The 57459-nt window shown below is 62.5% G+C and carries 50 protein-coding genes, 2 tRNA genes and 1 riboswitch; of the genes, 30 read left to right on the top strand and 22 right to left on the bottom strand.

Going from position 1 to position 57459, the window contains the following annotated elements:
- Positions 1–69 precede the first annotated feature (69 nt).
- A complete protein-coding gene (gene hisN, locus RSB01_RS02575; RefSeq protein WP_332590097.1) occupies positions 70–849 on the top strand; it encodes a histidinol-phosphatase in 780 nt (259 codons plus the stop codon).
- Between the two features lie 43 nt (positions 850–892).
- On the opposite strand, the gene RSB01_RS02570 is transcribed toward hisN, so the two are convergent.
- Entirely contained in the window at positions 893–1372 is a 480-nt protein-coding gene (locus tag RSB01_RS02570) for a hypothetical protein (RefSeq protein WP_332590096.1), read from the bottom strand.
- Between the two features lie 158 nt (positions 1373–1530).
- Here RSB01_RS02570 and RSB01_RS02565 point away from each other — a divergent pair, with 158 nt between their 5' ends.
- Complete coding sequence (locus tag RSB01_RS02565) at positions 1531–2430, top strand: alpha/beta hydrolase (protein WP_332590095.1); 900 nt, start codon at positions 1531–1533, stop codon at positions 2428–2430.
- 12 nt (positions 2431–2442) lie between these two features.
- On the opposite strand, the gene recQ is transcribed toward RSB01_RS02565, so the two are convergent.
- The gene (recQ, locus tag RSB01_RS02560; RefSeq protein WP_332590101.1) at positions 2443–4320 is read right to left on the bottom strand and encodes a DNA helicase RecQ; all 1878 of its coding nucleotides are present in this window, start codon (positions 4318–4320) and stop codon (positions 2443–2445) included.
- A gap of 111 nt (positions 4321–4431) precedes the next feature.
- On the opposite strand from recQ, the gene RSB01_RS02555 reads away from it, so the two are divergent.
- The 9 genes from RSB01_RS02555 (at position 4432) to RSB01_RS02515 (ending at position 12130) form a co-directional block, all read left to right on the top strand.
- Positions 4432–5331 carry a class I SAM-dependent methyltransferase gene (locus RSB01_RS02555; protein WP_332590094.1) on the top strand — a complete coding sequence of 300 codons (900 nt, stop codon included), beginning with the start codon at positions 4432–4434 and terminating at the stop codon, positions 5329–5331.
- Between the two features lie 99 nt (positions 5332–5430).
- Positions 5431–6171: a pseudouridine synthase gene (locus RSB01_RS02550; protein ID WP_332590093.1), complete on the top strand. Its 741-nt coding sequence runs from the start codon at positions 5431–5433 to the stop codon at positions 6169–6171.
- 69 nt (positions 6172–6240) lie between these two features.
- Complete coding sequence (locus RSB01_RS02545; protein ID WP_332590092.1) at positions 6241–6669, top strand: hypothetical protein; 429 nt, start codon at positions 6241–6243, stop codon at positions 6667–6669.
- 66 nt (positions 6670–6735) lie between these two features.
- Positions 6736–7380 (top strand): phosphoribosylanthranilate isomerase, encoded by a 645-nt coding sequence (locus tag RSB01_RS02540; protein ID WP_332590091.1) that lies wholly within the window; start codon positions 6736–6738, stop codon positions 7378–7380.
- 41 nt (positions 7381–7421) lie between these two features.
- Complete coding sequence (gene trpB / locus RSB01_RS02535) at positions 7422–8639, top strand: tryptophan synthase subunit beta (protein ID WP_332590090.1); 1218 nt, start codon at positions 7422–7424, stop codon at positions 8637–8639.
- A 19-nt stretch (positions 8640–8658) separates the two neighbouring features.
- Complete coding sequence (locus RSB01_RS02530) at positions 8659–9081, top strand: hypothetical protein (RefSeq protein ID WP_332625037.1); 423 nt, start codon at positions 8659–8661, stop codon at positions 9079–9081.
- Positions 9078–9896 carry a tryptophan synthase subunit alpha gene (gene trpA, locus RSB01_RS02525; protein WP_332590088.1) on the top strand — a complete coding sequence of 273 codons (819 nt, stop codon included), beginning with the start codon at positions 9078–9080 and terminating at the stop codon, positions 9894–9896. Before RSB01_RS02530 ends, trpA begins: the two co-directional genes overlap by 4 nt.
- Positions 9897–9930: 34 nt before the next feature.
- Positions 9931–10821 carry an acetyl-CoA carboxylase carboxyltransferase subunit beta gene (locus RSB01_RS02520; protein WP_332590087.1) on the top strand — a complete coding sequence of 297 codons (891 nt, stop codon included), beginning with the start codon at positions 9931–9933 and terminating at the stop codon, positions 10819–10821.
- A 22-nt stretch (positions 10822–10843) separates the two neighbouring features.
- Positions 10844–12130 carry a folylpolyglutamate synthase/dihydrofolate synthase family protein gene (locus RSB01_RS02515; RefSeq protein WP_332590086.1) on the top strand — a complete coding sequence of 429 codons (1287 nt, stop codon included), beginning with the start codon at positions 10844–10846 and terminating at the stop codon, positions 12128–12130.
- 48 nt (positions 12131–12178) lie between these two features.
- Here RSB01_RS02515 and trxA read toward each other — a convergent pair whose 3' ends face one another.
- From trxA to RSB01_RS02475, 8 genes are all read right to left on the bottom strand, one after another.
- Positions 12179–12505: a thioredoxin gene (trxA, locus tag RSB01_RS02510; RefSeq protein WP_332590085.1), complete on the bottom strand. Its 327-nt coding sequence runs from the start codon at positions 12503–12505 to the stop codon at positions 12179–12181.
- A 100-nt stretch (positions 12506–12605) separates the two neighbouring features.
- The gene (locus RSB01_RS02505) at positions 12606–13136 is read right to left on the bottom strand and encodes a PD-(D/E)XK nuclease family protein (protein ID WP_332625044.1); all 531 of its coding nucleotides are present in this window, start codon (positions 13134–13136) and stop codon (positions 12606–12608) included.
- Complete coding sequence (gene addA / locus RSB01_RS02500; RefSeq protein ID WP_332625035.1) at positions 13090–16107, bottom strand: double-strand break repair helicase AddA; 3018 nt, start codon at positions 16105–16107, stop codon at positions 13090–13092. Before addA ends, RSB01_RS02505 begins: the two co-directional genes overlap by 47 nt.
- A gap of 3 nt (positions 16108–16110) precedes the next feature.
- Positions 16111–19194, bottom strand: a complete 3084-nt coding sequence (addB, locus tag RSB01_RS02495; RefSeq protein WP_332625033.1) for a double-strand break repair protein AddB — start codon at positions 19192–19194, stop codon at positions 16111–16113.
- Positions 19195–19213: 19 nt separating this feature from the next.
- The gene (locus RSB01_RS02490; RefSeq protein ID WP_332619365.1) at positions 19214–19927 is read right to left on the bottom strand and encodes an N-acetylmuramate alpha-1-phosphate uridylyltransferase MurU; all 714 of its coding nucleotides are present in this window, start codon (positions 19925–19927) and stop codon (positions 19214–19216) included.
- A complete protein-coding gene (amgK, locus tag RSB01_RS02485; protein WP_332591542.1) occupies positions 19924–21024 on the bottom strand; it encodes an N-acetylmuramate/N-acetylglucosamine kinase AmgK in 1101 nt (366 codons plus the stop codon). Before amgK ends, RSB01_RS02490 begins: the two co-directional genes overlap by 4 nt.
- Positions 21008–21466 (bottom strand): tRNA (adenosine(37)-N6)-threonylcarbamoyltransferase complex ATPase subunit type 1 TsaE, encoded by a 459-nt coding sequence (gene tsaE, locus RSB01_RS02480; protein WP_332591541.1) that lies wholly within the window; start codon positions 21464–21466, stop codon positions 21008–21010. The genes amgK and tsaE overlap by 17 nt, the downstream gene beginning before the upstream one ends.
- Positions 21463–22302: a 1-acyl-sn-glycerol-3-phosphate acyltransferase gene (locus RSB01_RS02475; protein WP_332591540.1), complete on the bottom strand. Its 840-nt coding sequence runs from the start codon at positions 22300–22302 to the stop codon at positions 21463–21465. The genes tsaE and RSB01_RS02475 overlap by 4 nt, the downstream gene beginning before the upstream one ends.
- A 103-nt stretch (positions 22303–22405) precedes the next feature.
- Here RSB01_RS02475 and RSB01_RS02470 point away from each other — a divergent pair, with 103 nt between their 5' ends.
- The 3 genes from RSB01_RS02470 to RSB01_RS02460 all read left to right on the top strand — a co-directional run bounded on the left by RSB01_RS02470 (position 22406) and on the right by RSB01_RS02460 (position 27361).
- A complete protein-coding gene (locus RSB01_RS02470; protein ID WP_332619364.1) occupies positions 22406–24487 on the top strand; it encodes a S9 family peptidase in 2082 nt (693 codons plus the stop codon).
- Between the two features lie 71 nt (positions 24488–24558).
- Positions 24559–26658, top strand: coding sequence for a S9 family peptidase (locus tag RSB01_RS02465; RefSeq protein ID WP_332619363.1), 2100 nt, complete (start codon positions 24559–24561; stop codon positions 26656–26658).
- Between the two features lie 145 nt (positions 26659–26803).
- The gene (locus RSB01_RS02460) at positions 26804–27361 is read left to right on the top strand and encodes a hypothetical protein (RefSeq protein ID WP_332589773.1); all 558 of its coding nucleotides are present in this window, start codon (positions 26804–26806) and stop codon (positions 27359–27361) included.
- On the opposite strand, the gene dapE is transcribed toward RSB01_RS02460, so the two are convergent.
- The gene (gene dapE, locus RSB01_RS02455; protein WP_332589774.1) at positions 27353–28591 is read right to left on the bottom strand and encodes a succinyl-diaminopimelate desuccinylase; all 1239 of its coding nucleotides are present in this window, start codon (positions 28589–28591) and stop codon (positions 27353–27355) included. The two genes, RSB01_RS02460 and dapE, sit on opposite strands and share 9 nt — an antisense overlap.
- 87 nt (positions 28592–28678) lie before the next feature.
- On the opposite strand from dapE, the gene RSB01_RS02450 reads away from it, so the two are divergent.
- A complete protein-coding gene (locus tag RSB01_RS02450; protein ID WP_332589775.1) occupies positions 28679–29959 on the top strand; it encodes an MFS transporter in 1281 nt (426 codons plus the stop codon).
- Between the two features lie 124 nt (positions 29960–30083).
- Here RSB01_RS02450 and RSB01_RS02445 read toward each other — a convergent pair whose 3' ends face one another.
- Positions 30084–31118 carry a 2'-deoxycytidine 5'-triphosphate deaminase gene (locus RSB01_RS02445; RefSeq protein ID WP_332589776.1) on the bottom strand — a complete coding sequence of 345 codons (1035 nt, stop codon included), beginning with the start codon at positions 31116–31118 and terminating at the stop codon, positions 30084–30086.
- Between the two features lie 102 nt (positions 31119–31220).
- Between RSB01_RS02445 and apaG the strand changes: the two genes are divergently transcribed.
- Entirely contained in the window at positions 31221–31628 is a 408-nt protein-coding gene (gene apaG / locus RSB01_RS02440; RefSeq protein WP_332589777.1) for a Co2+/Mg2+ efflux protein ApaG, read from the top strand.
- 70 nt (positions 31629–31698) lie between these two features.
- Here the strand turns inward: apaG and RSB01_RS02435 are convergent, their stop codons facing one another.
- Positions 31699–32289 carry a GcrA family cell cycle regulator gene (locus tag RSB01_RS02435; RefSeq protein ID WP_332589778.1) on the bottom strand — a complete coding sequence of 197 codons (591 nt, stop codon included), beginning with the start codon at positions 32287–32289 and terminating at the stop codon, positions 31699–31701.
- Between the two features lie 233 nt (positions 32290–32522).
- On the opposite strand from RSB01_RS02435, the gene RSB01_RS02430 reads away from it, so the two are divergent.
- The 4 genes from RSB01_RS02430 (at position 32523) to argF (ending at position 36628) form a co-directional block, all read left to right on the top strand.
- Positions 32523–33350 carry an ABC transporter permease gene (locus RSB01_RS02430; protein ID WP_332589779.1) on the top strand — a complete coding sequence of 276 codons (828 nt, stop codon included), beginning with the start codon at positions 32523–32525 and terminating at the stop codon, positions 33348–33350.
- A 91-nt stretch (positions 33351–33441) separates the two neighbouring features.
- Positions 33442–34374 (top strand): M20/M25/M40 family metallo-hydrolase, encoded by a 933-nt coding sequence (locus RSB01_RS02425; RefSeq protein ID WP_332625031.1) that lies wholly within the window; start codon positions 33442–33444, stop codon positions 34372–34374.
- A gap of 131 nt (positions 34375–34505) precedes the next feature.
- Positions 34506–35681 (top strand): aspartate aminotransferase family protein, encoded by a 1176-nt coding sequence (locus RSB01_RS02420; RefSeq protein WP_332589800.1) that lies wholly within the window; start codon positions 34506–34508, stop codon positions 35679–35681.
- A 32-nt stretch (positions 35682–35713) separates the two neighbouring features.
- Positions 35714–36628: an ornithine carbamoyltransferase gene (argF, locus tag RSB01_RS02415; RefSeq protein ID WP_332619362.1), complete on the top strand. Its 915-nt coding sequence runs from the start codon at positions 35714–35716 to the stop codon at positions 36626–36628.
- A gap of 180 nt (positions 36629–36808) precedes the next feature.
- Here the strand turns inward: argF and RSB01_RS02410 are convergent, their stop codons facing one another.
- Positions 36809–37024 (bottom strand): hypothetical protein, encoded by a 216-nt coding sequence (locus RSB01_RS02410; RefSeq protein ID WP_332589782.1) that lies wholly within the window; start codon positions 37022–37024, stop codon positions 36809–36811.
- 201 nt (positions 37025–37225) lie between these two features.
- On the opposite strand from RSB01_RS02410, the gene RSB01_RS02405 reads away from it, so the two are divergent.
- The 3 genes from RSB01_RS02405 to RSB01_RS02395 all read left to right on the top strand — a co-directional run bounded on the left by RSB01_RS02405 (position 37226) and on the right by RSB01_RS02395 (position 41793).
- On the top strand, positions 37226–39946 hold the full coding sequence (locus RSB01_RS02405) for a hypothetical protein (protein WP_332589783.1): 2721 nt from the start codon (positions 37226–37228) through the stop codon (positions 39944–39946).
- 114 nt (positions 39947–40060) lie between these two features.
- The gene (locus RSB01_RS02400) at positions 40061–40984 is read left to right on the top strand and encodes a sulfite exporter TauE/SafE family protein (protein ID WP_332589784.1); all 924 of its coding nucleotides are present in this window, start codon (positions 40061–40063) and stop codon (positions 40982–40984) included.
- Positions 40984–41793: a TIGR02186 family protein gene (locus tag RSB01_RS02395; RefSeq protein WP_332589785.1), complete on the top strand. Its 810-nt coding sequence runs from the start codon at positions 40984–40986 to the stop codon at positions 41791–41793. The genes RSB01_RS02400 and RSB01_RS02395 overlap by 1 nt, the downstream gene beginning before the upstream one ends.
- A 208-nt stretch (positions 41794–42001) precedes the next feature.
- On the opposite strand, the gene RSB01_RS02390 is transcribed toward RSB01_RS02395, so the two are convergent.
- The 3 genes from RSB01_RS02390 to RSB01_RS02380 all read right to left on the bottom strand — a co-directional run bounded on the left by RSB01_RS02390 (position 42002) and on the right by RSB01_RS02380 (position 46893).
- Positions 42002–44185: a 3-hydroxyacyl-CoA dehydrogenase NAD-binding domain-containing protein gene (locus tag RSB01_RS02390; RefSeq protein WP_332589801.1), complete on the bottom strand. Its 2184-nt coding sequence runs from the start codon at positions 44183–44185 to the stop codon at positions 42002–42004.
- A 16-nt stretch (positions 44186–44201) separates the two neighbouring features.
- Positions 44202–45407 carry an acetyl-CoA C-acetyltransferase gene (locus tag RSB01_RS02385; protein WP_332589786.1) on the bottom strand — a complete coding sequence of 402 codons (1206 nt, stop codon included), beginning with the start codon at positions 45405–45407 and terminating at the stop codon, positions 44202–44204.
- A 241-nt stretch (positions 45408–45648) separates the two neighbouring features.
- Complete coding sequence (locus RSB01_RS02380) at positions 45649–46893, bottom strand: PQQ-dependent sugar dehydrogenase (protein ID WP_332589787.1); 1245 nt, start codon at positions 46891–46893, stop codon at positions 45649–45651.
- A gap of 220 nt (positions 46894–47113) precedes the next feature.
- Between RSB01_RS02380 and RSB01_RS02375 the strand changes: the two genes are divergently transcribed.
- Positions 47114–47190: transfer RNA gene (locus tag RSB01_RS02375), tRNA-Met, on the top strand.
- Positions 47191–47233: 43 nt separating this feature from the next.
- Here RSB01_RS02375 and RSB01_RS02370 read toward each other — a convergent pair.
- Both RSB01_RS02370 and RSB01_RS02365 read right to left on the bottom strand, forming a co-directional pair.
- Complete coding sequence (locus tag RSB01_RS02370; RefSeq protein WP_332589788.1) at positions 47234–47455, bottom strand: hypothetical protein; 222 nt, start codon at positions 47453–47455, stop codon at positions 47234–47236.
- A 36-nt stretch (positions 47456–47491) separates the two neighbouring features.
- Entirely contained in the window at positions 47492–48094 is a 603-nt protein-coding gene (locus RSB01_RS02365) for a manganese efflux pump MntP family protein (RefSeq protein WP_332589789.1), read from the bottom strand.
- A gap of 12 nt (positions 48095–48106) precedes the next feature.
- A riboswitch (yybP-ykoY riboswitch) is annotated at positions 48107–48280 on the bottom strand.
- A gap of 119 nt (positions 48281–48399) precedes the next feature.
- Between RSB01_RS02365 and rlmN the strand changes: the two genes are divergently transcribed.
- From rlmN to RSB01_RS02350, 3 genes are all read left to right on the top strand, one after another.
- On the top strand, positions 48400–49566 hold the full coding sequence (gene rlmN, locus RSB01_RS02360) for a 23S rRNA (adenine(2503)-C(2))-methyltransferase RlmN (protein WP_332589790.1): 1167 nt from the start codon (positions 48400–48402) through the stop codon (positions 49564–49566).
- 154 nt (positions 49567–49720) lie between these two features.
- Positions 49721–50164 (top strand): DUF350 domain-containing protein, encoded by a 444-nt coding sequence (locus RSB01_RS02355; RefSeq protein WP_332589791.1) that lies wholly within the window; start codon positions 49721–49723, stop codon positions 50162–50164.
- A 4-nt stretch (positions 50165–50168) separates the two neighbouring features.
- Complete coding sequence (locus RSB01_RS02350; RefSeq protein ID WP_332589792.1) at positions 50169–50996, top strand: serine protease; 828 nt, start codon at positions 50169–50171, stop codon at positions 50994–50996.
- Positions 50997–51067: 71 nt separating this feature from the next.
- Here the strand turns inward: RSB01_RS02350 and RSB01_RS02345 are convergent, their stop codons facing one another.
- On the bottom strand, positions 51068–53920 hold the full coding sequence (locus tag RSB01_RS02345; protein WP_332625030.1) for a pitrilysin family protein: 2853 nt from the start codon (positions 53918–53920) through the stop codon (positions 51068–51070).
- 100 nt (positions 53921–54020) lie between these two features.
- Positions 54021–54896, bottom strand: a complete 876-nt coding sequence (locus RSB01_RS02340; protein WP_332589794.1) for an isoaspartyl peptidase/L-asparaginase family protein — start codon at positions 54894–54896, stop codon at positions 54021–54023.
- Between the two features lie 109 nt (positions 54897–55005).
- On the opposite strand from RSB01_RS02340, the gene RSB01_RS02335 reads away from it, so the two are divergent.
- Entirely contained in the window at positions 55006–56007 is a 1002-nt protein-coding gene (locus RSB01_RS02335; RefSeq protein ID WP_332619686.1) for an NADPH:quinone oxidoreductase family protein, read from the top strand.
- Here the strand turns inward: RSB01_RS02335 and RSB01_RS02330 are convergent, their stop codons facing one another.
- Positions 56008–56436 (bottom strand): YkvA family protein, encoded by a 429-nt coding sequence (locus tag RSB01_RS02330; protein ID WP_332589796.1) that lies wholly within the window; start codon positions 56434–56436, stop codon positions 56008–56010. It lies immediately after the preceding gene.
- Between the two features lie 58 nt (positions 56437–56494).
- Between RSB01_RS02330 and RSB01_RS02325 the strand changes: the two genes are divergently transcribed.
- Together RSB01_RS02325 and RSB01_RS02320 are read left to right on the top strand one after the other, a co-directional pair.
- Positions 56495–57277: an SDR family oxidoreductase gene (locus RSB01_RS02325; protein WP_332589797.1), complete on the top strand. Its 783-nt coding sequence runs from the start codon at positions 56495–56497 to the stop codon at positions 57275–57277.
- Between the two features lie 106 nt (positions 57278–57383).
- Positions 57384–57458 (top strand) — tRNA-Gly (locus RSB01_RS02320).
- Position 57459: the final 1 nt, after the last annotated feature.

The raw sequence follows: 57459 nt of genomic DNA, 5'->3' as shown, positions 1-57459 counted from the left end.
GCCAAGGATGCCGCTGCCTAAGGCCTCTTTTGTCTCGAAGTTTGGACGAACGGCGTGTAAGCCACGGCCATGATCGACCTAGAAGCTTTTGCCCTCGAACTCGCCAAGGTGGCTGCCGAAGTCAGCCTGCCGTACTTCCGCACCGACGTGTCGGAGATCAACAAGGCCGAGCCGGGCAGTTTTGATCCGGTTACCGAGGCCGACCGTGCCGCCGAGCGGGCCTTGCGGGCCGCGATCAGTGCCCGCTATCCCGAGCATGGCATTATCGGCGAGGAATATGGCGAGGAAAATCCGGACGCCGAATATGTCTGGATTCTGGACCCTATCGACGGCACGCGCGCCTTTATTTCAGGCCTGCCCCTCTGGACCAATCTGATCAGTCTGCGCCATCAGGGCGTGCCGGTGATCGGCGTGGCAGGACAGCCCTATATTGGCGAGATATTCATCGGCGGGCCCAGCGGGGCCTATCTGGTGACCCGCGAGGGCAAGACCCCGATCCGTACCCGCAAATGTGCGTCGCTTTCACAGGCCGTCGCGGCGACGACCGACCCCGATATTTTCCGTGGCGAGGATCGTGATAGCTGGGATCGTCTGAAGGCACAGGTGCGAATGGCGCGGTATGGCTGTGACGGTTACGCCTATGCGATGCTGGCCGCGGGCCGCATCGATGTGGTGCTGGAAAGCGAATTAAAGGTCTGGGACTGGTCGGCGGTCCTGCCGCTGGTAAAGGCCGCAGGCGGCGATTTTACCGGCTGGGACGGTCAGATGCCGACGGCACAGGACGGGCGCGTTCTGGCCGTAGGGGACGAGGCCCTGCGTGATCCGGTTCTGGCGCTGTTGAAATTCTAGAGGCGGCCCTGTCCAGAGCCGCCACCTTATCGGATCAGGGTGTTTAGCGGGTATTGGGGCGACCGGCAGCGATGAACGCCTCGATGCTATCAAAGGTCGCTGTCGTGCGGTCATTGTCGCAAACGATGGATTTCACATAGGAATCCAGGCTGTTCGCGGCGATGGCTTCGAACGGATAATCGTTGGGAATGCGTTCTTCCTCGCTGCCATCCGCGCCGTAATAGATTTCGGTGCCGGTCTTGGACTGGTTGGCGTTGCAACGCAGATTGACCTCGGTCAGCGAGTGGGTCTTGTCGCTGGCTTCGCCCTGGGCGGGAACACGGGCGACAAAGATCGTGGTGATGCCATCCTGTTGTTTGATGGCATTCACATCGACCATGTAGACGGTGGTGCTGCTGCGCGACATGACGTTCCAGCTTTGGCCCACCGCTTGCGGGGCCGGAGCGGCGGCCTGAAGCTCTTCCTGAGCCTGAGACGGTACGGGCGCGATCGTCAAAAGCGCCATAACGGATAGTGCGAGCATGGTCACATCCTCCCAGTGTGAAGGTTGTATTTTGCGCCAAGGTTACATTTTTGCAATGGGGAACCTTCGACGCGTGCCGAGCTTTTGCCGTGTTCGAACGACAAGGTGGGTGGATGTTCAATAGCCGTTATTGGATCAGTCTTTTTTGCGGGTGCATCGTGGCGCTTGGGCTGGCTGCTGCGCCGGTTATGGCGCAGGGACCGCGACCGGCTGTTTCCGATAGTGCGCCTGCAGTGGATGAAGTGTTTGTTTCGGACCGGATCCATATCGAGGTCACGGGACGCGAGAATGGTCCCGATATCATTCTGATCCCCGGACTGGCCTCGACCTCGGCGGTCTGGGCCAAGCTGGTGCCGGTGCTGGAAGGGCGTTACCGGCTGCATCTGGTCAATGTGCGCGGCTTTGGCGAATATCCGCCGCAAGGCAATGCGCGCGGCCATCTGACGACGGAAATCGCCAGCGAGATCAAACGCTATATCCGCGAGGGCGGACTGGAGCGGCCCGCCATCATCGGGCACTCCATGGGCGGGCAACTGGCCCTGCGCGTCGCGGCCGACGAGGGCGAGGGCATCAGCAAGGTCATGGTGCTGGATTCATCGCCCTTCTTCCCTTCGCTGATCAATCGCGGGGCGACCAGAGCCGATGTCGAGCCTCTGGCGCGTCTGGTGTTTCAAGGCGTGATGATGCTGGGCGACGAGATGCTGCGGTCGACGGCGGCCCAGTCGGGGATTGATCTGGGCGCAGGTGGCGATCACCTGTTCAACAGTCTGGGCTGGCAGGGCGGAGACCGCCGTGTGCTTGCGCAAGGCCTGTACGAGGTACTGACCAATGACCTGCGCTATCGTCTGCCCGACATCACCGCGCCGGTGACGGTGGTCTATGGCTGGAGCGACAAGGCTGAAAACCCGCGCGCACAGGTCGATGACGCCTTCCGCTATGGCTATATGAACCTGCGCCGTCCGGCTCGTTTCGAGCGCATGAACGGGGCCGAGCACATGGTGATGATCGACACGCCCAAGCAGCTGGAACTGGCGGTCAAACGGTTCTTGGCCGACTGAAACCTATAGGTCTCAGGCGATCTGACGCAGGGCGTCCAGTACCGCCTGACCATAGCGTTCCAGCTTTCCGGCTCCGACGCCATTGATGCGGCCAAGGTCGTTGAAGTCGCGCGGTTCCTGCACGGCGATCTCGACCAGCGTCTTGTCCTGGAAGATGACATAGGGCGGCACGCCCTGTTCCTTGGCGCGGTCGCGACGCCAGTTGCGCAGGGCGTCGAAACGCGCCCGCACATCGGTATCGAGGGTTTCGGCGGGCAGATTGCGGCCCAGATTTTTGCGCGGCTTTTCGACGGCGACACGGGCGGGCGGTTGTTTGACGCGGATATCGCGTTCGCCGCGATAGACCCCGCGCACAGCCTCGGCCTCGCCCAACTGGATGACGGGCTTGCCTTCATTGGGATCTTCGACCAGCAGGCCCTCGAACATCAGGTGATCGATGACATCGCGCCAGCCCAGGATGCTGAGGTCGGCACCAATGCCAAAGGTCGAAAGCTGGCTCTCCCAAGGTTGAACGTCCTTGGTCTTGCCCATCAGGTGATCGACTACGCGGGTACGGCCAAAGCGTTCACCCAGACGCTGTACAGCAGCCAGCGCCTTTTGGGCCGGGACCAGTGCGTCAAAGGTCATCGGCGGCTCACCGCAAATGTCGCAGCCGCCGCAAGGTTCGGCGATGGCCTCGCCGAAATAGCGGCGCACAGTTTGCGGGCGGCAGGTGGCACCATCCAGCATGGCAAACAACTGACGTACCTTACGGACCTGAACCTGCTTGATCTCCTCGGCCATCGGACGGCCTTCGAGGCGACGCAGCGACCATGCAATGTCGGACGGTCCAAACAGGGTGATGCCTTCGGCCGGTTCGCCATCGCGGCCCGCGCGGCCGACCTCCTGCCAATAGGCTTCGAGGCTGCCGGGGGGATCGGCATGGATCACATAGCGGACATCGGGTTTGTCGACGCCCATGCCAAAGGCGATCGTGGCCACCATCACGGCGTCTTCCTCGTTGAGGAAGCGGTCAAGGCGGATGTCGCGTTCGCGGTTGTCGAAACCGGCATGATAGCTGATGGCGTTCACACCATTGGAGCGTAGCTCCTGTGCCAGCCGGTCACAGCCGTCGCGGCTGCCACAATAGACCACGCCCGAGCGGCGGGGGCGTTCGCACACCAGTTCCACCACGCGGGCATCGGTGCGGGCGCGTGATCCGTTGATCTTGCGCTCTGCCGATAATTGCAGGTTCGGGCGAGCAAAGCTGTCGACAAAGACCTTGGCATCCTGAAGATGCAGCGAGGCCAGAATATCCTCACGGGTTCGGGCATCGGCGGTGGCGGTGACCGCGATGCGCGGCACACGCGGGAAGACTTCGGCCAGTTTGCCCAAGGTGCGATAATCGGGGCGGAAGTCGTGACCCCATTGCGAGACGCAGTGGGCTTCGTCAATGGCGATCAGGCTGATCTGCAGCTCCGACAGGCGCTCCAGCATGGAACCGGCGGCCAGACCTTCGGGCGAGACATAAAGCAGGTCCAGTTCGCCCGCGCGGGCGGCACGCCAGACGGCATTGCGCTCGTCCTGACTGAGGCCGCTATCCAGACGGGCGGCGGCCACGCCCTGCTGTTTCAACGCCTCGACCTGATCGGTCATCAGCGCGATCAGCGGCGAGACCACCAGTCCGACACCGGGGCGCAGGATGGCGGGGATCTGGTAACAGGCGCTCTTGCCGCCGCCGGTGGGCAGCACGGCCATGACATGACGTCCGGCCATGATCTCGGTGATCACATCGGCTTGCAGGCCGCGAAAATCCGCATGGCCCCATACGCGTTTAAGCAAGACACGGGCATCATCCAGTGTCGGCGACGGATCACTATAGTCAAAACTATCGTACGACGGGTCGAACATGGGGGCCTTGTGCCGCAATTTGGGCATGGGTGTCATCTTGTCAGATAGTCAAAAGCGCATCTGGTACGGCGACTGTCGCAAATGCAGCGCGAAACCATTATAGGGGCGCCTATGACAAGCCTGATTTATGGTCGCCCGCCGGCCGTGTTTGATCCGCCGATGAGCGCCACGCAGACCTCGCCCCTGATCCCCGGATCAAGTGCGCTTGAGGACATGGCCGACGGATCGGTCGACGACATCACCATCTATGCACCGCCCGGAGCCGTCGAGCGCCGCTATGTGCTGGCTCAGGCCCTGCGGGTGCTGAAGGCCGGTGGCCGTCTGGATACCATGGCCCTCAAAGACAAGGGCGGCTCGCGTCTGGCCAAGGAGTTGAAGGGCTTTGGTCTGGATATCGCCGAGAACGCCAAGGCCCACCATCGCCGTGTGCAACTGACCCGACCCGAAACGGTCGAAGGTCTGGAGGCGGCTATTCGCGACGGCGCACCGCGCATTGTTGCGGGCCTCGAAGCGTGGTCGCAACCGGGTGTGTTTGCGTGGGACCGCATTGATACCGGCACGGCGCTGCTGGCGCAGGTCCTGCCGTCCCTCAAGGGCAATGGCATTGATCTGGGCTGTGGTTATGGCGCGCTGGCCACGGTGGTGCTGCGGGCACCGGCGGTGACCTCGCTGCGGATGATCGATCTGGACCGCCGCGCCTTGTCGGCGGCCAAGAAGAATGTCGAAGACCCCCGCGCCAGCTTCGAATGGGGCGATGTCCGCACGCTGGAAGCCGCAGGCACGCTGGACTTTGTTGTCTCCAACCCGCCCTTCCATGATGGCGGGGTCGAGGACAAACGTCTGGGCCAGAAATTTATACGCAAGTCTGCTGAACTGCTGAAAAAGGGCGGTGTTGCGTGGATCGTCGCCAACCGTCACCTGCCTTATGAGCAGGACCTCAACGAGGTCTTCAAGCGCGTGAACATGGTTGTCGACCAGAACGGCTTCAAGATTTTTGAGGCGGTGAAGTGATCTCCCCTCAAGCAGAGTGCCGCCGCGCGGCGAGCGATAGGGAAACTAACCTCCCTCAAGCAGCAATCCGCCGCGCGGCAAGCGATAGGGCAAACTAAGATGGCGAAGGTTCCGACCGCGCGCGTGGACAAACTGCTGTCCTCTATGGGCTATGGCTCGCGCACTGAAATGGCGCGTATGGCCAAGGCTGGGGGGATTACACTGGATGGCGTCGATCTGCTGGATGTCACCAAGCGCATCCCGATCACGCCGGACCTGCCTACGCGTATGGAGATCGATGGTGAGCCGCTGGACCCTGTGCCGGGTCTGGTCATCTTGTTGAACAAGCCTCTGGGCATGACCTGTTCGCATAAGGAAGACGGCGCACTGGTCTATGATGTGCTGCCCGACCGCTGGTTGCGCCGCGATCCGGCCATCTCGACCATCGGGCGTCTGGATAAACAGACCTCGGGTCTTTTGCTGCTGACCGATGACGGCGACCTGCTGCACCGTGTCATCAGCCCCAAGCGCCATGTCAAAAAGGTCTATCGCGCCCAGCTGGTCCGCCCGCTGAACGGCACCGAGGGTGATCTGTTTGCCTCGGGCCATTTGATGCTGGAAGGCGAGGACAAGCCTCTGTCGGCGGCGGAACTGGAAGTGGTGTCAGAAACCGAAGCCCTGCTGTCGGTAACCGAGGGCCGCTATCATCAGGTGCGCCGCATGTTTGCCGCCACCGGCAACCATGTCGAGGCCCTGCACCGCGAGCGTCTGGGCGGTTTGACCCTGCCGGATGATCTGGCTCCGGGCGAATGGAAGCTGCTGAACGCGGACGAAATCGCGTCCATATTCTCCGCAAGCTAACAAAAGGGCCGGAACGTCCGGCCCTGTCATGCACTGTCTTGTCACGGGAAAATGACAGGATGGATGAATATGAAGGCACCTGCAAAAACCTCGCTTGATGAGAACGAGAAGAAGCTGGTCGATCAGTCGAAGACGCTGGAAGGCTTTACCCATCGCGAACTGACCGAACTGGCCCGCCAGTTGCGAAGCCGCCGCGAGCGGATTTTGCGCATGATCCGTGGCCGTAAACGCGAAGCCCGCAAGCAGGGCGCGTTGAGCCCCGATACAGGCGCGCATGACAAGAAGGCAGAGCTGGTCGCCGCCATCGAGCGTGTGTACGCGGCGCTGGACGCCCGTACCCATGCCAATAGAGGGGCCATGCCTACGGCCAAGCCGAAAAACGCGCCCAAGGATACCGCCAAGAAGTCTGCCGATGCGAAAGCGGACGATAAACCTGCCAAAAAGAGCGCGGCTGCGGCGGCTAAAAAGCCAGCCGCTAAAAAATCAGCCTCAAAATAAGCGGCCCTGACTTTGGCTGCGCCGTGCGGCCTTGACCTTACGGTCAGGGTCGCGCACCCCTCGGCTATGACCGAGGTAAAGATCTGCGGGCTGACGACGCCCGAAACGCTTGAAGCGGCCCTTGCGGGGGGCGCGGCCTATGTCGGGGCGGTGATCTTTCCCAAGAGCCCGCGCCATATAGAGCCGGAAACCGCCGCCGAGCTGTTTGCGATGGCCCGGGGTCGTGCAGCGGTGGTGGCCGTGGTGGTCGATCCCGATGATGCGCTGCTGGGCCGTATCGCCACCGCTTTGATGCCCGACTTTATTCAACTGCATGGCAATGAAACACCGCAAAGGGCCGCCGAGGTGCGCGCTCTGACCGGAGCCAAGATCATCAAGGCCCTGCCGATCCGCGAAGAGGCAGATTTTGCAGATGTACCGGTATGGGCCGAGGTCGCCGATATTCTACTGTTCGATGCCAAGCCGCCCAAGGGCGCTGATCTGCCCGGAGGGGTGGGGCACAGTTTTGACTGGTCGCTGATGGCCAATCGCACGCTTCCGGCAAGATGGTTCCTCGCAGGCGGCTTGGATGGCACCAATCTAGGTGAAGCCTTGCGCATAACGGGTGCATCTATGGTGGATGTCTCCTCTGGCGTTGAAAGCGCACCGGGTGTTAAGGACATCACCCTGATCCGGAAGTTTCTGGATGCAGCCCGCCAAACTCCGGCCTGACCGCCCTGATTTCGTCGTCTTCCTCCCTGTAGATTGCTGCCGTGAACGCACCTTTGAAAAACACCTATGCATGGCCCGATGAGCAGGGCCGTTTCGGCCCCTATGGCGGACGTTTCGTGCCCGAGACCTTGATGCCGCTGATCCACGAACTGGATGCAGCCTATAAGGCCGCCAAGGCGGACCCGAGCTTCCAAGAAGAGCTGGACGGCTATCTGAAATATTATGTGGGCCGCGAAAGCCCGCTGTATCATGCCGAACGCCTGACCGAGCATTTCGGCGGCGCGCGAGTATGGCTCAAGCGCGAGGACCTGAACCACACAGGCGCACACAAGATCAATAACTGCATGGGCCAGATTCTGCTGGCCCGCCGCATGGGCAAGACCCGCATCATCGCCGAAACCGGCGCAGGCCAGCACGGCGTGGCCTCGGCCACGGTCTGTGCGCGTTTTGGTCTGCCCTGTACCGTCTATATGGGCGCTGTGGACGTTGAGCGTCAGCAGCCGAACGTCTTCCGCATGAAGCTTTTGGGGGCCGAGGTGAACGCCGTGACGGCGGGCGCTGCGACCCTGAAAGATGCCATGAACGAGGCCATGCGTGACTGGGTGACCAATGTCGAGGACACATATTACATCATCGGCACGGCGGCAGGTCCGGCTCCGTATCCAGAAATGGTGCGCGATTTCCAGTCGGTGATCGGCAAGGAAATCAAGGCCCAGTCTCTGGCCCAGATGGGGCATCTGCCCAATGCCGTAGTGGCCTGTATCGGTGGCGGCTCCAACGCTATCGGGGCCATGCACCCGTTTGTGAATGACGAGAGCGTACGTCTGATCGGTGTCGAGGCCGCAGGTCATGGTCTGGACGTGGACAACGGCCACGCCGCCTCGCTGAAGGGTGGTCGCCCCGGCGTTCTGCACGGCAACCGTACCTATCTGCTGCAAGACGATGACGGCCAGATCCTCGAAGGCCACTCCATTTCGGCAGGGCTCGACTATCCGGGCATCGGTCCCGAACATGCGTGGTTGAACGATCTGGGTCGCGGCGAGTATCGCTCGACGACCGATGTCGAGGCACTGGAAGCCTTCCAGATGATCTGCAAACTGGAAGGTATTATTCCAGCTCTGGAGCCTTCGCACGCTCTGGCGCGTGCGGGCGAGATTGCCCGCGAAGTCGGCAAGGGCGGCGATATTGTCGTGGTCCTGTCGGGCCGTGGCGACAAGGACATCTTTACCGTCGCCAAACATCTTGGTGTGGAGCTTTAATCCGATGCTGGTTTCCCTGATGACTGCGAGCCTGATGCTGGCCGCACAAGACGCACCTGTGACGACCGCACCGCCGGTGGCGGACGCTTCGGTGGCGATCCCGTCCGATCTTCCGGTGCTGGCTCCGGCTGTTGTTTCGGCAGATTGTGGTGGGCTTTTGAAGGCTGCGGCCTTCTGCGTGACCGCGCGCATGGACCAGACCGGCGGCGTGGCCGAGGCCTATCTGGCGCATCTGGAACAACAGGGCTGGCTGGCCGCTGACGGTGACGACAACCGCGTCATTCTGGTCAAGCGCCGCGAGGCCGGTGGCTGTGACGGTCTGCAAATGGTCGCCTTCTACGACACCACCAAGCCGCAAGCCGCAGAGGCTCCGGCCTTCCTCGGCTTTGCCACCATTCCCGGCGATGTCTGCGCTGCGCCTGATGCAGGGGCCTCACAGTGACAACTGCGCGTATTGATGCCCGTTTTGCCAAGCTGAAAGCTGAAAACCGCGCCGGTTTTGTGCCGTTTGTGATGACGGGCGATCCCAGCCGCGAAGAGGCGCTGGAAATCCTCAAGGGCCTGCCCGAGGCCGGTGCCGATATTATCGAGGTGGGTCTGGCCTTCTCCGATCCGATGGCCGAGGGACCGCCCGTTCAACGTGCGGCCCAGCGCGGCCTGAAGGCGGGCATGACCCTGCGTGGCACCATGGATCTGGTGGCCGAGTTCCGCAAAAACGATCAGGACACGCCGGTGATCCTGATGGGCTATCTGAACCCTGTTGAATCCTACGGCTATGCGCGCTTTGCCAAGGAAGCAGCCGAGGCGGGCATTGATGGCCTGATCTCGGTGGACTGCCCGCCGGAAGAAGCGGCTGATCTGGCTGCCGCCATGGATAGCGAAAACCTGTCGCTGATCCGTCTGGCCACGCCGACCTCGGACGATGCGCGCCTCGAAGTGATCGCACGCGGCACCTCGGGCTTTATCTATTACGTCTCGGTGGCCGGTGTGACCGGTGTGAAAGAAGCACAGGCCGCCTCGGTTGCCCCTGCCGTGATGCGCGTTCGCAAGGCCGCAGGTCTTCCGGTTGCTGTCGGCTTCGGCATCAAGACGCCCGAGCGTGCCGCCGAAATCGCCCGTGTATCGGATGCGGTGGTGGTGGGTTCTGCCCTTGTCGACGAGGTCGCCGCCGCCCTTGAGGCCGGAGAGCCCGCTGCGCCGCGTGTACTGGCCAAGGTACGCGCCCTTTCTGATGCAGTTCGTAATGCACGTAACTAGTGCTTCCGTGACGGAAACCGTTTAAACAGCGCCCATGGTCGATAAGAATTCCGAAAACAAAGCCCGCGGTGGCTGGCTTTCGCGCCTTTCCCCCGGTGTCCGCAAAGTGGTCAAAACCACGGACACGCCTGATAACCTGTGGGTGAAAGATCCCGATACGGGCGATATGATCTATCGCTCGGATCTGGAGGCTGCGTTGTGGGTGACGCCGTCTGGCCGTCACATGCGTATCAATGCCCCGACGCGCCTGAAGGCGACGTTTGATGGTGGCAAATACGAATCCATCGCCACGCCCGAAGTGCCCGAAGATCCGCTGAACTTCTCGGACGGCAAGCCGTACAAGGAACGTCTGGCCGCTGCCCGTAAGGCCGCCGGTCGTCCCGACACCATGGCTATCGGCTATGGCACGCTGGACGGCACGCCCGCCGTGGTCATCGTTCAGGACTTCACCTTTATGGGTGGTTCGCTGGGCATGGCTGCGGGTGAAGCTTTCATCACCGCGGCGCAGGAAGCTGTGAAACGCGGTGTGCCGCTGGTCTGCTTCACCGCCGCCGGTGGTGCCCGAATGCAGGAAGGTGCGCTGTCGCTGATGCAGATGGCCCGTACCACGCTGGCCATTCAGGACCTCAAAGCCAACCAGCTTCCCTATGCTGTGGTGCTGACCGACCCGACCACGGGCGGTGTGACGGCATCCTATGCCATGCTGGGCGATGTGCATCTGGCCGAGCCGGGGGCCCTGATCGGCTTTGCCGGTCCGCGCGTGATCGAAACCACCATCCGCGAGAAACTGCCGCCGGGCTTCCAGCGCGCTGAATACCTCAAGGAAAAAGGCATGGTCGACAAGGTTGTGACCCGTCACGACCTGCCGGAAACACTGGGCCGTATCCTGTCCATCCTGATGGATGGCAAGCGCAAGGCCGCTTAAGGCCGATACGAAAGGCGTGGCCTTGGACCCTATTTCTGAACGTCTCAAGGCCCGCCACCCCCAGCGCATAGACCTGTCGCTGGGCCGGATGCAGGCTTTGTGCGCGGCTCTGGGCAATCCCCAGAACCGCCTGCCGCCCGTCATCCATGTGGCGGGCACCAATGGCAAGGGATCGACGGTTTCGTTGATCCGCGCCATTGCCGAGGCGGCGGGTCTCAAGGTCCACACCTATACCTCGCCGCATCTGGTGCGTTTTAACGAGCGTATACGTCTGGCCGGAAAGCTGATTTCCGACGCACAACTGAACGAAATCCTCGACCGCGTCGAAGCGGCTATGGAGGCGACAGGCGGTCAGGCCACCGTGTTTGAAAGCACGACGGCAGCCGGTTTTGTCGCCATGTCCGAAACGCCTGCTGATCTGGCCATTATCGAGGTGGGTCTGGGCGGTGTTCTGGATGCCACCAATGTCATCGAGCGCCCGCTGTTGAGCGTCATTACGCCGGTGGACCTCGACCATGCCGAGTTTCTTGGCACCGATCTGGCCGGTGTCGCCCGCGAGAAGGCGGGTATTATCAAGGCCGGCGCGCGCGGTATTATTGCCCGCCAGTCCGAACCGGCCATGGCGGAGATCGAGCGCCGCGCCCAGGACGTCGGCTCGCCGCTGACGGTGGCGGGTGTCGATTTTGACAGTTTTGCCGAGCGCGGCGGTCTGGCCTATCAGGACCAGACCCGTTTCCTTGATCTTCCGGCCCCTGCGCTTTCGGGCAACCACCAGTTCGACAATGCGGGCGTCGCCATTGCTGTCGCGCTGGAACTGGACCTGTCCGAAGAGGCGATTGCCGCAGGTTTGAAATCGGTATTCTGGCCTGCGCGAATGCAACGTCTGACCTCGGGGCCCTATGCCGAACAGGCCAAGGCCATGGATGCCGAGCTGTGGCTGGATGGCGGACACAATCCGCATGCGGCCCGTGCGCTGGCGCGGGTGCTGGCAGACCGCCAGAGCCGCGCTCCGCGCCCGACTGTGCTGATTGTCGGTATGCTGGGCAATAAGGATGCGGGCGGTTTCTTTGAAGCCTTGAAGGGCATCGAAACCAAGGTCATCGCCGTGCCGTTCGGCGGAGCCTGTGCCGCGCCGCAAACCCTTGCCGCTGTGGCGCAAGGCTGCGGGTTCGAGGCCGAGGCGGCAAGTACGATGACAGAGGCCATGGACCGTGCCGAGGCACTGGGCGTGGGCCGTATCGTGATCTGCGGCAGTCTTTATCTGGCGGGCGAGGTTCTGGGGGCATCGTCCGAAACCTGGCCGGTTTAGGTATCAGGCACTAAAAAGGGCGGCCCGTTGGAGCCGCCCTTTTTGTTTTTATTCGACGCCGGCTTCGGTCAGCCATTCGACGATCTTGCCCTTGGGCATGGGACCGACCTTCATGGCGGTCATCTGGCCGTCTTTGAACAGCATCAGGGTCGGGATGCCTTTGACGCCCAGTTTGGACGGGGTCATCGGGCTGTCGTCGATGTTCATCTTGGCGATGGTCACCTTGTCACCGATTTCGTCCGACAGCTGTTCCAGAGCCGGACCGATCTGTTTGCACGGACCGCACCACTCGGCCCAGAAGTCCAGCAGGACCGGCTTTTCAGCCTTCAGGACGTCGGTTTCAAAGCTGTCGTCAGTGACCTTGAGCGTGGCCATAATCGTCTCTTTCATCTGTGTGGGCGCGGTCAAGATATGGACCTTGGCCGCGCCGCTTCCCCTGTGATGTGGGGCAGTTTTATCCGTTAATCAATGGCGCTCAGCTCAGCGAGGCCATCAGGACATCGTTTGTGACCGGCATCAGCTTGGGCCCGTCCGTCCACACCAGTGCCGCCTCGACCGGACGGTCAGGATAAAGCTGGCGCAGCACGGCGGCATAGACAGCCAACTGGGTCAGATAGGCAGGATCGACATCCTCAAGACGGTCTGGCGCGGGCCGGTTGGTCTTATAGTCCACCACCAGAACCCGCTCGGGTGTGATGACCAGACGGTCGATCTGGCCATTGATCTTGACGCCGGGCGGCAGTTCGGGCGCGGTGCCTGTCAGGGCCACTTCGGCGCGTGATCCGGCCCCGAACACAGGGGCAAAGCGGGCATCGTCCAGCACGCTGAAAGCCGCTTCGATCATTTCTGACCTCTGGGCATCATCCAGATCGATTTCCTTGGACAGCAGGCGCTGGGCGGCCTCGCGGCGCGTGGCGGGCGCGATATCGGGCAGGCGTTCCAGAAGGCGGTGGACTAGATCACCGCGACGGAAACGGCCCAGAGCCGCCCCGCCGCTGGGGGCCATGGCCAACGGTGACGGCGCCGGAATACGCTTCTTGCCTTCCATCTGTGACGGGGCCGAAAAACGCGCTGTCGCATCGGCGGGGGCGGGATCGGCCAGCCATGCGGGCAGGGCCACAGGCTTGGCCGACAAACGCTGCTCGGGAGGCATCGGGGGGGGGCAAGGTGCCCATACGCGCGCGGCCATCACCGTCGGTCGAGACGTGTCCGGCCTCGGCGGCGGTCAGGAAGGTCTGTTGCAGAATGTCCCACCACGAGCCTTCCTGATAGCCGGTCTTGCTCTTGAGGCCGCGCCCCATAATGACCAGACGGTCGCGGGCGCGGGTCAGGGCCACATACAACAGACGCAAGGATTCCTCGTCGGTGCGGGCCTCGCGCAGTTCACGTGCGGCCTTGGAGGCTTCGCAGTCCTCGTCCTTGCGCGGACACATCAGCCAGACCTCGCCCGCATCACCGGCAGGGGTTGGCATCAGGCGCGGACCCTGCGGTTTGGCCTTGGAAGTGGTGTCCGGCAAGATAACGACAGGGGCCTCAAGGCCTTTGGAGCCGTGGACGGTCATCACGCGCACCTCGTTGCGCGCACCCTCCATCTCGCGTTTCACCTCGACGGCGCTCTGTTCCAGCATCCGCAGGCAGGTTTCCAGATCATGCCCGCCGCGCTCCTCGGCGTTCAGAATCTGGGCGAGGGTTTCGTCGATGGCCTCCTCGGCCTCGCGGCCCATGCGGTCCACGATCCGGCCCCGACCCGAGCGACCGTCCTCGAACACATGGTTCAAAGCCGTCGAGAAGAAGGTGAAGGGATCACCGGCACTGGCGGCCAGCAGACGCTGCAACAGGGCATTGGCCTCGCGCCATTGCGGGTGCTCGTCCTTGCGGGCCTGCAAGGCACCCCACAGGCTTTGCCTGCCGCGTGTGCCGGTCTCGGCCAGATGATACAGATCATGCGGTTCGCCAAAGTCCGGCACATCGCAGAACGGACTGCGCAAGATTTCCGCCAGCGACAGGTCGTCGGACGGGAACAGGGCAAAGCGGGCCAGAGCCAGCAGGTCGTCAAAGACGATATGCTCGTCCAGTTTCAGACGGTCGGCCCCCGCAACCGGCACGCCTTCCATCTTCAGGGCGCGGATGATTTCTTCGAACGTGGCATCGCGGCGGCGCACCAGCACCAGATAATCGCCATAGCGGGCAGGGCGATAATAGGGGCCACTTTGCTTGTTAAAATCCCAGATGCCGGAGCCATTGGCCACCTGATCGCGGATTTCGCGCGCCAGCGCCCGCGCCAGTTTCTTGCGCCCGCTGGCCTCGCTCTCCTGATCGACAGGAGCAGACCAAGCCTGTTTTTCGACCTTTTCAGGGTCGGTAAACAGGGGCCACAGTTCGACACATCCAGCCTGTCCGTCCCGCGCGGGAAGGTGGGGCGGAATATCCGCCTCGGCCCCGACCAGAGCGCGGGCGCGCTCGGGATGGTCAAACACCGCATCCACATATTCCAGCACATCGCGGGTGGAGCGGAACGAGGTGTTCAGGTCCACTGGCAGGAAGCTGCGCCCGACATTGAGGGCGCGGGTTTCATACTGTTTGGCCTCTTGGCGCAGGCGCTCGGGGCGGGCCCCCTGGAACGAATAGATCGACTGTTTTTCGTCACCGACGACAAAGACGGTGCGTTCGATACTGCGCTCGCGCTCTGTGCCGTCACCGGCATAAAAGCTCTCGGTCAGGGCGCGCATGATCTGCCACTGTTCGGGGGCGGTATCCTGCGCCTCGTCGATCAGCACATGCTCGATCCCGCCATCCAGCTTGTAGAGTACCCATGCCGCATCGGTGCGCTGGGTCAGCAGTTCGGCAGTGCGCCCGACCAGATCGGTAAAGTCCAGCGCCGCCGCCTCGGCCTTGTGGCTTTCATAAAAGGCACGGTGAACGCGGGCCAGCGCCAGCAGATGCTCGGTCTCTTCGGCCACCTTGACGGCAAACAGGCGGTTGCGGGTGGCGACGAACTTGTCCTGAAGTGTGGTCAGAAAATCAGCCGTGGCGGGCGGGATTTTCGCGGTCGCCATCTTGGCGCGCGGTGTGCCCGTCGTGGTCAGGAACACCGCTTCCAGAGCCTCAAACGTCCAGAGGCTTTGTGCCGCCCGCATGGCGAGGGCGACCTTGTTGTCATTGGCTCCGCCGGTTTCCATGACGGCGGCGGCATCGCGCCATTCCTCAATGGAGAGATAGCGCATGAACGCGTCGGCTATCTCTGCGGCAGAATGTTCGCCTGCGCCGGTCACTTCGCGTGGCGACGGTGCCGCACCCGAAGTGATGTTGTCCATATAGTTGCCAAGGCTCTCGCGCTTGGTCTCGATCACGCCCAGCAGGTCGTTGAAGCTGGCGAAATCCAGTGCCACGGCAAAATGGGCATAGGCCCGCCCGACAGGGCCATCGGCATGGGCCAGCGCATAGCGGGCCAGCTCGTCGCGTGCAGCGTTCGACAACTGCACGGCGGCCTGATCCTCCAGCACCTTGAAGGCGGGCGTGACACCCGCTTCCAGCGGGAAGCGGCGCAGCAGTTTTTCGCAAAAGGCGTGGATGGTCTGGATTTTCAGACCGCCGGGCGTTTCCAGCGCGCGGGCAAACAGGCGACGTGCATCGGACAGATCGCTCTGGTCCAGATCATCGGGATTACGCCCGTCCAGCGCCGCCAGCGAGCGGGCCAGAACGCGGTCGTCGGCCACGGCCCATTCGCCCAGTTTTTCAAACAGGCGGGACTGCATTTCCGAGGCCGCAGCCTTGGTATAGGTCACACACAAAATCTCGCCGGGGGCGACCCGTTTCAGCAGCAGACGCGCCACGCGGTTGACCAGTGTGGTGGTCTTGCCCGAACCGGCATTGGCGGTCACAAAAATGGACAGGTCGGGATTGGCCGCCGTGGACTGGCTGGCGCGGGCGGCCTCGACCGGAGACAGGTCAGATGTCGGGGTGATGATCTCGGTCATGGCTTATTCCCCCTCGTCATTATTCTCGGCCCCGCCGACGACCATCCATTCCCACACACGGGCCAGATGGTCGTAATTGCCACCATAATTGCCCATGAACTGGGGCGCTTCCCACGACACATAGGCACGGGACGGATCGTCATAGAGGGCGACGGCTTCTTGCAGCCGTTCGAACTCGGTCGCGCTGATCTGGGCGGCGCAGGCGCTGTTGGACTTGCTCGGCTGCGAGACGTCGGACAGCTTGCCGCCTTCGCCGCGCCCGATGACCCGCACATAGATCAGCTGGGTCGGGTCGACCGGATTGCCAAACCCGCCCGCAGCCAGAATGGCGCCGGTCAAAGGCAGCTGCGGTGCAAAGCCCTGAAGAACCTGTGTCTGGCTGGAAGGGGCACCGGTTTTGAAATCGATAATGGCACCGCCCTCGGCATCCAGCTCGATCCGGTCGGCCTTGGCCGTGACCTTGAACGGACCGGCAGGACCGTCAAAGGTCAGCGCCCCGCTCTGTTCGACCAGTATCTCGATGCCCCGTGCGCGACGCTCGCGCTCGAAGCCGGCCAGCCAACCGGCACTGATGCGGCTGAGAGGTACTTCGCGCGCCATGGCGGCATCCTCGAAGCCTTCGTCGCGCAGGGCTTCCTGAATGAAGATCGCCAGTTGCTGCTCGAAATCGTCGGGCAGGGCATAGGGGTAAAGCGCCGTTGCCTTTTCGATGGCGGCATGGATGGCGGTGCCGCGCTTCATGGCCTCGGCAGGCTCGCCCGGACGGTCCAGCTTTTTCAGACCCAGAATGCGCTGGGCATAGATGGCATAGGGATCACGCACCCAGCGCTCGACACTGGTGACGGGCAGTTCGCGCGGGCGGCGCGCAACCGGCGGGGTCGGGGCGGGGCGCTTGGCATAGGCAGGTGTGTCGCGCAGCGGCGCGTCCAAGGCCCGCGTCCAGTCGGCAATATGGTCGGGCGTGGCCAGCTTGACGGGGGTGGCGTCGCTGTCGGCCCCGCGTGTCAGCATGTCGAGGCGCCACAGCCAGCGCGAGCGCACAGCGGGCTGCCCCCTGCGGCGCTCGCAGTGGACAAGGATGGCATTGGGCGCACAGGCGGCCTGCACAAAATCCTGTGCGCTCTGGCCGATGCGGCGTTCGGGTGGCGGCAGGCCCAGCGCGTTTCGCATCGGGCGCGACAGGAAGGGATCGACCGGCGCACCTTGCGGCCAGACGCCTTCTTCCAGTCCTGCGAGGATCATCACATCGGCCCGCACCAGACGCGCCTCGATAGCGCCCAGAATACGTAAAGACGGATGGGTGGCCCCGCCGGTACGCACGACCGCGTCGGCCAGAAGTCCCTGCACCAGTTCGACCAGATCGCTGGCACTGACAGCCCCCAGCGCCGCGCCGCCCTGAATGAGGTTGGACAACAGGCTGGCGGCCTGTTCGCCATCGGGACCAGCCCAGGCATTCTGTCCGGCCAGAGCCTCGACCAGAGCCGTCAGGGCGCGGGCGGCTTGATCCAGTCCGAGGGTATCCGAGGCGGAAAATGGCGCACGGTCAATGGCATTGAGCGCCTCCAGTCGCTCGACAAACGCGACCAGTTTGCGGGTACGCTCGGCCTGTTGGGCCTTGTCGTTGTCACTGGCATCACCGCGCGGTTGGCGTTTGAGCAGATAGGCTTTCAGCCGTTGCAGATCGCCATGCTCGGAGGTTCGTAGACCATAGCGTTCCAGTGCGCGGGCAAGGGCCTCGCTGTCCTCGCCTTCCAGTTCCACCAGCGGGTGTTTTAGCAAGCCCAGCAGGGTTTGCGGATGGGCAGGTTTTTCGATCCAGCGGGCGGCCAGTTCGAGCAGCGTACCGGCGGGCATACGGTTCAGAGCCAGACCTGCCGAGGCGTCGGCTGTAATCCCCCAGCGCTGCAAACGGGCCTGAACGCGACGGCCCAGTTCCTGATCGGGGGTGACAAGGGCGCAGGTCTTGCCATGGGTGTTCAACGTCTCGCGCATCATCAGTGCGATGGCGGCGGCGGCTTCTTCTTCGTGGCGCAGGGGCAGGATACTTAAGCCGTCCAGCCCTTCCCTGATCGGATCAAGACCGGTATCGGCGGCGCGGGCGCGCAGGTCGGAAATGGCGATCCGCCAGTCCCCTGTGGCATCGGCAGGGCGCAGGGCTTCGTTCAACAGACGTTGGCGTGCCATACCCTTTTGAAGAACATCAACGGCCAGTTCGGGGCGGTACCATTCGCGCACCTGATGGCGCTCAATCGCGTGGCGTTCCAGCAGACGTTTCAGCGCCCGTTGCGGATGTTGTTCGTTGTCCTGTGTGATCTGTTCCCAGACCTTTTCCTCAAGGTCGAGATCAAGGCCGGGCATGACCACACAGCCTTGCGGCGCGCGCGCAACCGCTCCCAGAACATCGGCGGCAGCGGGGACTGTGCCGGTGGAACCGGCGACGATCACCGGCTGGGTCGGGGGTTCTTTGTCCCACAGTTCGGCCAGGCGGCGCAGCAGGGTGGCCTTGCGCCACGACGGGTCAACCAGCCCCATTTCCTTCAGGCGGGCGGGCCATTTTTCGACCCCGATGGCCAGAAATTCGGCGGACCCTTGCCAGTGGGCGGCCATCTCGCCTTCGACCAGACCGGCAACAAGACCCGGATCGGGCACTTCTTCCAGTTGGCAGGAATCCAGAAAACGGCCCAGCGCATCGGCAAGGTCCAGCGCCTGAACAGGGCGCAGGTCGCTGTCGTAGTGGCGGGTTACCAGCTTGGCCAGTTCGAACCGGCGTGTCAGGGCGGGGATGGCGGGCGGCAGGTCCAGCCCCAGTGCGCCCGGCGTAAACGGTGGCTCGTCTTCCTCGAGGTCTCCCAGCGGGCGCACCTGCGGCAACAGGACAGGTGTGTCTGCCGACAGCTTGGACAGGGCTGCCGTAAAGGCCCGCGCCGCGCGGCGGTTGGGCAACAGGATGGTGGCGTCCGACAGCTCTTCGGGCGGGCGCTCCCCCAGCCAGTTCAGAACACCGGCGGCCAGATCTTCCAGAAACGGACGATGGGCAGCAATGGCATACCAGCGCGGGGCGCTCCCCGAAAACGGATCAAATGTCATGCCTGCCCCCAGTTAAGTTTCAGTCTTGCGCGGCCAGCTTGGCCTCGGCTTCGTTGCGCGCCTGCGGATCGCCGACATGCATCCAGTCGCCGTCCATGACGGTGCCGAACAGCCGTCCGTTCTGCGCCGATGCCCGCCACAGGGGGCTGAGCGAAAAGGCCCCGTCGGGTCCATTATCGGCATAGGTCGGGCGGGTGATGTGGACGCCCATATAGGCAAACGGCACGGACGGGCGATCGCCACGGAAGGCAAGCTGGCCAGCCTCGTCGCGAGAGAAGTCGCCATGGCCCTCGAAGCCGATGGAGCCTTCACGGCGGGCCAGCAAAAGGGCGGCATCCATTGTCTGCGGATTCCACAGACGCACCAGATCACCCAGTGCATCGCCACGGTCGATCCAGACGCTGTCGATATTGGCGACAAATACCGGATCATCGCCCAGCAGAGGCTTGGCTTTTTTCAGGCCGCCGCCGGTTTCCAGCAGCGCTTCGCGTTCATTGGAAATGATGATGCGAATGTCGCCGCGCTTGGACAGATGCTGTTCCAGCCGGTCGGCGAACCAGTGGACATTGACCACAGCCGTCTCGACACCAACCGCCACCAACCGATCCAGCACATGGTCGATCAGGGCGCGGCCACCGACCTCGACCAGCGCCTTGGGGCGATCATTGGTCAGGGGGCGCATACGGGTGCCAAGCCCTGCGGCCAGCACCATTGCGGTCTTGGGAGCGGTCATTGGCGCACCTCTGCGGGAACGTATTTGTCGAACCATGCGGCGACGCTCGCCAGTGCGGGTTGCTCGAGATTGCGGTTCAGATGAGCCCACATGCGCGGCAGGAACTGGGCATAGCGAGGCTTGCCATCACGCGCGATCAGACGGGCAAAGATGCCGATGATGCGCGCTTCGTTGAGGGCAGCAAGGCCCGCATAGCTGGCCATGAAGGCGGCGCGGTCCACCGAGGGGCGCAGGGCAAAATAGTGGTCCAGTGCCTTGGCTTCCAGCGCGGGCGACACATCGCGACGGGCATCCTGAAGCAGGGAGTGCAGGTCCCAGCTGGGGTGGGCGATCACGGCGTCCTGAAAATCGATCATGCCGACGCGGGCACCGCCTGTGCGACCCGACAGCCAGATCAGGTTTTCGGCGTGATAGTCGCGGTGCGCCATCACCAATGCGCCCTCGGCACCGGCTTTCACAACAGGCGCCCAAGCGGTGTGCCACTCGGCCATGGCGACATCATCGAATGAAACGCGGCTATCGTATTTGGGCAGCCATTCGACGAACAGGTCTGCCCCGCCCTGAAGTGCGACTTCGTCATAGACCAGCATAGGCCAGTCGCCCGCAGACCCTTTAAGGCTGGCAGGCGGCATGCCGGCTTCATGCAGGGTGACCAGAGCCTCGATAGCCGCCAGATAGAGAGGCTCTTCGTCGGCCCCCTGTTCGATCACGCGGGCAAACAGGTCATCGCCAAAGTCCTCGATCAGGGCGAGGCCATGGGCCACGTCCAGAACCGGAATGGCGGGTGCCGACAGGCCAAGGCGGTTCAGATGTTCGGCCACCGCGACAAAGGCTTCGATCCGCCCTGCCGACAGACGGGCAATGGCGTTCCAGCCTTGGGCGTGGCGCTCCTTGGCGCTCCATGCCGGATCGCAGGGCTGGCTCTCGAAGGCGGGGGGCTGGTCCATCAGCATGTAGCGGCGGCCATCGCGGGCGATGATGCGCTCATAGCGGCGCGTCGAGGCATCGCCCGGCAGCGGATGACGCTCGGCGTCCGACAGGCCGGCCTTTGCCAGCAGGGCCAGTTTCAGGTTTTCGCGCTCAGAGGCCAAGGTCATTACTCAACTCTTTCCACCGCCCTGCGCCAGATACGGTCGCAAGTCGGGATGGGCCCTCTTCGGCGAGGGTAATGGTCAAAATATCGGGGCCGAGAAAACGGGCGGGGTCATCCCCCAGCCGCTCGGGCCATTCGATCAGAACGCAGCCGTCATCCAGAGCCTCGTCCAGACCGATCTCCCACGCTTCTTCCGGATCATTGAGGCGATAGAGGTCGAAATGCGCGACAGGTGGCTCGCTCTCGTAGAACTGTACGAGGGTAAAGGTCGGACTGGGCACATCCTCGTCCGGCGAGGTCAGGGCGCGGATCAGACCACGCGCCAGTGTCGACTTGCCCATGCCCAGCGGGCCGTACAGCAGGACGGAATCACCCGCCTGAAGCAAGGGGGCAAGGGTTTGGCCAAGACGGGTGGTCGCCTCGGCATCGGCGAGATGCAGTTTCATGCTTTAAAGGGGGCGTTCGGCTGGGCGGCAAGTTGCCGCTCGATATAGGTCTTTAGCTGTAGGGTGGCGCGGTCTGCGTCAACATCCAACTGTGCGGGCAGGACAGGTTTTGCGAAAGTCAGCGAAAAACGCTGGCCTTCCTTGTTTAGCAATTCATGGAACAGGGTCACGTCGCGAAGCTCGCGCGAGACCTTGTCGAACAGATGGAACAGGCGGCTGGTCGGGCCGGTCAGATGCACCGGCACTATGGCGGCACTGTGCTTGCGGGCCAGAGACACTGCCGAGCTTTCCCAAGGTTCGTCCACCAGAACGCCTTGCTCGACGCGGGCCAGACGACCGGCCGGAAACATCACCACACACCGCTCGTCGGCAAAGGCCTGTTTGGCGACATTCAGGGTGTTGCGGGTCTTGTCGCGGGTGCGTTTGGCATGGACCCATTCTACCGGAATAATCGTCTCAAGCAGTCGCGGGGCAACGCGCAGGGCATCGGCATTGGCAAAGAAGATGGCATCCTGCCTCACCGCGCGGATAGCGTCATACATGGCCACACCGTCGGCAATACCGGTCGGGTGGTTGCACACAATCACACAGCGGCCGGTGGCGGGCAGATTTTCCAGCCCTGTCGTCGTAACATCCAGATGCAGCAGGTTCGAGACATAGGCGAGGGCCTCGTCGCCCGACAGCGGCTGCATGGCATCGGCCATGGCCACAGCCTTGGGATAGCCCAGCAAGCTGTACAGAACAGGTCGCACCATCGGCCATGCCCATGACCCCGTCAGGCGCGGGGCACGCTCGGCGATCAGCACATCGATAATATGGGCGGCATTTATGCTCATGGTCTGTTTGTCGCTTTAGTCGCAGCCGCGGGCAAGCATCTTGCGTGCTGTCGGCTTCTGCTTACACAGTTCGGCTGTGTTTTATCTGAGGGGGCAGGCTTCGATGCGTGCAAAATGGATGATGGCGACCGCAGCGGTGGCCTTGCTGGGTATGGCTGCGCCGGTTTGGGCACAGTCCGGCGCGGCACCACAGGCCGTGGCGGCACCGGCCGCAACCAGCCACACGGTGGCGGGCGGTCTGGACCTCAAGACGCTGGTGACGATGGACCGTGTGTCCTCGCCGGTTCTGTCTCCCGATGGCAAGCGCGTGGTCTATGGCGTGAGCAGTGTCGACTATGACGCCAACAAATCGGCCTCTTCGCTGTGGCTGGCCAGTGTGGATGGCAGTTTTGAGCCGCGCAAACTGGCTGTGTCCGAAGGTGGAGCCTCAAGCCCGGAATGGTCGGCGGATGGCCGATCCATCTATTTCACCTCCTCGCGCGGCGGCTCCAATCAGGTGTGGCGCACCGATGCCGATGGTAATGCCGCCGCTCAGGTGACCAGCCTGCCGGTCGGCGTCTCGGGCTTCCGCCTGTCGCCGGATAACCGGTCTTTGATCCTCGGCATTTCGGTCTTTGCCGATTGCGACACTCTGGAATGCACCAAGACGCGCAGCGATAGCGCCGCCAAGGACACCCAGACCGTCTATGACCAGATGCCCTTGCGCGTATTTGACCGCTGGAGCGATAAAAAGAACGGCCATCTGTGGGTGCAGCCGCTGAACACGTCGGGTCTTTCCGAGGGAACAGCCCGCAGCCTGACGCAAGGTCTGGATGCCGATTTCGGTGTGGGTGGTATCGAGTTTGCCCGTGACGGTTCGCTGCTGGTCTCGACCAAGCTGCTGGGTGATCGCAATGCCTTTACCAATAATAACGACCTTTACCGCCTGTCCCTGACGGGGGCGGCTCCGGTCAATCTGACGCAGGGCCATACCGGACCGGACTATAATCCGGTGCTGTCGCCCGATGGGCGCCGTCTGGCCTGGCTGGCCAGTCCGCGCGAGAATGTCGGCGGTGATCAGCCTGTGGTCATGGTCGGTGATGCCGACGGCAAGAATGCCCGCGCCCTGACACGCTGGGATCGCGGTCCGGGTGATCTGACATGGCGTACGGACGGCCGTGCGCTTTATGCGACCGCTGCCGATCAAGGCCAGAACCGCCTGTTCGAGATTGACGCCCGTACCGGCGCGGTTCGTAACCTGACGGATATCGGCATGGTCAACGCATATGACGAGCGCGCAGGCACTGTGGTCTATGCGCTGGAAAGCTTTACCTCGCCGACCCAGCTGTTCGTGCAAAAGGGCGGCGAAACCCGCCAGATCACCCGTCATAATGCCGAGGCTCTGGCCACGATCCGCCCGTCACGTCCCGATGAAATCCGCTTTGCCGGATGGAATGGCGAGGAGACGCATGGCTGGGTGTTCAAACCGGCCAACTATGTCGAGGGCCAAAAATATCCGACCGTCTATCTGATCCACGGCGGACCGAAATCGCCATGGACCGAAAGCTGGTCCTACCGCTGGAACCCGCAGGTCTATACCGGCGCAGGCTATGCGGTGGTGATGATCAATTTCCACGGCTCGCCCGGCTATGGTCAGGCCTTTACCGATGCGATCAACTCGAATTGGGGCACCCGCCCGCTGGAAGACCTGCAAAAGGGTTGGGAAGCAGCGGTCGCGGGTAACAGTTTCATCGACAGCAACCGCGCATGTGCGCTGGGCGCGTCCTATGGCGGCTATATGGTCAATATGATCGCCGGCAAGTGGAACGAGCCGTGGCAGTGTCTGGTGAACCATGCGGGCGTGTTCGACGTGCCTCAACTGATGAACGCCATGGATATCGGTACCTTCATCCACGAGTTCGAGGGCGCGACATGGGATCGCAAGGACGTCTATGACGCCCAGAACCCCGAAACCTATGCCGGTAACTGGAAGAAGCCGATGCTGGTCCTGCACGGTTCGCGCGATTTCCGTGTGCCGATGGAGCAGGGTCTGGCCACCTTCTCGGCACTCCAGCGTCTGGATATCGACAGCCGCTTTGTCCACGTTCCCAATGCCAACCACTGGGTGCTGGAGCCGAAGGCGTGGGTGAACTGGCAGCAGGAAATCCTCGACTGGACAGCCAAATACACCGGCCCTTCACGTTAATCTGAGGTTTGCGGGCGGCGCATCGGGTGTTAGGCCTTCCAGCCTGACTGTCCCAACTAGAGGGAGCGCCCATGCGCCGCCTGTCCCACCTCCTTTGCGGCCTTAGTGCCGTCGCCCTGCTGACCGCAGCGGCTCCCGCCATGGCCGAGATGGCTGCTGCCCCGTCGGCCGCCGCCTCAACAGCAACTGCGGGCAATGCCTTTACCTATCAGGACATGATCCCGGCCAAGCGTCTGGGCGACCCGCAGGTTTCCCCTGATGGCGCGTGGGTGGTCTATTCGGTCACCAGCACGGATGTGGATGCCAACCGCCGCTCGTCGTCGCTGTTTATCCAGTCGCTGAAGGGTGAAGGCGAGGCCAAGCGCCTGCCGATCTCGGACGGTGGTGCCAATACCGCACGCTGGGGCAAGGACGGCTCGCTGTACTTCCTGTCCTCGCGCGGTGGCTCGTCGCAGGTGTGGGTTTCGAACGACAACGGCACGACGGCGACGGCCGTGACCAGCCTGCCGACCGATGTGAATGCCTATCGCGTCAATGACCAAGGCAATGCGGTTGCCGTGTCGCTGGCCGTTTACCCCAATGCCGAGAATCTCGCCGCCTCGGTGGCGCATGGTGCCTCGGTGGCCGAACGCAAATCGACCGGCAAGGTCTATGACCGCATGTTCGTGCGTCACTGGGATACGTGGAACGACCACACCCAGAACCACCTGTTTGTGGTCGGTTTGGGTGCCAATGCCGGTGATCCGGTCTGGGTCACCAAGGGCTTTGACGGCGACACGCCTTCCAAGCCGTTCGGCGACGAGAGCGAGTTCGTCTTTGCGCCCGACGGCCAAAGCCTGATCTTCTCGGCGCGCGAAGCGGGTCGCTCCGAGCCTTGGAGCACCGATTTCGACCTCTATTCGGTGGCCACCAATGCACCGGGCCAACTGACCAACCTGACCGAAACCAATCCGGCATGGGATACGGGCCCTGTCTTCTCGCCGGACGGCAAGACCCTGGCCTATCGCGCCATGGAGCGTCCGGGCTTCGAGGCCGACAAGTTCAACATCTTCCTGCGCGACATGGCGTCGGGCACGGTGCGCCAGATCGCCGCCAACTGGGATCGTTCGGCCGATAGCCTGCAATGGTCCAAGGATGGCAACAGCCTGTTTGTGGTCGCCGGTGATGTCGGCAATACAAAGCTGTTCCAGATCGATACCCGTAACGGTTCGGTCGTACCGCTGACGGGCGAAGGCCATGTCGGTGCGGTACAGCAGACCGATAGCGGTTTTGTCCTGTCGATCGATAGCCTGAGCCGCCCGTCGGAGCTGTACACCAAGACCTTCCGTGGTCGCGAAATGCCGATCCAGATCACCAATGTGAACCCGCAACTGGATGCCAAACAGTTCGGCGAGTTCGAGCAGTTCAACTTCCCCGGCTGGAACAACGAAACCGTCCACGGCTACGTCATCAAGCCGGCCAACTATGTAGAGGGCGAAAAGTATCCGGTCGCCTTCATCATCCACGGCGGCCCGCAAAGCTCGATGGGTAATTCGTGGTCGTTCCGCTGGAATGCCCAGACCTATGCCGGTGCGGGCTATGCGGTGGTGATGATCGATTTCCACGGTTCGACCGGTTACGGTCAGGCCTTTACGGACTCGATCAGCCAGCACTGGGGCGACCGCCCGCTGGAAGATCTGCAAAAGGGCTGGGCCTTCGCACAGCAAAAATACGACTTCCTCGACGGCAATAATGCCTGTGCGCTGGGCGCGTCGTATGGCGGCTATATGATCAACTGGATCGCCGGGAACTGGCCCGACGAGTTCAAATGCCTCGTCAACCATGACGGCGTGTTCGACACCTTCGGTATGGGCTTTGCCACTGAAGAGCTGTGGTTCACCGAGTGGGAAAACGGCGGCACGCCGTGGGAAAATCCGGAAGGATACCAGCGCTTCAATCCGGCCAACCATGTCGCCAAGTGGAAGACCCCGATGATGGTCATTCAGGGCGATCAGGACTTCCGTATCCCGACCGCCCAGCCGCTGTCGGCTTTCACCGCCCTACAGCGTCAGGGCATCGAAAGCCGCTTCGTGATGTTCCCGGACGAGAACCACTGGGTTCTGAAACCGGCCAACTCGATGCAGTGGCACAATGAAGTGTTCGGCTGGCTGGACGGCCACCTGAACAAGTAGGCCGTAGGGCTGAGATGATTGAGGGCGCGGACCGTTTCTGGTTCGCGCCTTTTTTCTTGCGCCCATCGTGTGTGTCGTCCCTAAAGGCGGGATGCAGGGTACGGGTGTGACGCGGCGGGGATTATGTCTGGCAACAGGGGCTGTTGTGCTGGCTGTACCCGCGATGGCCAAGGCGCAAGACCGCCATGCCTATGGCCCCCATGCCCGCCAGACCCTGAGACTGGTCGAGGGGCGCGGGACGGGGCCCAAACCCGTTGTGGTTTTGCTGGGTGACAAGGGGCAGGATGCGGCATCTCTGATGCGCAACTCTCGCGAACTGACACGGCGTGGCATCAGTGTGGCCATCACCGATCGACGCGAAGGTCGCCACGGATTTGCCGCCCACACCGCCGATGTGGCCCGCGTCATTGGCTATTTAAAAACCCATTCCGAGGCGCTGGAGCTGGATGGCCGGATCGCCTTGTGGGGCATAGGCACAGGAGCAGATGCGGCACTTTTGACCGTGGCGGACAGGCGCTATCTGGCGGTGGTGGCTATGCAACCACGCGACATCAGCGGCCTTGCCCTGTCGGGTGCAGGCGAGGAGCTAGACGCCACCTTTACCCATCCGCGCGCCTATGGCGGAGATAGGGTGCCTGCGGTCTATCGCGGCGGGCGCGGCGATAGCGCATCGGCCATCGCCTTCCTTTCAGGCCTACTTTAGACGCGCAAACAGGGCGCGGATGACCTCGACATAGATGTCGGCCAGATCGCGCAGTTCCTGTTCGGGCACACGCTCGTCGATCTGGTGCATGGTTTGACCTACCAGACCCAGTTCCAGCACTGGACACATATAGCGGATGAAGCGGGCATCCGATGTGCCGCCGGTGGTCGAGGCGACAGGGCGGCGACCTGAAACTTTTTCAACGGCATCCTGAACGGCACCGATAAAGGTGGCGTTTTCGGTCAGGAAGGCCTCGCCCGAGATCATGTGTTCGACCTCGATATTGAGGCCCGTATCGGCTTGCAGGCGACCCACCTCGCTATTGATCCACGCCGCCAGTGCCTCGCCCGTATGGCAGGGATTGAAGCGGATATTGGTGCGGCCAAACGCCTTGGCAGGGATGATGTTGGTGGCCGCGTTGCCGATATCGATGGTGGTGATTTCGAGGTTCGACGGCGGGAAGCCTGTGCGCGGTGAACCGCTTTCCGTATGGGCGGCGATCGCACTCAAAGACGGATAGCCGTCATCCAGCACACGGTCGGTCAGCGTCGCCATCAGTTTGGCAATCACCGGCGCAGGATTGGCCGCCCGTTCGGGATAGGCGACGTGGCCCTGTTTGCCGTGAACGGTGAACCACGAGTTGATCGAGCCGCGACGCCCGACCTTAATCATGTCGCCCAGTTGCGCCGAAGACGACGGCTCGCCGACGATGCAAGCGTCGATCACCTCGCCCTCGGCCATCAGGGTTTCAACCACACGCTTGGTGCCGTGCAGGGCCGGACCTTCCTCGTCGCCGGTAATCAGCAGCGACAGCGAACCGTTGATCTCGTCGGCACTCAAAAGGCGCGACAGGGCCGCGACCCATGCGGCAATCCCGCCCTTCATGTCGACGGCACCACGGCCATAAAGGATGCCGTCGCGTGTCTCGCCCTCGAACGGGGCGGCGGTCCATTGCTCGGCGGCACCGGTCGGCACAACGTCGGTGTGACCGGCAAAACAGATATTGGGGGATGCAGTGCCAAGGCGCGCATAAAGATTGATGATGGGCGCATCGACACCCTCACCGGTCGGGCCTTCAAACACCATCCGGCGACAGCTGAACCCCAGCGCCACCAGCGCTTTTTCCAGCACTTCCATCGCGCCCTCGTTGGCGGGGGTCACGCTCGGGCGGCGGATCAGGGCGCGGGTCAGTTCGACAGGATCGATGACGGAAAGTGATGCGGTGTTCATGGCTCCATGCTTTAGGCAGGGAAACATGCAAAGGAGAAGGGCGTTTGTGCTGCCTTTTCTCCGTCTGACAGAGATTTTTCGTTCGCTATGACTGTTTCGACGCCGCCTGCGCCAGAAATCGACCCTGTAATCCACCCTGAAGAGCCATCCAGCCCGTGGGGTATTCGCGACTTCCGCCTCTTGTGGCTGGGGCGTGTGGTGGCGGTTCTGGCGATCCAGATCCAGTCATCAGCCCTGTTGTGGCAGGTCTATGAGATCGCCCGTCGCGACCATCCTATCGAAGAAGCCAGCCTCTATCTGGGCTTGGTCGGGCTGTGCCAGTTCCTGCCGCTTCTGGCCTTTACCCTGCCTGCAGGCGCGATGGCCGACCGGCGTGACCGTAAACATACGGTGACCTTGTCGCTTATTGTCGAAATGGTCTGTGCGGGCAGCTTTCTGGCCATGGCCATGCACGGCAATCCGCCTCTGTGGGGACTGCTGGCAGTGGCGGCGCTGTTTGGTGCAGCAAGGGCGTTTCTGGCACCGGCTTCACAGGCCTTCCTGCCGATGGTGGTGGGCCGTAAAGCTTTGCCTGCCGCTATTGCTGCCCAGTCAATTGCCTTCCAGACCGGCGCGATTGCGGGTCCGGCCCTTGGTGGCGTGATTGTCGGAGTGACGGTACCTCTGGCCTATGCCTCGTCGCTAGGCCTGTTCCTGTTGGCCATCGCCTGCTTCATCCTGATCAAAACCAACGGCAAGCCCGAGGTAGGTCCCAAGGTTTCGCCCATTGAGCTGGTGCGCGAAGGGCTGGGCTATGTCTGGAAGACCAAGATCGTGCTGGGGGCGATTTCTCTGGACCTGATCGTGGTGCTGTTTGCCGGTGTGGCGCTGCTGACGCCGATCTTTGCGCGCGACATTCTGCATGTCGGCCCGCAAGGGTTCGGTCTGCTGCGGGCTGCGTTTGGTGTGGGCGCGCTGTTGATGGCCTTCTGGCTCAGCCGCTATCCGATCCAGCGTAATGGTGGTCGGTGGATGTTCGCAGCCGTAGCCGTATTCGGTATCTGCACCATCGCCTTTGGCCTGTCGAAAATCGTTTGGCTGTCGGCGCTGGTGCTGTTTATAGGCGGGGCGGCAGATATGGTCAGCGTCAATGTGCGCCAGACCCTGATCCAGTTGGCCACGCCCGACCATATGCGCGGGCGGGTATCATCCGTGTCGATGCTGTTCATCGGTGCATCCAACGAACTGGGCGAGGCCTATTCGGGCGTGGCAGTGCGCTTGCTAGGCCCCATCGGCGCCGCCGTGTTTGGCGGGGCAGGTGCGCTGGCCGCCACCGGCATCTGGGCCAAGGTTTTCCCGTCACTTCGGAAAGCCGACCGGCTCTCCTGACAAGAACAGGCCCGCCAAATGGCGGGCCTTTGGTTTTGTCCTACCGCTCGCCTGGCACCTTGGTTCGAAGGCGCGACGCTAGGGCCAAAGCCGCTCGCGGTTCAGCGTGGCGGCGCTTGCCGCCTTACTTCCACTCTTTGAAGTGTTTCGACAGTTTCAGGCCCTGCTTCTGATAGTGGCTGCCACCTTCGCCATAGAGGCGGGTCGGGCGCTCCGTCAGGGGCTCATAGACCAGTCGGGCGACGGTCTGGCCGTGTTCCAGCAGGAAGGGGGTGTCGTGGGTGCGAACCTCCAGCACGCCCTTCGATCCCGCACCATGCGCTTCGTCGGTGCCGAAGCCGGGGTCGAAGAAACCGGCATAGTGGACGCGGAACTCGCCGACCGAAGGATCGATCGGGGTCATTTCGGCGGCTTGGTCGACAGGGATTTCTACATCGTCGCTGGATGCCAGAATATAGAACTCGCCCGGATCCAGCAGCAGGTCGCCATCACGCAGGGTGACCGGTTCCCAGAAATCGCGCGGGTCATGGCCGTCGATATTGTCGAGATTGATAACGCCCGCATGGCGACGGCCACGGAAGCCGACAATGCCGTTATCGCCGTGTTGCAGGTCCACGCCGACGCTGCGGGTTTCCAGACGCGGCGGCTCGCCGGCCTTGAGGCGCAGCTGGTTCAGACGAGTGCCCGGACGCACGAGGATGGAGAAGGTCTGGGGCGCGATCTCCAGATAGAGCGGGCCTTCATAGCCTTCATCGACATCGTCGAAGCTCTGGCCCTTATCGGTCAGCAGGCGCACGAACACATCGACGCGGCCGGTCGAGGATTTCGGGTTGGCGCGGGCATTCAGGCCCTTGGGCAGGGACAGGTGTTCCTGAAGGCGGGCAATATAGACGCAGCCCTTTTCCAGCACATAGCCGCCCGACAGGTCGATGGCGTGCATGGCCACATCGCGGATGCGGTCTTCGACCTTGCGCTTGCCAGGCAGGAAGGAGGCGCGCACGCGCCATGCGACATCCGACAGGCGCAGATCAAGGCTGGCCGGTTGGACCTGATCGGAATCGAAAGCGGTCTGGCTGGTGATGGCGCCTGTCGCGATCAGGGTCTCGATACCCTGAAACGGGATGATGCCGGCTTGGGCGGGGATCTGGAAACTGGTCATGCCGTCCTGTTCTCACATGGATTTTTACGCCTGTCTTGCTTTCATACACGGCAGTTGTGCATTGCAGCTTGAACGGAGCGCCCGGCGGGACGCATATAGCGTATGTCCAGTGCATTTGCCTATAGCGTCGAAACCAAAGGCGTGGTGGTTCGCGTCCAGCCATCCTATCTGGCGGCCCAGTCCGAACCGGAAGCGAACCATTGGGTTTGGGCCTACCAGATCGAGATTATCAATCTGACGACGGCACCGCTGCAACTGGTGGCGCGTCGCTGGACCATTACCGATGCGCTAGGCCGCGTCGAGGAAGTGCGCGGGTCGGGTGTGGTGGGCGAGCAGCCGGTGATCCAGCCGGGTGACAGTTTTGCCTATGCTTCGGGTTGTCCGCTGCCGACGCCGTCAGGCTCGATGGTCGGGGCCTATTTTGTGCAGGATCAGGCGGGCCATATTTTCGAGGTGGCCATTCCCCATTTCAGTCTGGATGTGCCCGATACCCGCCGCACGTTAAACTGAGGCCATAAGAAAAGGGCGCTGCGGAAACCGCAGCGCCCTTTCTTCTCGAGATTTCCGTCGAAACGAAACCTTAGATGTAGCGACGCAGGCTGCGGGCCAGTTCGGTCGCGCCGTCCTTGGCACCCTTGCGGACCTGCGGCTGGTAGGCCACGCGAGCGTGCTCGATGCAGTAAACGCCTTCCGAGGCGCGGCGGCCACAGAAAGAGAACTCGCGCGAGGACGGATCACCGATCGGCCATTTGCACATGTGTGCGCCCAGCGTCAGCACGGTGGCTGTGCCCGGCAGTTCCGGCATGGGAGCCGGAGCCGACGGTTGTGCGACTTGCGACGGCACAGCGGCCGGGCGCGGAGCCACGGCTTCGATGCGGCGCGGAGCCGACGGAGCCTGTGTCGGTTGCGGTGCGGGTGCAGCCGGAGCTGCATTTGTTGTCGTTGCGGCTGCGGTTGCAGCCTTGGCGCTCGGACGTGCCGTACGGAACGTCGTGCGTGCCGGTTGCGACGGTGCCGCGCGGCCCGAAAGGCCCAAGCGGTGTACCTTGCCGATTACGGCGTTGCGGGTCACGCCGCCACCCAGTGCCTTGGCGATCTGGGAGGCCGATTGACCTTCAAGCCACAGCTTCTTCAGAGCGCCTACGCGATCTTCTGTCCAGCCTGCGTTCATGCCACCCTCCAAGGGAAGTCGGATTCAATATCTTGTGTCGGAGGGCCACAAATGACGCTCCTCAGTGGCGCCAATCGTAATTCACTGGTCAAAACACGCAATATGTGGAGATTCGGCTGTCCACAGAAACTATATCTAGTATGGTTAATGTCCCGTTTTGAATCAGTTTTATCTGGGGGGCAAAATGGTGGAATGCCTTGCGTAATGACCGATGAACGCACAATTGACGCATTATGACCCTGCAGACCCCTTCAGAACCGACCCTGTCCACCTTGCCGCAGCCCCGTCGCTATAACGGCATCAACTGGGTAGGGCTTCGTACCTTGTATCTGCGCGAGGTGCGGCGCTTCTGGAAGGTGGGGGCGCAAACCGTCGCGGCCCCCGTTGTGACGACCCTGTTGTACATGATGGTGTTCGTGGTGGCGCTTCAGGGCGCCCGCCCGCCGCTGCACGGCACGCCGTTTGCCGAGTTCGTGGCCCCGGGCCTGATCATGATGGCCATCCTGCAGAACGCCTTTGCCAATGCCTCGTCCAGCCTGATCCAGGCCAAGATCATGGGCACGGCCACCGATTTTCTCACCCCGCCGCTCAGCCCGCTGGAACTGACCATCGGTTTCAGTCTCGGCGCGGCCACACGCGGGGTCGTGGTCGGTCTGGTGACGGCGCTGTGTGTGCTGCCGTTTGCCAAACTGGCCATCTCGAACATTCTGCTGATCGTCTGGTTTGGCCTGATCTCGTCGCTGCTGATGGGTATGGCGGGCGTTCTGGCCGGTCTGTGGGCGGAAAAGTTCGACCACCTGTCGGGGGTGCAGAACTTTGTCGTTATGCCCATGACCTTCCTGTCGGGCACCTTCTATCTGGTCGAAAACCTGCCTGCGCCGTTTGATGCCATCAGCCGCTTCAACCCGTTCTTCTATCTGATCGACGGTTTCCGTGCCGGTTTCATCGGGCAGGCCGAAAGCAATCTGGCGATCGGTCTGGTCATGAGCGGCGTGCTGACGCTGGTTCTGGGTGTGGTCTGCTGGCTGGTCTTTAAATCGGGCTGGCGCCTGAAGAGCTAAGCCGGATTAAGCTTTGTTAAGAGGGCCCGCGTCGCACTGGTGACGCGGGCCCTCTTCGTTTAGGCAGGATGGCAAATCGGAGGGGTTTTCTATGTCTATGAAGTCGCTTTTTGCTCTGGCACCGCTGGCTTTGGCTTTGATGGCGCAGCCGTCAGAGGCCGAGGATGCTGCCAGCCCTGTGGCGGGGCGTATCCATGCCACCGCCGAACGTCTGGTGCAGGATAATAATCCGGCGCGTCTGGACGTTCTGAAGGCGCATCTGGATACGCTGGGCCTGCCCTACCAGTTGCAAACCTTTGAAGGCGGCAACCGCCAGACAGGCGCTATGGCGGGGACCAATGTCGTCATCACACTGGGGGCGGGCGAGCGCGATCTCGTTCTGATGGCCCACTATGATGCGGCGGTGCTGCGTGACGGCGCCTTCTCGCACGGCGTGGTCGATAATGCGGGCGGCACGCTGGCAGTTATCGAAGTGGCCAAGAACCTTCAGGGTCATGGTCATCACCTCAAGCACCGCATCGTGGTCGTGCTGACCGATCAGGAGGAACTGGGTCTGATCGGGGCGCGTAATTGGCTGGAGCAGGCCGACAAGGCCCGTATTGCCGGTGTCGTGAATGTCGATGTGGCTGCCTATGGCCGCACGGTCATGTTCGGCCTGAATAACGGCGAGGCGTCGCGTGGAATGGTTCGCACCTTGCGGACCTATTGTGCCGACACCGCCACGGACTGCGAGGCCTTCCCGGTCTATCCGCCCAGCGAAGACCGTGTGTTCTCGGCGGCCGGTATTCCGGTGCTGTCACTGGGCATCCAGAACGCGATCGGCGCACGCCAGATGTGGCTGGCCTTTAATGGCGGTCGCGATAACGGCCTGCGCGAAGGCTTTGTGCCGGACGTGTTCCAGAACATCCACACCCATGAAGACAAGATGGACAAACTGGTGTCCGCCGATGTGGCGCAGTTCGCAGATTTCCTGACCGGACTGGTCCAGACCATAGACGCGCAAAACGGCGACAAAAACCCGTAGGGCATCGGGCCTCGCGGTGTTGACTAAAGGGCCATGTGGCCCGACAAGTCAGTGATCATTTTGTTCAGCGGTCCCGTTGCCAGCCAACGGGACCGTCTCTCTTTTTGGAGACTGCCGTGTCCGGTCATCTGATGGGTGTTTATAATCGTGCGCCGCTGCAAGTGGAGCGCGGTCAGGGCGTCCGACTGTGGTCCACTGACGGGACCGAGTATCTGGACTGCGTGTCCGGTATTTCGACCAATGCGCTGGGCCATGCCCATCCGAAACTGGTCGAGGCCCTGAAGGCCCAAGCCGACAAGCTGTGGCATGTCTCCAACATCTTCCGCATCCCCGGTCAGGATGAACTGGCCGACATGCTGTGCGAAAAATCGTTCGCCGATGTGGTCTTCTTTGCCAACTCCGGCACCGAGGCGGTGGAATGCGCGATCAAGACGGCGCGCAAATATCACCACGCCAAGGGCAATGTTGAGCGTATCGACATCTACGGCTTTGACGGCTCGTTCCACGGCCGTACCTATGGCGGCATCAATGCGGCGGCCAACCCCAGCTATACCGAGGGTTTCGGCCCGCCGATGCAGGGCTTCTACCAGCTGAAATGGGGCGACAAGGATGCGCTGACCGCAGCCTTCGAAGCGCCGACGACCGCCGCCATCATCCTCGAGCCGGTTCAGGGCGAGGGCGGTTGCCGCGCTACGCCGGACGAGGAACTGCGCTGGATGCGCGACATGGCCGACAAGCACGGCGTGCTGATCATCTTTGACGAAGTGCAATGCGGCATGGGCCGTACCGGCAAGCTGTGGGCGCACGAATGGGCCGGCATGACTCCGGACATCATGGCGGTGGCCAAGGCTCTGGGCGGTGGCTTCCCGATCGGGGCCTGCCTTGCCACGGCCGAAGCGGCATCGGGCATGTCCGCTGGGGCGCACGGCTCGACCTTCGGGGGCAACCCGCTGGCCATGGCTGTCGGCAAGGCCGCCTTTAGCGAGATTTCGTCGGACGCTATCTTGAACAACGTCAACGAGGTTGCAGCCTATCTGAAGCAGCAGTTGAGCGGCCTGCAGGAACGCTTCCCCGACGTGATCGCTGAAGTGCGTGGCAAGGGTCTGCTGATGGGACTGAAATTGGTGCCGAACAACCGCGACTTCATGGGCTGGGCCCGTGACGAGGCTCAGTTGTTGGTTGCCGGTGGCGGCGACAATCTGGTGCGTATTTTGGCCCCGCTGAACATCACGCTCGAAGAGGCCCGCGAAGCCGTCGAGAAACTGGAAAAGACCTGCGCGTTCGCTCGCACCAAGATGGCCGGTTAATCCGGCCCTCTATCTGACTTACGGAGACCGATATGGTCCGTCACTTCCTTGATATCTATCGTCTCGAAGCTGCCGATTTGCGCGCCATTCTGGATGATGCCCACGCCCGTAAACAGGCCCGCAAGGGCTGGCCGCAAGGCCGTGCGGACGCCGATGCTCCGGCCAAAGATCGCGTTCTGGCGATGATCTTTGAAAAGAACTCGACCCGCACCCGTTTCAGCTTTGATGCCGCGATCCGCCAACTGGGCGGTCAGGGCATTATCGCCAATGCTGCCGACATGCAGCTGGGACGCGGCGAGCCGATCGAGGATACGGCCCGTGTGCTGTCGCGCATGGTCGATGCCGTGATGATCCGCGCCAATGACCACGAGGATGTCGAGCGTTTTGCCCGCGTCTCGTCGGTGCCGGTGGTCAATGCCCTGACCGACCGTTCGCACCCGTGCCAGATTCTGGCCGACCTGCTGACGATCGAAGAGCATCTCGGTCCGATCGCGGGCAAAACGGTGGCTTGGGTCGGTGATGGCAATAATGTCTGCCACAGCTTCATGCATGCGGCGGCCAAGTTCGGCTTCAAGCTGCGCGTAGCCTGCCCTGCGGAATACCACCCTGACCTGCGCGATCTCGAAAAGGGCGGTACGTGGGTCTACCTGACCTCCGATCCGCAAGAGGCAGTCACAGGTGCCGATGTCGTGGTCACCGATACCTGGGTGTCGATGGGCGATCAGGACTATGAGGCCCGTCTTGCGGCCTTCGAGCCCTATGCGGTCGATCAGGCCCTGATGGATCAGGCCAATGACGGCGCGGTCTTCCTGCACTGCCTGCCTGCCCACCGTGGCGAGGAAGTCACCGATGACGTCATCGACGGCCCGCAATCGCTGGTCATCGACGAAGCTGAAAACCGCATCCATGCCCAGAAGGCGGTGCTGGCCTGGTGTTTTGGCGGCTAAGCCAAAACACAACCAGGGAAGGCAGTTTTGGCGGCTAAGCCAAAATACAACCAGGGAAGGCGGTTTTGGCGGCTAAGCCAAAACACAACCAGGAATGGCGGTTTCGGCGGCTAAGCCGAAACACATTTCGGGCAGAAATCAGGGGCCGAAGGGGAAACTCTTCGGCCCTTTTTTCATGCCTCAATACACGATGGTCTTGGGGTTGCCGCTGACCAGACTGACCACATGGATCAGCAACAGCATGGTGAAGGCTGCGAACAGCAGCATCAGGAACCGCCAGGGCATCATTCGCGGCTTGGCGCGCATGATGTCGGTGGGCTTTGCGCCGCGCCAGCCACATAAAAAGGTCAGGCCAGTGGACAGGGCGGTGAGGATCAGGGTGAGGGTCAGGCTCATGCGTGGCAGGTGGGGGAACAAAAATCTTTCGGCAAGTCCTAAGTTGTGGGGCTGGCAAATCAGCAACCTTCTGTTAACCAAGGTCAGGACGGCCCAGCTTGTGTTGTATCGCTTGCGGTGCCTAGATGTTGTGGTCGCGTGATGCCTATCCACATAATGTGGGATGAATGCGGTGCCCGTCGTGGCACGGGAGACGAATCAGTGAGCGCAACGGCGCCTTGGAGCGTTAAGGGAATTGATCCCAAAGCCCGCGAGATCGCTAAAGATCTGGCGCGCCGCTCGGGCATGACCCTTGGGGAATGGCTCAACTCCATGATTATGGACGAGCCGGAGGACGAGGGTTCGGCCCTGCCTCGCCGTACCCTTGCGCCTGACAGCCTTGAGCGCCCGACCCGCGAGGGCGGGGCGCGCATCGACGCGCTGGTTTCCACCATGGGTGAGCGTCTGGAAGCGGCCGAGCGCCGTTCGACCTCGGCCATTCAGGGTATTGATCTGGCCGTATCCAGCCTGATGCGCCGCATGGATGCCGAGCGCGAACTGGACACCCAGCGCGAGCGTCGCCTCGAAGGCATGGCGCGCGAGCTTCGCGAAGGCCACGAACGCCTCAAGTCGCTGGAAGGCGGCGATGCCGGTCTGGATCTGCGTGGCCGTCTGGATCAGGCGCAGAACGACACTCGCTCGGCCCTTGAAGGTCTGCAGGTTTCGTTTGCGGCGCTGGAGCAGAAACTGGGCGGGCTGGAAGCGCGTCCGGCTCTGGGCGACGGAGCCCTGACGCAACTGGCCGATGGCCTGCGTCAACAGATCGAAGCCAACCGTCAGGACATGATGGTCCGTCTGGGCGCTACCGGCGATGCGGCGCGTCTGGGCAATGTCGAACAGACACTCGACCGGCTGCTGACCCAGACCAAGGCCGCCGAAATGCGATCCGCCCACGCCGTCGAGGCGATGGGGCAGGAGGTCATGCGGATTGCGCGTAATATGAATACGCGCATGCAGGGCCTCGAAGAAAACGGTCTTGGCAAAACACAGGAAATGCTCGACCAGCGCCTGTCCGAACTGGGCCGTGTTCTGGACGAGAAGCTGGATCGCGAAATCGCCCGACATTCGCAATCGGTCGACAGCCGCCTGACCCGTCAGGAAGACCAGCACGCACTGGCGCTGGAGCGACTGGGCGGCGAGATCACCCGTATTTCGGATCGTCTGTCCGAGCGCATTTCTCAGACCGAGCGCCGGTCCTCGCAGGCGATTGAAGACATCAGTCGCCGACTGGCCGAAAACACCGACAAGCTGGAGCGCCGTTCCGAGGATGTCTCGGGCGAACTGGCCGAGCGTATGCGCCAGAGCGAAGAGCGCACCTTGCGACTGGTCGAAGAAGCCAAGGCTGTGCGTGCCCGCCGTGAATCTGCGGCACTGCATGCGGCCCCGCGTCTGGCGGTGGCCGATCCGGTTGTCTTTGACGATGTGCCGGAATTTATCGCCGAGACGCCTGCTGTGTCGCTGTTCGGCTCGGCCTCTGACGAATGGATGCCGCAACCCGAAGGTCGCACCGATTGGCGCGCCAACGCTGCGGCGCAAAATACCAACCCGATTGATGCCGCACTTCACGGCGGTGCCCTGGACGCCCCTCTGACCGAAGCGCAGGCCAGCCCCGGCTGGGCCGATACGGTCGCTGCCGAAATGGCGGTCGAGCCGTTCCCGACACAGGACGAGATGCGTCCGTTCGGCAGTCTGGACGGTGAGCTGGAAGACGACTTCCTGATCGACGAGGCGCGTCCGGCATCTGATGGTGACCGCGAGGACTTCCCGTCCATCTTTGCGTCTTCGGAACACGAGGCTCTGGCGGCGCGGAACGAAGCGCCCGTCGAGGTCGAGACCTTGGCCACGCCTGACGAGGCCTTCGAAGTCGCGCCAGCGGACAGTGTTGAACCGGCCGATGCGAACCCGTTCTTTGCAGCCCCCGAAGAGGTCGAGGCGGCGCAGGACGACGACCTGTCCCTGACACCGTTCCGGTCGACACGCGATGTGATCGACAATGCGCGTGCGGCGATTTCGGACGACGATGGCGATGCCCCGCGCAAGGGCTTCGGGCTGAGCAAGCTGCGTAAAAAAGGCGGCACCTCGGCGCTGCAACAAAAACTGGACCGCAAGGCATCGCGTGAAGGCTCGACCTTCGGGCAGGCGCTCAAGGTGTCGGCGCTGGCCATGCTGGTGGTCGGCGGCGGTGGCTATGGCACGCTGAAACTGGTCAAGGACCAAAATCTGGACCTGAATTTCGGCCACGCACCAACCCCTACACAGCCAACGACACCGATCGCCGCACCGATGGCGGCCTTGGCGCTGGATGCGACGCCGACCGATGCTGTGCCGTCGCAAGACGTGGCGCAAACCGAAGGGGCGGCGATCTTCAACCGCGCCATCGCCATGATCGAAAACGGCGATGCATCGGGTCTGGAGCCGCTGAAGCGCTCGGCTGAACTGGGCTATGTTCCGGCGCAGATGCGTCTGGCCACCCTCTATACGGACGGGGGTGCCGGTATCGAGGCCGACCCGTTCGAGGCGCGCCAGTGGGTGCGCCGCGCCGCCGAGGCCGGTGAACCGCGCGCCATGCAGCACTATGCGACCCAGCTCTATGACGGTGTGGGTGGCGAGCGTGACGAGGCCAAGGCTGTCGAGTGGATGCGTAAATCCGCCGAGGCCGGCAGTGTGGACAGCCAGTACAATGTCGCCCACCTGTACGAAAAGGGCGTGAAGGGCGTTGCGGCCAACAAGGCCGAGGCCTTCACCTGGTATATGATCGCCGCCCGACGCGGAGACCAGCAGGCTCTGGAGGCTGTTCAGCGCCTGACGCCGACCCTCGAAGTCTCCCAACGCGCCAAGGCACGCGAAACGGCGAATAATTTCACCGTTCAACCGCTGGCTTGATTACACCTTGTTAGGGCTAGGGGTGGTCTGATCGATCACCCTTGGCTAAAGCCTGTCAGGTGATCGCCTGCGGGCGATGCCACGCTGTACCTTGTCAAACCGAAGGCGCGTTCCGTGGATATCTATCTGCCTATCGCCGAAGTCTCGGTGAACTGGCCGCTCCTGATGCTGTTGGGGGCGACGGTGGGCTTTGTCTCGGGTTTGTTTGGCATTGGTGGTGGCTTCCTGATGGCCCCCATTCTGGTGTTCATGGGCATTCCACCGACGGTGGCCGTGGCCAGTCAGGCCAGCCACGTTGTCGCTTCCTCGACCTCGGGCGTTATCCGCTATTCTGTGATGAAGGGCGTCGATTACAAGATCGGCGGCATCATGGCGGTCGGCGGGGTTCTGGGCGCCCTCGTCGGGGTCGAGCTGTTCCGGTATTTGCGCTTGTTGGGACAGGCCGATCTGGTGGTGGCCGTCTCCTATCTTCTGTTCCTTGGCTCCATCGGTTCGATGATGGTGTTCGAGAGCCTGACCAAGATTTTGCAAAGGGTGCGCGGCGAGACGCCAACGCGCAAGGAACGCCGCCGCCCCATGTGGCTGTATGGCCTGCCCTTCCGGATGCGTTTCCCGCGCTCTGGGCTTTATATCAGTGCGCTCCCGCCGTTCGGGCTGGGGGTATTCGCCGGTATCCTGTCGGCCATTATGGGGGTTGGCGGCGGCTTTATCCTCGTTCCGGCCATGCTCTATGTGCTGCGGATGAAGGCCAATGTGGTGGTCGGCACCAGCCTGTTCCAGATCATTATCACCACGGCGGTGACCACCATCCTTCAGGCGGGCCGTAACCAGACAGTCGATATTGTCCTGTCGATGATCCTGCTGCTGGGCGGTGTCGTGGGCGCGCAATATGGCGCGCGTTTCTCGGGCCGTTTCCGTGCCGAGGAAATGCGGGCGGCTCTGGGCTTTATTGTGCTTCTGGTGGGTATCCAAATGGGGCTGGAACTGTTTGTCCGCCCCAGCGAGTTGTTCCTGATGGCACCGGGTGTGGGCAACTGATGTTTCAGGACCTTCCTCCCCCTCCGCCGGCCTATGAGGCACCGGCACCGGAGCAGACGATTGCCACGCTGGGCGAGGTGCGCGTCGCGGCAGCCCTGACCGATGCCCAGATCAAGGTGGATACAGGGTTCAGCGGAGCCTCTATCGTGCTGTACGGCGCGGTGTTCAATCCGACCGAGGCACCCGCCGATGTGGTTCTGGTGGTGCGCGGGCCCGACGAGACTGTGCGTCTGGTCAAGAAGACCCGCCATAACGGTATCTGGCTGAACAGCCGCCCTGTCGTGTTCGAGGGCGCTCCCGGCTTCTATATGACCGCCTCGACACGCCCCCTGCCGGATGTGGCCGATTTTGGCCAGATGCGGCGTCTGGGCGTAGGGGTGGACCATCTGCGGATCAATGCGCCGGAGGAAGCCACAACGGTGACCCGCTACGGCGTGCGTGATGTGGTCATCAGCCGTCTGGGCGAAAACTATCTGGACTGGCGTCGTGCGGTGATCCGGCTGAAGGAAAATGCCGGTCTGTACAAGAACAACCCTGACGGGGTCAGCTTCGTCGATCGCGGCCTGTTCCGTGCCGAGGTCGAACTGCCGGCGACGGCACCGACCGGCACCTATTATGCCGAGGTCTGGCTGTTTCAGGAGGGGGCACCCGTTTCAGTGTCCAACCTGACCCTGACGGTCGAAAAGGTGGGTCTGGAGCGCAGCATCTACCAGTTCGCGCACAACAGGCCGTGGATGTACGGGATACTGTGCGTCATTCTGGCGGCCGGTATCGGCTATGCCGCCTCGCGCATATTCCGCAATCGCTGAAGGCGATTGCTTTTTTCTTTTGTTCGCGACGGGGTCGCTCACGGTTTGGCGCTATCGCTCGCGCCGCGGGCGCTTGCTGCTTGAGCGCCTTTGCGCGACCTCTCCCACCGCGTTGCTGATTTGAGTGTGGGTACCGGATCAGTGCGTCGCCAACAAAAAAGGACGGCTCGGTGAGCCGTCCTTTTCGTTTGCCTGAGCAAGTGAGGCCTTAGGCGGCCTTGGAGAACTTGCCGTAGAAGGTCTCGCCCTTGGCGGCCATGTCGCGCAGCAGTTGCGGCACTTCAAAGCGCGGACCGTAGGCAGCGACCAGACGATCGGCAGTTTCCACGAACTTGGCGACACCGATCTGGTCGATGAAGGTGATCGGCCCCCCCGTCCAAGGCGCGAAGCCCCAGCCGAGGATGGCACCCAGATCGCCTTCACGCGGATCGTCGATCACGCCCTCGGCCCAGCAGCGAGCGACTTCGACGGCCTGACGATACAGAAGACGGGTCTTCATCTCGTCCATAGCCGCGAAGGCTTCCGGCGATTCACCAAAGATATCGCCCTTGGTGGTCGGGGCCAGCTCGGCCAGACCGGGCCAGATGACCTTGGGCTTCTGGTCGTAGTCGTAGAAGCCCTTGCCGTTCTTGCGACCGTAACGACCGCCTTCAACCATGGTCGAGACGATCTTCTCGCCTGCGGTCGGGACATAGGCGTCGCCGAGGTCTTCCTTGGTTTGCTTGGTGATCTTGTACGACAGGTCCAGCGCGACATCGTCGTGCATTTCCAGCGGGCCGCGCGGCATACCGGTCGAGCGACCGATATTGTCGATGGCGACCGGCGAGAAGCCTTCTTCCAGCAACGCCATGCCTTCCATCAGATAGGTGGAGAAGCAACGCGAGGTGTAGAAGCCACGGCTGTCATTGACGACGATCGGGGTCTTCTTGATCTTCAGGACATAGTCCAGCGCCTTGGCCAGAGCCTCGTCGCTGGTCTTTTCGGCCATGATGATCTCGACCAGCATCATCTTGTCGACGGGCGAGAAGAAGTGGATGCCGATGAAGTCTTCAGGGCGAACAGACGCTTCGGCCAGGCCGGTGATCGGCAGGGTCGAGGTGTTGGAGCCGAAGATCGCACCCTTGGCCAGTTGGGCCTCGGCGTTCTTGGTGACGGTGGCCTTGATCTCGCGGTTCTCGAACACGGCTTCGATCACAAGGTCCGAACCCTTGATCTGGTCGTAGTCGGTGGTCGGCGTGATCAGGCTAAGGATGCCGTCAGCCTTGTCTTGCGTCATGTGACCGCGCGAGACACGCTTTTGCACCAGATCAACGGCGTATTGCTTGCCCTTGTCGGCGGCTTCCTGCGTCTGGTCGATCAGGATGGTTTCAATACCGGCCATGGCTTGGACATAGGCTATGCCTGCGCCCATCATGCCTGCGCCGATGACGGTGACCTTTTTCGGATCCGACTTTGGCACGCCTGCCGGACGCACAGCGCCCTTGTCCAGTTCCTGTTTGGACAGGAACAGCGAGCGGATCATGGCCTGAGCCTGCGGGGTCATCAGGGTCTTGATGAAGTAGCGCGTCTCGATGCGCAGACCGGCATCGATTGGCACCTGCACGCCTTCATAGACGGCCTTCATCATGTTCAGGACGGCAGGGTAGTTGCCATAGGACTGCTTGCGCAGGATGGCATTGCCCATGATGAACACTTGCGCGCCCATCGGGTGGTACGGGCCACCGCCGGGGATTTTGAACTTGGGCTCGTCCCACGGCTGGACGGCCTTGCCGCCGTTCTTGATCCAGGCCTTGGCGGCTTCGACCGACTGGCCGATTTCAACGACTTCGTGGACGACGCCAGCGCCCTTGGCGTCGGCAGGGCGCCACGACTTGCCTTCGGCCATCTGCATCAGGGCGGTTTGCACGCCGATCAGACGGGTCAGGCGCTGGGTGCCGCCGCCGCCGGGGAACAGGCCGACCTTGATTTCCGGCAGACCCAGCTGGATCTTCGGATTGTTCTCAACAACGCGATAGTGGCAGGCGAGGGTGAATTCGAGACCGCCGCCCAGCGCCAGACCATTGATGGCCGCAGCCACCGGCTTGCCGCAGGTTTCCAGAGCGCGGAAGGCGCCGTTCAGAGCCCAGCCAGCATCATAGGCAGCCTGCAGGTCGCCTGCGCCCGACAGCATGCCCGAAGCCATGTCGGCAAGGTCGGCACCGGCGCAGAAGCCCGTGGCCTTGCCCGAGGTCAGGACCACGCCCTTGATGGCGTCGTCGTTCTGGATTTTCTCGACCAGCAGCGGGATTTCTTTGATGACCGCGCCCGTCAGGGTGTTCATCGAACGGTTCGGAACGTCGAAGGCGACAACCGCGATGCCGTCGGCATCAATCTCGATCTTGAAGTTTTCCATAGTCATTGTCTCCAGATCAGACGCGTTCGATCACGGTGGCGGTACCCATACCGCCGCCGATGCACAGGGTGGCCAAGGCCGTCGACTTGTCCGAGCGTTCCAGCTCGTCCAGCACGGTGCCGAGGATCATGGCACCGGTGGCACCCAGCGGGTGGCCCATGGCGATGGCACCGCCGCAGACATTGATCTTGTCGTGCGCGATATCCAGCGCCTGCATGTAGCGCAGCACCACAGCGGCAAAGGCTTCGTTCAGTTCGTAAAGGTCGATATCGGCGACCGACATCCCCAGCTTGCCCAGCAGTTTGCGGGTCACAGGCTCCGGTCCGGTCAGCATGATCGACGGTTCCGAACCGATCGAGGCACCGCCGAGGATCTTGGCGCGGGGCTTGAGGCCCAGACGTTCGCCCATTTCCTTGGAGCCAACCAGAATACCGGCAGCACCATCGACGATACCCGACGAGTTGCCCGGGGTATGCACGTGGTTGACGGTGGCGACCTGCGGGTAGCGCTGGTTGATCACGGCATCAAAGCCCATGCCGCCCATCATGGTGAAGGACGGGTTCAGGCCGGCAAGGGTCTGCATCGAGGTGTTCGAACGGATGGTTTCGTCGCGGTCCAGACGGGTCAGGCCCAGTTGGTCCTTTACGGCGATGACCGACTTGGCAAAGCGCTTTTCTTCCCACGAGCGGGCGGCGCGCTTGTGCGATTCCACGGAATAGGCGTCGACGTCATCGCGCGACAGGCCGTATTTGGAGGCGATCATATCGGCCGATACGCCCTGCGGTACGAAATAGGACGGGAAGGCCGAGGACGGATCGGTCGGCCATGCGCCGCCGTCCGAGCCCATGGGCACGCGGCTCATGGCTTCGACGCCACCGCCGATGGCCATTTCGGCTTCACCGGATTTGACCTTGGCAGCGGCCACGTTGACGGCTTCGAGGCCCGAGGCGCAGAAGCGGTTCAGTTGGAAACCGGCGGTGCGCTGATCGTAGCCCGCGGCCAGAACGGCCGTGCGGGCAATGTCCGAGCCTTGCTCGCCCACTGGCGAGACGACACCCAGAACCACATCGTCGATCAGGGCGGTGTCGATGTTGTTACGGTCGCGCAGGGCTTCCAGAACCTGCGAGGCCAGGCTCAGCGCCGTGATCTCGTGAAGGCTGCCGTCTTTCTTGCCCTTGCCGCGGGGGGTCCGCACGGCGTCGTAGATATAGGCCTCGGCCATCTTGGTGCGTCTCTCTGTTGTTCGTGTTCCGTCGTCACAAGGTGATCCCGGAAACCGTTATGGTTCGCGCTTGTGACGGTTGTCGCAGTGGACACGTCTAAAGCGAAACTTGGTGCCTAGAAAGCCGACGTTTACGTCAACGTCAAGTAACAAGGCGCGTGAGGGCATAAACCAACTACGCCGTAATAACAATAGTGTCATTACGGCGTATGGGGGCTATCGGGATTTCAGGGGGAAGGGCTCAGGTTTTGCGCGAGAGCCGCACCAGTTTGCCGTCTTCTTCGTCGGTAATGACCCAGACGGCACCGTCAGACGCCACGGCCACATCGCGGATGCGCTCGCCAAGGCCGCTCAGAAGGCGCTCCTCGCCAACAACCTTGTCATTCTCGATGACCAGACGCACCAGATGCTTGCCGCCCAGTCCGCCGATCAGGGCATTGCCGTTCCATTCGGGGAACATGGTGCCGGTATAGAAGGTCATGCCGCCCGGGGCGATGACCGGATCCCAGTAATAGACCGGCTGGACCGTGCCTTCGACAGCGGGAACCGCGTTGGGAATGGCGTCGCCATTATATTCGATGCCATAGGCCGCGATCGGCCAGCCATAATTATTGCCCGCCTTGATGAGGTTCAGTTCGTCACCGCCGCGCGTACCGTGCTCGATGGTCCAGACCGCACCGGTGCCGGGCTGTATGGCAATGCCCTGCGGGTTGCGGTGACCATAGGTGTAGTTTTGCGGCAGGGCACCGGCGCGGCCCACAAACGGGTTGTCGGCGGGCACTGTTCCATCGGCATTGATGCGGATGACCTTGCCGTGGTGGGTGCCGAGGTCTTGGGCATCGGGGCGCTTGGGCTTGTCGGAACGCTCGCCAATCGTGATGTACAGCTTGCCGTCCGGTCCAAAGGCCAGCGACGAGCCATAGTGTTTGTCGCCGTCATAGGTCTGTGCAACCTGGAACACGGTTTGCAGGTTTTCCAGCTTGGTACCGTCATCCGACAGGCGCGCGCGGCTGACGGCGGTGCCGTTACCGCCTTCGCGCGGCTGGGCGTACGAGAAATAGATCAGGCGGTCTTGGGCAAAGGACGGGCTGAGGATGACATCCAGCAGGCCGCCCTGACCCTTGGCGTCCACTTCGGGCAAGCCAGTGACCGGCGCGCTGATCTCGCCCTTGTCGCTGACAATGCGCAGACGGCCCGGTTTCTCGGTCACCAGCCAGCGACCGTCCGGCAGGGCCGCCAGACCCCACGGGTGTTCCAGACCCGAGGCGATGACGGCATGGGTCATCTGGCCTTGAGTGGTCATGCCGGGGGCGCGGGTCTGGCCCTCAAGGGTGGCGCGCTGGTCGGGATTATTGGGGGGGCGGGTCTCGACCGGCTCACCCGCGACGGGGGCCGACGGTGCCTGACCGGTGGCACCGCAGGCGGCGGTCAGCGCCATAGCCGATGTGGCGCAGACCATAAGAAGGGAGCGGGTGACGGTGTTCATCGCGGAGCCTCGCTGAAAAGATCGTTGTGATCCAGACTAGGCTACACACGCGATAATTCGACTGCTTTTTGTGTCGCGGGCCATAAGTTTGAAAAATCCGAACTTAAACCCTTGAACAGAAACAGATGCAGCGATATAGGCACCGCTCTCGCGCTGTCAGACTCGTTTGCCCGCGCAGATCACCTTACGGTGGTTCTGGTTCGCCAGATTGCGGTAGGTCGGTTGGGTAGCTCAGATGGTTAGAGCGGTGGATTCATAACCCACAGGTCGGCGGTTCGATCCCGCCTCCAACCACCACCTCGCATTGCAACCTTCCCAAAATAAAAAACGGCGCGGCGCTTTAGTTGCGGTCGATGCGTGTCGGATTGAATATACGGCACACATATTCCGTTTCGGGGCGACCTGTCTGGGCACCGGTGGGTTGCAGGATGCCGCCACGGCTGGCGCAGTCCTGTTCCAGCTTGTCCATATCCTGACGATAGGAGTTCTGTCCGCCCGTGCTGGCACAGGCGGCAGTGGTCAGGGCGAGGATCGACAGAAGGCCTAGGGCTTTGACAGTCATGGCGCGTATCCTTGTTTTGTAAACTTGGCTGCAGGATTAGTGCGGCAGATAGCCAAGATGTTCCAATAGAATCTTGCTGCCCAGTACAATCAGGGCCACGCCGCCCACCAGTTCGACAATGCGGCCCAGTTTTGTGCCGGCAAACTTGCCTATCAGCAGGCCGAGTGTAGCCAGAATGAAGGTGGTTGCGCCGATGGCGGCGGCGATGATCCAGATGTTCTCGCCCAGCAAGGCCAGGCCGACCCCGATGGCGCCGGCATCGATGGATGTCCCAACGGCGGTCGCCACAAGGGCGAGCATGCCGGCCCTGCCAGCCGTCTTTCCGGCATCAAGGGCAGGCGAAGGTGCTTCTTCGGCATCGTCATCTTCGCGCTTGAGCGCTTCCCAGATCATCTTGGCACCCACTGCGCCCAACAGGCCAAAGGCGATCCAGTGGTCGATAGCTTCGACCAGACCGGCGGCAATGATGCCGAGGCCAAAGCCGATTAGCGGGGTCAGGGCTTCGATAATACCGAACACCAGACCGGAGCGCACAGCTTGCGCAAAGTTGGGACGTTGCTGTGCCCCGCGACCAATGGCGGCGGCAAAGGCATCGGCAGACATGCTGAGCGACAGGATCAGAATAGCAAAAGGTGACATTCAAGGACTCAAAGCCGGACGCGTGACAGCACACCATGGGCGCAGGCCGGCGCGGCCCCCACGGATGTACTGGTCTCGCTAGGCGGATAAATCCGCTGATCGTGCCATGCCTTGCAGCAAGTATGTTGACACGAACCCGACTGAGATATGTCGGCAGCTACTCCCCAACGGCCCTGCCTCTAGCGGCCTTTGTCCGTACGATCAAGCGGCGCTCAAAGCGTCTGCTGACTGGTAAAGGCGACAAGGCTTCCCATTTGTGCTACACGCCCGCTCTTATCCCCCATCGGTCACAGGATTTAGCCGCCGTGAGTATCACGCTGGACCTTACGCGTTCCACGCCTTCCGCCAAGCCTCCCGTCAACCTTTCAGGTCTGACGCGCGAAGGCCTGCGTCAGGCTTTGATCGATGGCGACATCTGCCCGCCTGAAAAGGCCAAGATGCGCGCAACCCAGGTGTGGCGCTGGATTCACCACTATGGCGTGACCGATTTTTCGCAGATGAGCGACGTCGCCAAAGAGACCCGCGCCAAGCTGGCCGAGACCTTTGTGCTGAACCGTCCCGAGATCGTCGAGCGTCTGGTGTCCAAGGACGGCACCCGCAAATGGCTGATCCGCATGGGGCCGGGCATCGAGGTCGAGACTGTCTATATTCCCGACGTTGGCCGCGCTGGTGCACTGTGTGTTTCCTCACAGGTCGGCTGCACGCTGAACTGCACCTTCTGCCACACCGGCACGCAAAAGCTGGTGCGCAACCTGACCGCGGCGGAAATCGTCGCTCAGGTTCAGGTGGCCCGCGACGATCTGGACGAATGGCCGTCGCCGAAAGAAGACCGCCGCCTGTCCAATATCGTCTTCATGGGCATGGGCGAGCCGCTCTATAATCTCGACAATGTGTCGGATGCGATCGACATCATCTCGGATGGCGAGGGTATTGCCATCTCGCGTCGCCGCATCACGGTTTCGACCTCGGGCGTGGTGCCCAAGATTCCGGAACTTGGCGAGCGTACCGGCACCATGCTGGCCATCAGTCTGCACGCCACCAATGATCCGCTGCGCGACCAGCTTGTTCCGCTGAACAAGAAATACCCGCTGGAACAGTTGATGGACGCTATCCGCGCCTATCCGGGTCTGGGTAATTCGCGCCGCGTGACTTTCGAATACGTCATGCTGAAGGGCGTAAACGACAGCGCCGACGAGGCCCGCGCCCTGTGCAAACTGATCTCGGGCATTCCTGCCAAGATCAACCTGATCCCGTTCAACCCTTGGCCGGGCACCGACTATGTCTGCTCGGACTGGAAGGCGATCGAGACGTTTGCCGCCATCCTGAACCGCGCCGGTTATGCCTCGCCGATCCGCACCCCGCGCGGCCGCGACATCCTCGCCGCCTGCGGTCAGCTCAAGTCCGAAAGCGAAAAGAAACGCGCCTCGGAACTGCGCAAGGAACAGCAGGACACCGACGAAGCCGCTGCCTAAGTCTTTATTTTCGCGGCTTAATGACGGGTTCGGCAACCTTAAGTTTCACGATTTGATCTGGTGTGTGAACGCGGGTCCTTGCGGAAGCGGGGGGCTTTCGGGCAAGGCATAGGTTAATCCCGACGTGGGTGTCTGAAAGGCTGTTGGCGTTTCTATGGAAACCTCGAACCTGAACGGTATGTTGTCGAGTCCGGAAGTGCAGGCTTTTGCCAACGGCTTTCCGGTCATGATGCTGCATCTGGTGGTCACATTCGGCCTGCTGGCTGTGGCCGCGACCGTCTATGCCTTTTTGACCCCGTGGCGCGAGGTGCGTCTGATCCGCCAAGGCAATATGGCCGCCGCGACCGGCTTTGCCGCTGTCCTGCTCAGCCTGGCCATTCCGCTGGCCGTGTCGCTGGCGGTTTCGTCCTCTATCCGTGACATTGTGATCTGGGGCGTGGCGACGGTGGTGTTGCAACTGCTGGTGTTCCGCGTGGTCGATATGCTGCTCAACGGCCTGCCCCAGCGTATCGAGCGCGGCGAAGTGTCGGCGGCGGTGGTTCTGGCGGGGGCCAAGATTGCCACCTCGCTGATTATTGCCGCTTCGCTGACGGGCTGAGCCCATGCGCTGGCCCCTTGCGGATTGGCTGATCTATAGTGCGGTCATCGGGGTTATTCTGCTGGCTTCGCTGAACCGTGGCGAGCGGGCCGATGCGCCGCCGGTCGAGGCGGCAGAAATGGATTCCGGCGATCTGCTGGGACCGATCACGCCTTTTGATCCGACCGTTGTGGTGGAGGCGAGCGAAGACACTGTGCGCCCGCAAATGGGCACCGCGTTTTCAATCGCCGATGATGGCCGCTGGATTACCGCCCGCCACGTTGTCGAAGGCTGCCGCCAGCCCGCACTGATTATCGACAAGAACAGGGCGCTGGCCGCCGATGTGCGTCTGGCCGCCAAGACCGATGTGGCGCTGTTGCTGACCGATGGCGGGCCGCCGGCTATGCCGCTGGCCGGAGACGAGACCCTGCGCAAGGGCCAGCGCGCCTTCCATCCCGGCTATCCGCAAGGCAAGCCGGGCGAGGTGGCCAGCCGTCTGATCGGGCGCGAAACCTTGCGGGTGCGCGGGCGCAATAACAGCTATGACGAGCCGGTACTGGCATGGGCCGAGGCGGGGCGCACACGCGGCCTGTCGGGCACCTTGTCGGGCCTGTCAGGGGCGCCGGTGCTGGACCGTCGCGGGCGTGTTCTGGGCGTGACGATTGCGGAGTCTCCGCGTCGTGGCCGTATCTATACAACGGCACCGGGGGCCTTTGTGGCCGCTGTCGGACCCGAGCGCGGGCGCGACGAGGACGTGCTGGGCCAGACGGTGACGACCCGCAATTACGGGGCCGTCGCCGACCAACTCAGACGCGACCTGCGCGTGGCGCAGGTCGTCTGTCTGGGGGTTTGATCCCCAAAACCTGATTCAAGCGAGAGCCTCAGCCGGAACCGTCGAGCGGCTCCGGCTGAAACGATCATGCTCTAGCGCAGGTTGGCGCTGTCGAGGTTCAGATCCGTGGCGTCGATAATCTCGACATTCGGATATTTGGCCTTCAGGTCGTCGATGAACATCGACGCATCACCCACCACCACGACATTGGCGCGGTTGGTCGGCAGTTTGTCGGCGAAAGCCGCCTGAATTTCCTCGGGCGTTACCGCCTTTACGCGATCCGCATAGACAGACAGTTCGCTGAGCGGCAGGTCATAGGCGGCCAGTTCGGCCACCAGCGACCCCAGACCCGAGACGCTTTCGATCGAACGGCCAAAGCCACCGATCATGATGGCGCGGCGCGGACCCAGTTCAGCTTCGCTGGTGGGGGCCTGGCTCATCTTGCCAATCTCCTCCAGCAACAGTTCGACAACCTCGTCGGCAGACTCGTTCTTGGTCTGGGTCGAGGCGGTGAACAGGCCCGCCTGTGCCATGGCCCCGACGCCCGAGCGTGCGCCGTAGGACAGGCCGCGCTTGACGCGGATTTCGTTGTTCAGGCGTGACGAGTAGCTGCCACCCAGCAGGGTATTGCCCAGCGCCAGCGGGAAATATTCCTCGTCGGTGCGGGAAATGCTGCGCGACGAGATCGACACAGCCGCCTGACCTGCGCCCGGAAGGTTTACCACCACCACGCGCGGAGCCTGCTGGCTGACCGGAACATTGGGGGCAGCAGCCGAGGGCGGGGTGTGGGCGCGCCAGTCGCCAAAGGCCTTCTGGGCCAGTTCGCGGGCCTGTGCGGGCGTGATGTCACCCGAGAAGGTCAGGATGGCCTGATCGGGCCGGATATAGCGGGCATGATAGGCCGTCAGATCGTCCGTGGTCATGGCGGTCAAGCTGCGCTCGGTGGCCAGATTGCCATAGGCGCTGTCACCGAAGTTCAGGCGTGTGGTCGCCAGCGAGGCCAGCGAGCCCGGCTGGCTCAGCGCCACCTTCAGGCTGTCCAGCGTCTGGGTACGCTGACGCTCCAGCTCCTCGCCCGCAAAGGCGGGTTGGCGCACGATCTCGCTCAGCAGGTCCATGGTCTGGCCGAACACATTGGCCGGGCTGCTGGCAAAGACGTTGAACTGGTCGCGGCCTGTGCCGGCACCGATATTGGCCCCCAGTTGTTCGATCTGGGTGGCGATTTCGGGGGCACCCAGACGCTTGGTGCCTTGCGTCAGCATGTTGGCGGTCATGGAGGCCACGCCTGCCTTGCCTTGCGGGTCATAGGCCGAGCCGGCCTTGAAGGTCAGGCGGGCCGAAACCAGCGGCAACTGGTTGTTCTGGGCCACCAGAACGCGCAGGCCGTTATCGAGGTTGAAGTCGGCGATAGCGGGGGTGGCGGGGCTGACCTCTGCACCCGGTTGCGGGATCGGGGTGCGCTGGCCTTCCGGCTTGGTCACTGACGGCGTGCCCATGGGGGCAAGGTCGGCCACCTTGACCGGCGATGCCATATTCACGGTCTGGGCCGTGGTCGGGTGTTCATCGCTAGAGGCCAGATAACGCATGGTGATCTGGCTTTGCGGGGTCAGATACAGGCGGGCGACGCGCTGGATGTCGGCGGCGCTCACATTCTGGATTTCGGCCACGGCATTGTCGGCGGTTGCCGCATTGCCGGTCTTGATCAGGGCCCAGCCCAGAACATCGGCACGGCCCTGCGCGCCTTCACGTTCGGAAAGGGCGCTGGCGATCAGTTCGTTCTTGGCTTCGATCAGTTCGGCAGCGGTGACCGGCTGGTCACGCAGGCGGGCGATTTCGCGCTCCAGCAGGGCCTTGCCTTCGTCCAGGGTACGGCCCGCCGACATCATGGCATATGCGCTGAGCGTTCCGGCTTCTTTCATAAAGTCGGGGCTGGACGAGGCGCTGTTGGCGGCCTGTGCTTCATAGACCAGTGCGCGGTGAAGGCGGATGCTTTCGCCGGTCGACAAGATGCCGTCCAATACCGACAGGGCGGCCACGTCCGCATGGCTGGCAGGCACAGTGTGCCAGCCGATCAGCACCGTCTCCAGCGGCACGTTCGGCGCATAGAAGGTGTGGTCCTCGGGACTGGTCACTTTCGGCTCGGTGACAGGGCGCACCGGAATGGCGGTGGTCGGGTTCTTCAGCGGGGCGAAATACTGGTCCACCCAGCGGTTCAGTTGCGCGTCGTCGAAATTGCCGTCCACGATCAGGAAGGCATTGTCGGGACGGTAATAGGTGCGGTGGAAACGCAGCACGTCTTCCAGCGAGGCCGATTCCAGTTCCTCGATCGAGCCGATCACGCCGCGACGATAGGGGTGTTCCTTGAAGAAGGTCGCTGGCGAGAACAGCGCAAACAGGCGGCCATAGGGATTGGACAGCACGCTCTGGCGGTATTCTTCCTTCACCACGTCGCGCTCGGAGACGAAGTTGGCCTCGTCCACGACCAGCGTGCCCATACGGTCCGCTTCGGCAAACAGGATGCGTTCCAGATGGTTGGCCGGAACCATCTCGTGATAGGCGGTGACGTCTTCGGCGGTGAAGGCGTTGTTATAGCCGCCCACATCTTCGGTCAGGCGGTCGAAGGTCTCGTTGGGGACGTTCTCGGTCGCTTTGAACATCAGGTGTTCAAACAGGTGGGCAAAGCCCGAACGGCCCGACGGATCGTCCTTGCCGCCAACGCGATACCAGACCTGAACGGCGACATTGGCCGAGGTCGGATCATTGCGGGTATAGACCTGCATGCCATTGGCCAGCGTGCGCTGCTGGTAACCCAGCGGCGGCACGGTGACGGTTGACGGGGCCTGTGTGGCGGTGGCGGTTGCCACAGCAGGGGCCGCCAGAGCGGGGGCAGCCGCACAAAGGGCCAGTGCCGAAACGGCAGTGCAGAACAGATGGCGGGTCTTCATGGACCACTCCCGAACGAAATCAGATCAGCTCTTCTAACGTCCGGAAGCCGGTGGTCGCACCTTACTGTGTTGTAATGTTCGCGCGCACAGGGCGTGGTGGTCAGTCGTTGAACACGCGCACCACAATATTGCCGTCCGTATCCAGCCAGGCCCGCTTCATACCCTGACTGTTGTAGGGATCGGCAATCGCGCCATTGCGGTCCAGAGCGATCAGGCCGCCATCGCCACCCATGTCGCCGATACGCGCAATGGTCGCCGCAGCGGCATCGCTCAAGGACTGGCCCGCGCCTACGCCGATGGCGGTGCGGGCGGCGGCGGCAGCGCGGATGAAATACTCGCCCTGTCCGGTGCAGGACACAGCCGCATTTTCATCGGCCCATGTGCCCGCCGCCGGAATGGGGGTGTCGCCCACACGGCCCGGCATCTTGCCAAACACGCCCGCCGTCGAGGTGGCTGCGGCCAGTCGTCCGTGAATGTCCAGCACACAGACACCGACCGTGCCGTGCGACAGCGTACCGGGGGGATGGTTGTCCTCGCCCTTGCCTGCGCGGGTGAACCACTGGTCGGGATCGGTCACAGGTTCCAGTGCCTGTGCGGCGGCAAAGCGGGCCGCACCACTTCCGGCCAGCATGACGTGTGGGGTCTTGTCCATGACGGCACGTGCGGCGACGACAGGGTTCTTGTAGCCTTGCAGGGCGGCAACCGCACCGGCCTTGCCGGTTTCGCCGTCCATGATGCTGGCATCCAGTTCGTATTCACCGTCCAGATTGGGCGAGGCCCCGCGACCGGCGACATAGAGCCCGCTGTCTTCCAGCATCACGACGGCTTCGACGGTCACATCGAGGGCGCTGGCACCGGCTTCGAGACGGGCCTGCATGGCTTCCACGACCTCGCGCATATGCACGACCTCTAGGTCGTAGTTGCGCTCGCGGCGTGCGCCTGCTCCGCCGTGGAGAATAAGTGCCGGACGACCCATGGAATGCTCCTGAAACAACGATATCCCTCTAGGCAGCGGCCTATGAGGTGCTTTAGCGTCGCAAATGTGTCGGTGGTTTACCGACAGGGGATGTCGGAGAGAAGTATCAATGCGCGCTGTTTTGTCCAAGGTGGCCGGTGGGCCTGAAAGCCTCGTTATCGAAGAGGTGACGGACCCCACGCCCGCCAAGGGACAGGTGGTGATCGAGGTCAAGGCCATCGGCATCAACTATCCCGATGCGTTGATTGTCGAGGACAAATACCAGTTCAAACCCGAGCGTCCCTTCTCTCCGGGCGCTGAAATCGCCGGCATCGTCGATGCTGTGGGCGAGGGCGTAAAAGGCGTTATGCGCGGAGATCGCGTGATTGCCGTACCCGGCTGGGGCGGACTGGCCGAGCGGGTGGCGGTGCCTGCCGACAGCCTGATCCCTATTCCGGACGGCATGGATTTCGAGACGGCCGCGGCCTTTGTCATGACCTATGGCACCTCCTATTACGCGCTTAAGGACCGTGCGAACCTGCAACCGGACGAGACGCTGCTGGTGCTGGGGGCTGCGGGCGGTGTGGGTGCTGCGGCGGTCGAGCTGGGCAAGGCCATGGGTGCGCGCGTGGTGGCTGCGGCCTCGACCAATGACAAGGTCGAGTTTGCACTGGAACTGGGTGCCGATAACGGCCTGATCTATCCGTCCGGCCCTATGGACAAGGCGGCCCAGAAAGAACTGGCCGGTGAGTTCAAGCTGGCGACAGGGCGTGACGGTGCCGACGTGGTCTATGATGCGGTCGGCGGTGACTATGCCGAGCCTGCACTGCGGGCCATGGACTGGAACGGGCGTTATCTGGTGGTGGGCTTCCCCGCCGGTATCCCGTCCCTGCCGCTGAACCTGACCTTGCTGAAATCGGTGTCGGTGGTCGGGGTGTTCTGGGGTGCGGCGGTTGCCCGCGATCCGGCAGGCCATGCGGCCAATATGACCGAGCTGATGGCTCTGTATAAGGCAGACAAGATCAGACCGCGCATCAGCAAGACCTATCCGCTGGAAAAAGCGCCCGATGCCATCAAGGCGCTGGGGGAGCGTCAGGCCATGGGCAAGATCGTGGTCGTGACCGAGGACTGATTACTTCTGTGGTGGCGGGGCCTCTTCGGAGGTTCCGTCGCGCAGACGGGCCAGCATGGCCTTGGCGCTGAGGCGGTGGCGGTCCTTGATGTGTGCACCCAGCGTGGCCAGTACCGCCGCCAGTACTGCCGCATCGTCGCTAAAACCGACAACCGTGAAAACATCCGGGATGGCGTCGACCGGCATGACGAAATAGGCCAGCGCCCCCAGTAACAGAGCCTTGGCCCGGAAGGGGGTTTCAGGGTCCTGTGTCGCATACCACGCGGACAGAACCTGATCGGCGAAAGGTATCTTCGAGGCGACCTTTCGCATCTTGGGCCAGAAATCGCGTTTGACCCGCATCTCATTCGTTTTATGAACCACAGGGACGAGCGCCTTGTGCGGGTCGATGGCATCTTGTGGTGACGCCGGTTTGGTTTTGACGGTCATGGCCGTTTAATCCCTGTCCTCAGCACTGGGTTCACTTTTTTATATAGGAACAGTTTCGATGAAACTCGATGGTTCGATTGCAGCAGTCGTTACGGGTGGCGCTTCGGGGCTGGGCGAAGGCACGGCCCGCGCTCTGGCTGCCAAGGGCGTCAAGGTCGCCATCTTCGATCTGAACGAAGAAAAAGGCGAGGCCGTTGCCAAGGAAATCGGCGGCGTGTTCTGCAAGGTCGACGTGACCTCGGACGACAGCGTCGCGGCCGGTTTCGCCAAGGCCCGCTCGGCCCATGGTCAGGAACGCCTGACCGTCAACTGTGCCGGTATCGCTACGGGCCAAAAGACCGTGTCGCGCAAGAAGGACACCGGCGAGATCCGCGCCCACGACATGGCCCAGTTCGAACGCACCGTGACGATCAATCTGTTCGGCACCTTCCGCGTCCTGTCGCAATCGGCAGCGGGCATGGTCACGCTGGAGCCGATGGAAGACGGCGAGCGCGGTGCCATCATCAACACGGCTTCCGTGGCCGCTCAGGACGGCCAGATCGGTCAGGCCGCCTATTCGGCCTCCAAGGGCGGCGTCTATGCCATGACCCTGCCGGTGGCCCGCGACCTGATGAATGATGGCGTGCGCGTCAACACCATCCTGCCGGGTATCATGTGGACCCCGATGATGGCCGGTATGGACCAGAAGGTTCAGGACGCACTGGCTTCGATGATCCCGTTCCCCAAACGCCTCGGTACGCCCAAGGACTATGCCAACCTCGCCCTGCATCTGGCCGAGAACACCTATATCAATGGCGAGTGCATCCGTCTGGACGGTGCGATCCGTCTGGCCCCGCGTTAATAGACCAAAGAAAATTCCGCGATTTCAAAAAAATGGTTGCGGAGAGAGGAGGGGGCGGCTAAACGCCACCTCCTCGACGCGGACGGCAATAGTCGTCATGACGGATGCGGGCGTAGCTCAGGGGTAGAGCATAACCTTGCCAAGGTTAGGGTCGGGCGTTCGAATCGCCTCGCCCGCTCCAG

Source organism: Brevundimonas sp. (assembly GCF_036659295.1).
Classification (GTDB): Bacteria; Pseudomonadota; Alphaproteobacteria; order Caulobacterales; family Caulobacteraceae; genus Brevundimonas.
The sequence above is the reverse complement of the archived record's forward strand: the minus strand, read 5'-3'. Positions and strand labels throughout refer to the sequence as shown.

Coding starts and splice junctions, on each gene's coding strand:
- RSB01_RS02490 (WP_332619365.1), bottom strand. CDS start 19,927: ATGACCGCTCCCAAGACCGCAATGGTGCTGGCCGCAGGGCTTGGCACC.
- recQ (WP_332590101.1), bottom strand. CDS start 4,320: ATGTTCGACCCGTCGTACGATAGTTTTGACTATAGTGATCCGTCGCCG.
- RSB01_RS02465 (WP_332619363.1), top strand. CDS start 24,559: ATGCGCCGCCTGTCCCACCTCCTTTGCGGCCTTAGTGCCGTCGCCCTG.
- RSB01_RS02430 (WP_332589779.1), top strand. CDS start 32,523: ATGACCCTGCAGACCCCTTCAGAACCGACCCTGTCCACCTTGCCGCAG.
- RSB01_RS02345 (WP_332625030.1), bottom strand. CDS start 53,920: ATGAAGACCCGCCATCTGTTCTGCACTGCCGTTTCGGCACTGGCCCTT.
- addA (WP_332625035.1), bottom strand. CDS start 16,107: ATGACCGAGATCATCACCCCGACATCTGACCTGTCTCCGGTCGAGGCC.
- RSB01_RS02335 (WP_332619686.1), top strand. CDS start 55,006: ATGCGCGCTGTTTTGTCCAAGGTGGCCGGTGGGCCTGAAAGCCTCGTT.
- RSB01_RS02425 (WP_332625031.1), top strand. CDS start 33,442: ATGTCTATGAAGTCGCTTTTTGCTCTGGCACCGCTGGCTTTGGCTTTG.
- RSB01_RS02475 (WP_332591540.1), bottom strand. CDS start 22,302: ATGAGCATAAATGCCGCCCATATTATCGATGTGCTGATCGCCGAGCGT.
- RSB01_RS02325 (WP_332589797.1), top strand. CDS start 56,495: ATGAAACTCGATGGTTCGATTGCAGCAGTCGTTACGGGTGGCGCTTCG.
- RSB01_RS02370 (WP_332589788.1), bottom strand. CDS start 47,455: ATGACTGTCAAAGCCCTAGGCCTTCTGTCGATCCTCGCCCTGACCACT.
- RSB01_RS02520 (WP_332590087.1), top strand. CDS start 9,931: ATGGTCGATAAGAATTCCGAAAACAAAGCCCGCGGTGGCTGGCTTTCG.
- RSB01_RS02395 (WP_332589785.1), top strand. CDS start 40,984: ATGTTTCAGGACCTTCCTCCCCCTCCGCCGGCCTATGAGGCACCGGCA.
- tsaE (WP_332591541.1), bottom strand. CDS start 21,466: ATGAAACTGCATCTCGCCGATGCCGAGGCGACCACCCGTCTTGGCCAA.
- trxA (WP_332590085.1), bottom strand. CDS start 12,505: ATGGCCACGCTCAAGGTCACTGACGACAGCTTTGAAACCGACGTCCTG.
- RSB01_RS02340 (WP_332589794.1), bottom strand. CDS start 54,896: ATGGGTCGTCCGGCACTTATTCTCCACGGCGGAGCAGGCGCACGCCGC.
- RSB01_RS02380 (WP_332589787.1), bottom strand. CDS start 46,893: ATGAACACCGTCACCCGCTCCCTTCTTATGGTCTGCGCCACATCGGCT.
- addB (WP_332625033.1), bottom strand. CDS start 19,194: ATGACATTTGATCCGTTTTCGGGGAGCGCCCCGCGCTGGTATGCCATT.
- RSB01_RS02390 (WP_332589801.1), bottom strand. CDS start 44,185: ATGGAAAACTTCAAGATCGAGATTGATGCCGACGGCATCGCGGTTGTC.
- RSB01_RS02350 (WP_332589792.1), top strand. CDS start 50,169: ATGCGCTGGCCCCTTGCGGATTGGCTGATCTATAGTGCGGTCATCGGG.
- RSB01_RS02355 (WP_332589791.1), top strand. CDS start 49,721: ATGGAAACCTCGAACCTGAACGGTATGTTGTCGAGTCCGGAAGTGCAG.
- RSB01_RS02470 (WP_332619364.1), top strand. CDS start 22,406: ATGCGTGCAAAATGGATGATGGCGACCGCAGCGGTGGCCTTGCTGGGT.
- RSB01_RS02530 (WP_332625037.1), top strand. CDS start 8,659: ATGACTGCGAGCCTGATGCTGGCCGCACAAGACGCACCTGTGACGACC.
- RSB01_RS02505 (WP_332625044.1), bottom strand. CDS start 13,136: ATGGCCCCCAGCGGCGGGGCGGCTCTGGGCCGTTTCCGTCGCGGTGAT.
- argF (WP_332619362.1), top strand. CDS start 35,714: ATGGTCCGTCACTTCCTTGATATCTATCGTCTCGAAGCTGCCGATTTG.
- RSB01_RS02420 (WP_332589800.1), top strand. CDS start 34,506: ATGGGTGTTTATAATCGTGCGCCGCTGCAAGTGGAGCGCGGTCAGGGC.
- apaG (WP_332589777.1), top strand. CDS start 31,221: ATGTCCAGTGCATTTGCCTATAGCGTCGAAACCAAAGGCGTGGTGGTT.
- hisN (WP_332590097.1), top strand. CDS start 70: ATGATCGACCTAGAAGCTTTTGCCCTCGAACTCGCCAAGGTGGCTGCC.
- RSB01_RS02545 (WP_332590092.1), top strand. CDS start 6,241: ATGAAGGCACCTGCAAAAACCTCGCTTGATGAGAACGAGAAGAAGCTG.
- RSB01_RS02365 (WP_332589789.1), bottom strand. CDS start 48,094: ATGTCACCTTTTGCTATTCTGATCCTGTCGCTCAGCATGTCTGCCGAT.
- RSB01_RS02445 (WP_332589776.1), bottom strand. CDS start 31,118: ATGACCAGTTTCCAGATCCCCGCCCAAGCCGGCATCATCCCGTTTCAG.
- RSB01_RS02410 (WP_332589782.1), bottom strand. CDS start 37,024: ATGAGCCTGACCCTCACCCTGATCCTCACCGCCCTGTCCACTGGCCTG.
- RSB01_RS02450 (WP_332589775.1), top strand. CDS start 28,679: ATGACTGTTTCGACGCCGCCTGCGCCAGAAATCGACCCTGTAATCCAC.
- amgK (WP_332591542.1), bottom strand. CDS start 21,024: ATGACCTTGGCCTCTGAGCGCGAAAACCTGAAACTGGCCCTGCTGGCA.
- RSB01_RS02385 (WP_332589786.1), bottom strand. CDS start 45,407: ATGGCCGAGGCCTATATCTACGACGCCGTGCGGACCCCCCGCGGCAAG.
- dapE (WP_332589774.1), bottom strand. CDS start 28,591: ATGAACACCGCATCACTTTCCGTCATCGATCCTGTCGAACTGACCCGC.
- RSB01_RS02550 (WP_332590093.1), top strand. CDS start 5,431: ATGGCGAAGGTTCCGACCGCGCGCGTGGACAAACTGCTGTCCTCTATG.
- RSB01_RS02540 (WP_332590091.1), top strand. CDS start 6,736: ATGACCGAGGTAAAGATCTGCGGGCTGACGACGCCCGAAACGCTTGAA.
- RSB01_RS02435 (WP_332589778.1), bottom strand. CDS start 32,289: ATGAACGCAGGCTGGACAGAAGATCGCGTAGGCGCTCTGAAGAAGCTG.
- RSB01_RS02330 (WP_332589796.1), bottom strand. CDS start 56,436: ATGACCGTCAAAACCAAACCGGCGTCACCACAAGATGCCATCGACCCG.
- RSB01_RS02570 (WP_332590096.1), bottom strand. CDS start 1,372: ATGCTCGCACTATCCGTTATGGCGCTTTTGACGATCGCGCCCGTACCG.
- RSB01_RS02555 (WP_332590094.1), top strand. CDS start 4,432: ATGACAAGCCTGATTTATGGTCGCCCGCCGGCCGTGTTTGATCCGCCG.